We start from the raw sequence: 54,792 nt of genomic DNA, 5'->3' as shown, positions 1-54,792 counted from the left end.
GCCTATGTCGAGATCGCCCGCAAGCACGGCCTCGATCCGTCCGCGATGGCGCTCGCCTTCTGCCTCACCCGGCCGTTCATGGCCTCGGTCATCATCGGCGCGACCAGCATGGAACAGCTGAAGACCGACATCTCGGCCGCCGATCTCGTGCTCTCCGACGAGGTCCTCGCCGAGATCGCCAAGGTCCATCGCTTCTATCCCATGCCGATGTGAGACCGACCGCGCATTGGCGTTTTCCGTCCGAGCCAGGCTTTTCAGCCTTGCCTTTCCCGGAAAAATGCGTATAAGCGCGCTGTTCAAAACACCCGGTCCTTCGGCTGGTGGCTGAACGGAGGGCAGGTCCTTGAACCAAGGATCGCAGGCACCGAAGGGTTGCCGGTCTCCCGTGTCTCCGCTCTCGACCGTCTCGATCAAACGCTTTTCTTGCCTGGTTTTCCAGTTCCAAGAGCAGTCGTTGAGGCTTAGCGCCGGATCCGGGTGACGACAACCGCAAGAAAGGCAAGTCTACAATGGCTCTTTACGAACATGTATTCCTTGCCCGGCAGGATATGTCCGCTCAGCAGGTTGATGCCCTCGTCGAACAGTACAAGGGCGTCATCGAAGCTAACGGCGGCAAGGTCGGGCGCATCGAGAACTGGGGCCTGAAGTCCCTCACCTACCGCATCAAGAAGAACCGCAAGGCGCACTACGCCCTCATGGACATCGACGCTCCGGCGGCCGCCATCCATGAAATGGAACGCCAGATGCGCATCAACGAAGACGTTCTTCGTTACATGACCATCGCCGTCGAAGCCCACGAAGAAGGCCCGTCCGCGATGATGCAGAAGCGCGACCGTGACGACCGTCCGCGCCGTGAAGGCGACGACCGTGGCCCGCGCCGCGACTTCGGCGACCGTGGCCCGCGTCCGGACCGTGGCCCCCGTGAAGGTGGCTTCGAGCGTCGTCCGCGCGAAGACCGCGCGTAATTTCGAGCACAAGGAGAAAACACAATGGCTGATGCATCCTCTGCTCCGGCACGCCGCCCGTTCCATCGTCGTCGCAAGACCTGCCCCTTCTCGGGCGCGAACGCACCGAAGATCGACTACAAGGACGTCCGTCTCCTGCAGCGCTACATTTCCGAGCGCGGCAAGATCGTTCCGTCCCGTATCACCGCAGTTTCCCAGAAGAAGCAGCGCGAACTGGCCAAGGCCATCAAGCGCGCCCGCTTCCTCGGCCTGCTGCCTTACGTCGTAGCGTAATCCGACATTGTTCCGCCGGCTTCGGCCGGCGGAACCGCCCTTCCGCGATGGGCGCGGATCGGCACCTTTGAAAACCCATGTTGGGGACCGGATGCTCTGAAATCGAGTCCGGATATTCCCCTAACTGCTTCGAAAAGCAGGACAGCGACGTGAAACAGGTGAATGCGACATTGCTGCTGACCGGCGTTCTCGCCGGAATTACCGCCGCCCTGCTGGTGCTGGGCGCGAATGCGCAGCCGTCGTTTGCCTCCCTCCTCTACGCGGCGTCCGCCCTCCCCGTGCTCATCGTCGGCCTCGGCTGGGGCAATATCGCCGCAATCACCGCCGTCATCACCGCCGCCGTCATCGGCGCGCTCGCCGTTTCGCCGCTTTTCGCCTTCGCCATGGCGATCTTCACTTTGCTGCCGGCGGGTTGGCTCAGCCATCTTGCGAACCTCGCACGTCCCGCCTCCGAGCTCGGCGGACCGCAGAACCTGATGGCCTGGTATCCGCTCTCCGACATCCTGCTCCATCTCTGCTCGCTGGTTGCGCTCGCTGTCGTCGTGTTGGGGATCATGATCGGCTACGGCCCGGACCTGGTCAGCCAGATGGTCGACACGCTGCTGCAGTCGGTCCAGGGCGGCGAGAACCCCGCCTTGGCGCCGGATGCCGCAAGCGTCGCCCAGCTGAAGCGCCTGATGCTGACCATGCTGCCCGTCGTGCAGGGCGGCACCTGGGTGCTGATGCTCTTTTCAGCCTATTACGTCGCCGTGCGGATCGTCTCCGCTTCGGGCCACGGCCTGCGTCCGAGGGAAGACATTCCGTCGGCCCTCAGGATGAACCGCAACGCGCTCTTCGTCTTTCTCGCGGGCATTCTCGCGAGCTTCTACGGCGGCGTTCCGGCCCTTGTCGGCGCAACAGTCTGCGGCGCCTTCGGCGCGGGTTTCCTGCTTGCCGGCTTCGCCTCCCTGCACCTGCGTACCCGCGGCAAGGACTGGCGCGTGCCGGCGCTGGTGCTCGCCTATCTCTCGGCGCTGCTCGTGCTGCCCGCCTTCTTCATTCTCGTCCTCGGCCTGTCGGATACCCGGCGGACCGTGGCGCTGACACCGGCGCGACCCGCCGACAAACCTGACAACCGCAACACCTGAACTTGAGACTGAAAGGAAAACGAAAATGGAAGTCATTCTTCTTGAACGCATCGCCAAGCTTGGCCAGATGGGCGAAACCGTGAAGGTTCGCGACGGCTTTGCCCGCAACTACCTCCTGCCGCAGGGCAAGGCGCTGCGCGCCAACGCCGCCAACAAGGCCCGCTTCGAAGCCGAACGCGCCACGCTGGAAGCCCGCAACCTCGAGCGCAAGTCGGAAGCCCAGAAGGTCGCCGACGCCCTCTCCGGCAAGTCCTTCGTCGTCGTCCGTTCGGCCGGCGAAACCGGCCAGCTCTACGGCTCGGTCGCTGCTCGCGACGTCGCCGAGATCCTGGCCTCCGAAGGCTTCAACGTTTCGCGCAACCAGGTTGAACTCAACCAGCCGATCAAGTCGATCGGCCTGCACCAGGTCACCCTGCACCTGCATGCCGAAGTCGAGCTGTCCATCGAGCTCAACGTCGCCCGCTCGGCCGAAGAAGCCGAACGCCAGGCCAAGGGCGAAAGCCTGACCTCGGCCGACGCGATCTACGGCGTCGACGAAGACGCCCTGCGTCCGGAAGACTTCTTCAACCCGGAAGCCGAATTCGAAGGCGAACAGGAATAATATCCGTCGCAAGCCGGATTTGGACGCCNCCCGCTCGGCCGAAGAAGCCGAACGCCAGGCCAAGGGCGAAAGCCTGACCTCGGCCGACGCGATCTACGGCGTCGACGAAGACGCCCTGCGTCCGGAAGACTTCTTCAACCCGGAAGCCGAATTCGAAGGCGAACAGGAATAATATCCGTCGCAAGCCGGATTTGGACGCCCGGGCCGCTGCGGCCCGGGCGTTTTCTTTTGCGGGGGGGGGGGGGCGCGCCGCAAAATCCCCTCCGGACGTTTCCGCCACGGTGTAGAATCAGTCCTGCCAAGCGATTCGCGGCCGCCCGCGGGCAGGCAAGCGGAATTCCCGCCTGTCCGCGCGGAAATCCCGCCGGCCTGTGGATAAAAGGGACAACTGCCGGCATCGGCCGTCCGCCGCGCGAGCGGGCGTGGAATCGCCCGATTGCTGTTGACTATCCTGTCGTCGACCGTCAAACCGGATGGCTGTCGACGAGCACGAAAGAGGGAAACGGTAGCCCACAATGAACGACGCTGTGCGCAAGATCACGCCCCCCCAGCAGGCCGAGCCGCTCTATCGCGAAGCGCCGAACAATATCGAGGCCGAACAGGCGCTTCTCGGCGCCATTCTGGTCAACAACGACGCCTATTACCGCGTCTCGGACTTCCTGAAGCCCGCCCATCTCTACGAGCCGCTGCACCGCAAGATCTTCGAGGTCGCCTCGGAGATCATCCGTATGGGCAAGACCGCGAACCCGGTCACCATCAAGACCTTCCTGCCGGCAGAGGAGAAGGTCGGCGACCTGACGGTGGCGCAGTATCTCGCCCGCCTCGCCTCCGAGGCGGTGACGATCATCAACGCCGAGGACTACGGCCGCGCGATCTACGATCTGGCGCTGCGCCGCGCGCTGATCCAGATCGGCGAGGACGTCGTCAACATCGCCTACGACGCGCCGCTCGACATGCCGCCGCAGGCGCAGATCGAGGACACCGAACGCCGCCTGTTCGAGCTCGCCGAGAACGGCCGCTACGACGGCGGCTTCCAGGCCTTCAGCGACGCGGTGGCGCTCGCCGTCGACATGGCCGGCGCCGCCTTCGAACGCGACGGAAATCTCTCCGGCATTTCCACCGGCATCCATTCGCTCGACTCGAAGATGGGCGGCCTGCAGCGCTCCGACTTGATCATCCTCGCCGGCCGTCCGGGCATGGGCAAGACCTCGCTTGCGACGAACATCGCCTGGAACATTGCGGCATCCTACGAGCCGGAGGTCATGCCCGACGGTTCCTTCAAGGCCAGGAACGGCGGCGTCGTCGGCTTCTACTCGCTCGAAATGTCGTCCGAACAGCTCGCCACCCGTATCATGTCCGAGCAGACGGAAGTCTCGTCTTCGAAGATCCGCCGCGGCGACATCACCGAGCAGGACTTCGAAAAACTCGTCGGCTTCTCCCAGACCATGCAGAAGGTGCCGCTCTACATCGACCAGACCGGCGGTATCTCGATCGCCCAGCTCGCCGCGCGCGCCCGTCGCCTGAAGCGCCAGCGCGGCCTCGATTGCCTGGTGGTCGACTACGTACAGCTGATGACCGGCTCCAAGAAGGCCGGCGAAAACCGCGTGCAGGAAATCACCGAGATCACCACCGGCCTCAAGGCGCTCGGCAAGGAACTCAACGTTCCGATCGTCGCGCTCTCGCAGCTCTCGCGTCAGGTCGAAAGCCGCGATGACAAGCGCCCGCAGCTCTCCGACCTGCGTGAATCGGGCTCGATCGAACAGGACGCGGACGTCGTGCTCTTCGTGTTCCGCGAGGAATACTATGTGAAGAACATGGAGCCGCGCGATCCCGCCGACCCGAAATATACCGAGTGGGAAGCGCAGATGGACAAGGTCAAGGGCACGGCGGACGTCATCATCGCCAAGCAGCGCCACGGACCGACCGGCACCGTCAAGCTCGCCTTCCAGGCCGAATACACCCGCTTCGCCGACCTCGCCGACCCGAGCTTCACGCAGTACGAGGAGCACTGAGGGGAAACCCCGCTCTCAGAGCCCCATTGCCCGCAACACCGCCACTGTGGCGACGCCGAGGGCGGTTGCGGCGAGCAGCGGCAGGCGGAGCGCCGCAAGGGCGGTGACGGCCGCGGCGATCGTCTCCGCCGGTCCGGTGGCGAGTGCGGTGGGTGCGACGACCGCCATCAGCACCGCCGGCGGGATCGCTTCCATCGCCCGCTTCTGCCGCCGGTCGAGTGTCAGGAAAGAGAAGAGGACAAGCCCGCCGATGCGGGTTGCAGCGGTCGCGACCGCCATCGCGAGGATCGCGAGAAAGGTCTGTGGATCGAGCATCATGCCGTGACCTCCTCGCGCTCGGGCATGAGCACGGCCGCGGCAACACCGGCCAGTGCGCCGGCAAGGATGTACCAGACGCCCGGCACGACGGCATGCACCAGCACGGCCGACAGCCCGCTTGCTATGAGCACCAGTCCCGTGCGTGCGCCCTTCCAGAAATTCATCACCAGCACGATGAAGACGGCTGAGAAGACGAAATCGAGGCCGGTAACGGCCGGATCACCGAGGACGGCGCCAGCGAGCGAACCGGCAAGGCCCGACGCGACCCAGGCGAGGTAGAAGGGAATGACGGCGCCGGCGTACCAGAGCGGCGTCAGTCTTGCGTTCGCCGCGTGGGTTTCGGCAACCGCCCAGCCCTCGTCGGTCAGGAGGAGCACCGAGAGATACTTCCGCCAGCCGGGAAAATGCCCGAGCTTCGGCGCGAGCGACGCGCTCATCAGCACGTGGCGGATGTTGACCAAGAAGGCGGAGATGCCGAGAGCCGCCCAGCTCGCCGGATGCGTCCAGATGTCCATGGCGACGAATTGCGAGCCGCCGGCGAAGACCAGCGCGCTCATCAGCGTTGTCTCCAGCGGCGAAAGGCCGTTGCCCGCCGCGGCCGCCCCGAAGACGAGGCCGATCGGGATCACGGCTGTGATCAGCGGCGCCATGCGGCGCATAGCGGAGAAGACTTCGGCGGCGCGGCCGCCACGATGGTCCGACATGCCAGGCATCCTGTTTGTCGACGAGACCCTGCTCATAGACAAAGCGGACGGACGGGTCTTGAAGGAAAGTGATCAGCCCTTGCGGAACTGTCCGGGTGTCACACCCGTGCGCGCCTTGAAATGGCGGCTGAAATGCGCCTGGTCGGCGAAGCCGCAATCAAGCGCGACATCGGCGATCGGGCGGCCGAGGCGCAAGAGAGTGCGTGCCTGCCGCACCCGGATGTCGGTGAGGAAGGCGTGCGGGGTGATGTGGAATTCCTTGCGGAAGGCGCGGATGAGGTGCGCGCGCGACAGGCCGGCGGTCGCCGCAAGTTCGTCGAGGCCGACGTCCTTCGCAAAATTCTCCGTCAGATAGTCGCGAACCCGCCAGACGGCGCTGCGTTCCCGGGTGTCGATGGGTGAGATGCGCCGGCTGCCATGGCGCATGAAGATCGCCGCGAGCACCGAGAACATGCTCTCCTCTGCCTCGAGCGCGCCGATATTGTCTTCCAGCGCCCGATGCGCCCGGTGGAAGGCCTGAGCAAGCTCCGCGTCGAGCGGCGTGCCGCGCGCGAACGCCGGCGTCCCGTGGCACGCCTTGCCGGTGACATCTTCCAGGACGTCGCGGTAGAGCGCCTCGCTCGGGTAGATCATCCGGTAACGATAGCCTTCGGCCCCCGGCGCGCCATCATGCACGACGTCCGGGTTGATGAGGTAGAGATGCCCTGGGCCGGTCTCCTCGCGGCTGCCGCGGATACGGGCGATCTGGCTGCCGCTCTCGATCGCGCCGATCGAGAATGTGTCGTGGGCGTGCGGCGCGTATTCATGGGTGCGGAAGGTGGCGCTCAGGCATTCCATGCCGGCAAAGCGGCCGTCGCGCCAGAAATTGGCGCGCTCGGCCGTCGTCAGCGGCATGCCGCTCGCCGCTTCTGTCTGCGAAACGTTGTGCATCGCAGAATATTACCGCACTCGACCATTCCAGTCTTGAACAAAAGTGATAGGGTCGGCCAGTGCTAGGTCGCCTCGCCGACCCTCCCCGCTTCCCCCATATGATACGTAGTGCCAGATGACCGCTCTTACCGAAATCCCGCAGTTTCCCGAAGACTTTCTCAACGCGCCGCTGCGGCTCACCGTCGATCTCGGCGCGCTCGCCGACAACTGGCGCGACATGGCGCGACGCTCGGGCAGCGCGCGCGCCGCAGCCGTCGTCAAGGCGGACGCCTACGGCATGGGCATCGAGGATGCCGGCATCACGCTCTACGAGGCGGGTGCGCGCGACTTCTTCGTCGCGGTCCCTTCGGAAGGGGCGACGCTGCGGGCCTACGCGCCGGACGCGCGCATCTTCGTGCTCTCCGGGCTCTGGCCCGGCGCCGAACAGACCTTCTTCGACAATGACCTCGTGCCGGTGATCGCCTCCGAGGAACAGCTCGCCCTGTGGATGGCGGCCGTCTCCGAACGCGGCGACCACCCCTGCGCGCTGCATGTCGATACCGGCTTCAACCGGCTCGGCCTCAGCATGAAGGAAGCCTTCGAACTGGCCGGCGACGTATCGCGTCCGGCGAGCTTCTCGCCGGTGCTCGTGCTCAGCCATCTTGCCTGCGCAGACGATCCGTCGTCGCCGATGAACCGCCGGCAACTGGAATCTTTCCGCGAGGTTAGCGCCGCTTTCGAAGGGATCGAATCAAGTCTTTCAGCTTCTGCTGGAATCTTCCTCGGGTCCGATTACCACTTCGACCTCACCCGTCCGGGCATCGCGCTCTACGGCGGCGAGGCGGTCAACGGCGTTGCGAACCCGATGCGCCCAGTCGCCAAGGCCGAGGCGCGCATCCTCCAGGTCCGCGAGGCGGCGGCGGGCGAAACGGTGAGCTATGGCGGCACCCTGACGCTTACCCGCGACAGCCGGCTCGCGATCGCCTCGGCCGGCTATGCCGACGGCTATCTGCGCAGCCTCTCGGGCACCGGCGTGCCGCTGCGCCAGACCAACATCCCCGGCGCCTGCGGCTTCATCGCCGGCAAACGCGTGCCGGTCGCCGGCCGCGTCACCATGGACCTGACGATCTTCGACGTCACCGACCTGCCGGACGGCGCCGTCAGGGCCGGCGACTATATCGAGCTCTTCGGCCCGAACATGCCGGTCGACGAGGTCGCCCGCGCCGGCGGCACCATCGGCTACGAAATGCTCGTCGGCCTCGGCCTTCGCTACGAACGGCACTATCTAGAAGACGAGAATTGACCTCTGGCACGCAGGGATTTGTTCTGTTATTGTTCTCATGAACGAACCCTGCGCCATCTGTTGACCGGAGCCAGCCGTGCCGAACATCCAGTTGAATAAGCGCGACGAGAAATTCGTCGAGAAGCAGGTCAACTCCGGCCTCTACGGGAGCGCCGAAGAGGTGGTGACCGCAGGTCTCCGGCTCCTGCGCGAACGGGACGAAGCAGACCTTCGCATGCTCATCCAGGAAGGGATCGACGACGTGGAAGCCGGCCGCGTCCACACCTACGAGAGTGCCGAGGCGTTCCTGGCGGATTTGCAGCGCACCGAGAGCGATGCCCAAAAGCCGTGAGGTCGTCTGGTCGAGAAAGGCACGGCAGGATCTCCGGTCGATCTATCGCCATATTGCAAGGTTCAGCCCTGTCGCGGCCAACCGGTTTGCGCTCGACCTGTACAACAAGATCGAAAACCTGGCGCGGCTCGGCCTCACCGGCGCGAGCGCGAAAGATATGGGCGACGACATCCGTGTCTTCGTCTATCGAGACCGGCGCTTCTTTGTCCGCGTCACCGATGAAGCCGTCACTGTCCTTCGCGTGATGCACGGCCGCCAGGACACCACCACCAAAGATATCCCCGAAAGCGACACCTGATCCATGGCCAAAGCCCGAACCCAATTCGTCTGCCAGAACTGCGGCACCGTCCATACCCGCTGGGCCGGCAAATGCGACGGCTGCGGCGAGTGGAACACGATCGTCGAGGAAGACCCAATGGGGGGCATCGGCGCCGGCCCCGGCAAGGTGCCGAAGAAGGGGCGACCGGTGACGCTCACCTCGCTCTCCGGCGAGATCGAGGAGGCGCCGCGCATCCCGACCGGCATGGCCGAGCTCGACCGGGCGACCGGCGGCGGCTTCGTGCGCGGCTCGGCCGTGCTGATCGGCGGCGATCCCGGTATCGGCAAGTCGACGCTTCTCATGCAGGCGGCCGCCGCGCTCTCGCGCAAGGGCCGGCGCGTCATCTATGTCTCGGGCGAAGAGGCGGTCGCGCAGGTCAGGCTGCGGGCGCAGCGCCTGCAGGCGGCCGAAACCGACGTGCTGCTCGCCGCCGAAACCAATGTCGAGGACATCCTGGCAACGCTCGCCGAAGGCAAGCGGCCGGACCTCGTCATCATCGATTCCATCCAGACGCTCTGGAGCGACACCGCCGATTCGGCGCCCGGAACGGTCACGCAGGTCCGCACCGGCGTGCAAGCGATGATTCGTTTCGCCAAGCAGACCGGCGCCACCATGGTGCTCGTCGGCCACGTCACCAAGGACGGCCAGATCGCAGGCCCCCGCGTCGTCGAGCACATGGTTGACGCGGTTCTCTACTTCGAGGGCGACCGCGGCCATCACTACCGCATCCTGCGCACCGTCAAGAACCGCTTCGGTCCGACCGACGAGATCGGCGTCTTCGAAATGTCGGACCGGGGCCTGCGTGAAGTCGCCAATCCGTCCGAGCTCTTTCTCGGCGAACGCAACGAAAAAGCCCCGGGAGCGGCCGTCTTCGCCGGCATGGAAGGCACGCGGCCCGTGCTCGTCGAGGTGCAGGCGCTGGTCGCCCAGACCTCGCTCGGCACGCCGCGTCGCGCCGTCGTCGGCTGGGATTCCTCCCGCCTGTCGATGATCCTCGCGGTGCTCGAAGCCCATTGCGGCGTGCGGCTCGGCAGCCACGACGTCTACCTCAACGTCGCCGGCGGCTACCGCATCTCGGAACCGGCCGCCGACATGGCTGTCGCCTCGGCCCTGGTTTCCTCGCTGGCCGGACTTGCCCTTCCCGCCGATTGCGTCTATTTCGGCGAGGTCAGCCTGTCCGGCGCCGTCCGGCCGGTTGCGCACACGGCCCAGCGGCTGAAGGAGGCGGAAAAGCTCGGTTTCGCACGGGCGGTGCTCCCTTCGGCTTCGCCCGATCTGCCGAAAGGCACGGCAGGGCGGTGGAGCGAGATCGAAAGCCTTCCCGACCTGGTCGCGCGCATCGCCGGGTCCAGGGTGAGGGCCGTAGAGGAGATGGACGGCAACTGATCCTTTTTCGGCCGCAATGCGGTGTATGGGATCACCGAACGCGATGACGATCACGCAGGCCGGGGCCGGCCGTCTTGGAGTTGATTTAGATGCCCATCACTATTTTTGACGGTATTGTCATCGGCGTAGTCCTGTTTTCCGCCGTTCTCGCCATGGTTCGCGGTTTCTCCCGCGAGGTGCTTTCGATCGCAAGCTGGGTCGGCGCCGTTGCCGCCGCCTACTACCTGCATCCGCTGGTGCTTCCCTACATCAAGAACTACACGAGCGACGAGCGCATCGCACTTGCCGGTGCCGCCGGCATCGTCTTCCTGATCGCGCTGATCGTCATCTCCTTCATTACGACACGCATCGCCGACTTCATCATCGACAGCCGCATCGGCGCGCTGGACCGCACGCTCGGCTTCCTCTTCGGTGCGGCGCGCGGCATCCTGTTGCTGGTGGTCGCGGTTGCCTTCTGGAACTGGCTGATCGATGTCAAGCATCGCCCCGACTGGGTGAACAACGCCAAATCGAAGCCCTTCCTCGACGCGCTCGTGCTGAAGCTCGAAGCGGTGCTGCCGGAAGACATCGAGCCGCAGCTGCGCGCCCGCATCCTCGGCAAGGAAGAGGCGGACGGAGAAGCGCCGGCCGAGCAGGCACCCGCCGACCAGGCGCCGGCCGGACAGGCGGCACCGTCGCAGACACTCGCGCCGCCGGCCGGAACGACGGCGCCGGCTGAAAACTGACGGGCAGCGGCGGCTGCCGCTTCCTATATAGGACGTGAAAGACAAATCGGGCGCCGCCGGAGCGGGATCATCCGGCGAAAGCGCCCCGAGAACTGTGTATAGTGTACCTGTCCCGCACCGAGCAAAGGCCTGCTTCCATGAACCAGTCTGATTTCACCTCCCTCGAAGACGGTCTCGACGGCGACACCCTGCATGAGGAATGCGGGGTGTTCGGCATTCTGGGACATCCGGACGCGGCGACGCTGACGGCGCTCGGACTGCACGCGCTCCAGCACCGCGGCCAGGAAGCGGCCGGCATTGTCTCCTTCGACGGACAGCAATTCCACACCGAAAAGCACATGGGCCTCGTCGGCGACCATTACACCGATCCGGCGACGCTCGCGAAGCTCCCGGGCACGGTCGCGATCGGCCATACCCGCTATTCGACGACCGGCGAAGTAGCGCTCCGCAACGTGCAGCCGCTCTTCGCCGAGCTGGAAGAAGGCGGCATCGCGATCGCCCATAACGGCAATTTCACCAACGGACTGACGCTTCGCCGGCAGATCATTGCGACGGGCGCCATCTGCCAGTCGACCTCCGACACTGAAGTCGTGCTGCACCTCATCGCCCGTTCGCGTCACGCCTCGACCTCCGACCGCTTCATCGATGCCATCCGCCAGATGGAAGGCGGCTATTCGATGCTGGCGATGACGCGCACCAAGCTCATTGCCGCCCGCGACCCGATCGGCATCCGGCCACTCGTCATGGGCGAGCTGGACGGCAAGCCGATCTTCTGTTCGGAAACCTGTGCACTCGACATCATCGGCGCGAAGTTCGTCCGCGACGTCGAGAATGGCGAGGTCATCATCTGCGAAATCCAGCCGGACGGCTCGATCAGCATCGACGCCCGCAAGCCGGCGAAGCCCCAGCCGGAGCGGCTCTGCCTCTTCGAATACGTCTACTTCGCCCGGCCGGATTCGGTCGTCGGCGGCCGCAACGTCTACATGACCCGCAAGAACATGGGCATGAACCTCGCCAAGGAAGCCCCGGTCGAGGGCGACGTCGTGGTGCCGGTTCCGGACGGCGGCACGCCCGCGGCCCTCGGATATGCCCAGCAGAGCGGCATCCCGTTCGAATACGGTATCATCCGCAACCATTATGTCGGCCGCACCTTCATCGAGCCGACGCAGCAGATCCGCGCCTTCGGGGTGAAGCTCAAGCACTCGGCCAACCGTGCGATGATCGAGGGCAAGCGCGTCGTTCTGGTCGATGATTCGATCGTGCGCGGCACCACCTCGCTCAAGATCGTGCAGATGATCCGTGATGCCGGGGCCAAGGAAGTGCACATCCGTGTCGCCTCGCCGATGATCTTCCATCCCGATTTTTACGGTATCGACACGCCGGATGCCGACAAGCTGCTCGCCAACCAGTATGCCGACGTCGACGCGATGGCCAAGTATATCGGTGCGGACTCGCTCGCCTTCCTGTCGATCGACGGGCTCTACAAGGCGGTCGGCGGAGCACCGCGCAATCCGGAACGGCCGCAGTTCACCGACCACTACTTCACCGGCGACTATCCGACCCGCCTCCTCGACCGGGAAGGCGAAAAGGTCGGCCGCAAGGTTTCCATGCTCGCCAGCAACGGGTGATGAACGCAACCACCCTCCCCTTGAGGGGGAGGGTCGGACCGAAGGTCCGGGGTGGGGTGACCTCTTCTGCTGTTGCCGCTCACCCCCACCCGCAGCTTCGCTGCGACCTCCCCCCTCAAGGGGGAGGTGAGGTGCGGGCCGCACCGCCTGAATTCCTATTGTCGGTGTGGCATTGCACCGCTTCTCCGGGAGAATTCATATATGACAATCGACCTCAAGGACCGTATCGCGCTCGTGACCGGCGCATCGCGCGGCATCGGCTATTACATCGCGCTCGAACTCGCCAAAGCCGGCGCGCATGTGATCGCCTGCGCCCGCACCGTCGGCGGGCTCGAGGAACTCGATGACGCGATCAAGGCGGTCGGCGGTTCGGCGACGCTGGTGCCCTTCGACCTCGCCGACATGCAGGCGATCGACACGCTCGGCGCCTCGATCTTCGAGCGCTGGGGCAAGCTCGACATTCTCGTCGCCAATGCCGGCATCCTCGGCGTCATCTCGCCGATCGGCCATGTCGAGGCGAAGGTCTTCGAAAAGGTGATGACGATCAACGTCACGGCCACCTGGCGGCTCATCCGCTCCGTCGAGCCGCTGCTCGCCAAGTCCGACCAGGGCCGCGCGGTCATCATGTCCTCGGCCGCGGCCCACAAGTGCCGCCCGTTCTGGGGCCCCTACTCCGCGTCCAAGGCCGCCGTCGAGGCGCTCGCCCGCACCTGGGCCGGGGAAACGCAGCGCCTGCCGCTGCGCGTCGTCTCGGTCGATCCGGGAGCTACCCGCACCGCCATGCGCGCCCAGGCGATGCCCGGCGAAGACCCCTCGACGCTGCCGCACCCGTCCGAGGTCGCCGCCCGGATCCTGCCGCTCTGCGGTCCTGAACTCACCGAGACGGGCAAGCTCTTCGTCGTGCGCGAGAACCGCCTCGTCGACTACCGCATGCCGGAGTGACGGCAAAAGTGGCTCCGGCGCGTGCCGGAGCCTTCCCTGCCTGATACGACACTCCCTCCCACTTCAAACGTCCGAAGCCCCCCTCATGCGACCCAGAGACATCATCGGTTACGTCTTTCTCGCGCTCGCCTGGGGGCTTTCCTTCCTGCTGCTCCTGAAGGTCGTCGAGGCCTTCGGCTGGATCGGCGCCGTCACCTTCCGCTGTTTCCTCGCCGGCCTGATCCTGCTCGCCGCGGCAAAAGCGACCGGACGCCGGCTCGATTTCTCCACCGGCCTCCTGCCCTTCTTGGTGGTCGGCGCGACGACGGTCGCCGGTCAGCTCATCGGCCTTTCCTATTCCACGCCGCTGATCGGCACCGCGATGGCGGCGATCTTCGTCGCGGCGATCCCGCTCTTTTCGATGGTCATCGGGCAGCTCTGGGGGATCGAGCGGATCACGCCGGCGCGCGTCGCGGGCCTCGTTCTCGGCACGCTCGGCATCGTCATGCTGGTCGGCTTTCCGGCAGCCCCGATTGACGGCAGTTTCGTGCTCGGCTGCCTCGGCATGCTGTTTTCCACCTTCTCGGCGGCCTTCGGCAGCAATTATGCGAGCCGGCACCTGAAGACCACCGGCGCATGGGAAGTGACGATCGGCGCCTTCCTCTCGGGAGGCTTTCTCACCCTGCCGCTCGTCTATCTGGTTCCGGTGCCTGGCGTCCCGGCCCCAATCGACTACCTCTATCTCGTGGTGCTCGCGGGCGTGATGAGTTCGCTCACCTATGTCGTCTATTTCGGCCTCGTCTCCCGCATCGGTGCGACGCGCGCGATCAGCGTCGAATTCGCCGTGACCGTCGTCGCCGTCCTCGTCGGGGCTGGTGTTCTCGGCGAGCGGCTCACCACGATGCAGTTCGCCGGCGCGGCGGTCATCATCGCCGGCTGCGCCATGGTGCTCGGCCTGCTGCCCTCGAGGCTCAAGGCACCGGCCGCGCCCTGACCGCAACACCCGCCGACTGCCACGGGCCGCACAGGCTGCCCGCCTCCGGCTCCGACCATATTTGGTGCAGATGGCGCGGACGCCGCCGTTTCCCTTTCCTTTGCCGTCGGGTGCAGTAGGTTTCGACGCACCGCCGAACAGGAGAGAACACCAGCCATGCCGTCCCTGAAATATGCGCTTGCCGTCCTTTGCCTTGCCGCAGGCCCGGCCCTTGCCGACGACCTCGCCGCGCTCAGCACGACGGCCAGCAGCATCACCGGCGACATCAGCTTCGACGATTACGAGATCGTCTTCGGAAACGGCGAAAAGCTGGTGTTCGAAGACCTGATCGCCGACCACTTCACCGTCGACGGCAAGGATATGCCCGCCTCCGTCTACAGCGTCAAGGGACCGGCAAATCCCAAGCTCCTCAACGGCAATCGCCTCTGCGGGGAGAACCCGGTCACCTATGTCGCCTCGTGGCTCGACGGCGACGTCACCATGCTGGCGGTGTTCGAGACGCCGGAAGCTCCGGAAAGCAGCGACGGCATGTGCGCGCTCTACACCTATGTCTATCCCTGAGGGCACTCTCCGGCACCCTTGCGCCCACTTGACCTCGCGCCCGGCGCGCGCCATAACGCTCGCCATGAAAACGACGATCTGCATTCGCGGGATTATTATTCGCTAGCGTATCCGCTGGCCCGGCCGTTTTCGTCTCCAGACCCAAGTCCCAGATGACAACGCCCCGGCCCAGCCGGACGGGTGGAATTCATCGGGAGACAGGAATGGCGGGCAGCCTCAAGCTTTACAATACACTGACGCGCGAGAAGGTCGATTTCGAGCCGATCGACCCGACGAACGTGCGCATGTATGTCTGCGGCCCCACTGTCTATGACTTCGCCCATATCGGCAATGCGCGCCCGGTGATCGTCTTCGACGTCCTCTACCGGCTGCTCCGGCACGTCTACGGCGAAGGGCACGTGACCTACGTGCGCAACATCACCGACGTCGACGACAAGATCAACGCCCGCGCGCTGCGCGACTTCGGCGGCCGGATCGCCGACGGCTCGATGAGCCTCAACGAGGCGATCCGCGCCGTCACCGAAAAGACCGAGAGCCAGTTTCACAAGGACGTGGCGGCCCTCGGCACGCTCTCGCCCACCGTCGAGCCGCGGGCGACCGACAACATCCCGCAGATGATCGAGATCATCCAGCGGCTGCTCGACGCCGGCCACGCCTATGTGGCGGAAGGTGCGGAAGGCCAGGAAGTGCTGTTCTCGACCGCCTCGATGCCGGATTACGGCCAGCTTTCCAGGCGCAGGCTCGAGGACCAGCAGGCGGGCGCGCGCATCGCCGTCGAGGCGCACAAGCGCAATCCGGCCGACTTCGTGCTCTGGAAGGAATCGGCTGCGACCGAGCCCGGCTGGGCCGCCGCCTTCACCGTCGCCGGCAGCGCCGTCTCTATCTACGGCCGTCCCGGCTGGCATATCGAATGCTCGGCGATGTCGGACCGCTATCTCTGGCAGGAGGCCCGCGACCGGCTGTCGCCGAAGGGCAAGGCGAAGCCGCACCAGTTCGACATCCACGGCGGCGGCCTCGACCTCATCTTCCCCCACCACGAGAACGAGATCGCCCAGTCCTGCTGCGCCTACAACACCCATGTGATGGCGAATGTCTGGATGCACAACGGCTTCCTGCAGGTCGAAGGGCGCAAGATGTCGAAGTCGGAGGGCAACTTCGTCACCATCAACGAGTTGCTGGAGACGGAGAAATTCGGCGGCCGCAAATGGCCGGGCGAAGTGCTGCGGCTCGCCATGCTGATGACGCACTATCGCGAGCCGATCGACTTTTCGGTGAAGCGGCTTGAGGAGGCCGAGCGGCTGCTCGCCAAATGGCCGGCGGGCGACGCGGGCGATGCGCGTCCAGATCCCGTCGTTGTCGAGGCGCTCGGCGACGATCTCAACACCGTCGCGGCAGTCCAGACGCTGCACGCGCTCGCGACGGCCGCCAATGCCGACCCGGCGAAGCTGTCCGCCTTCGTGGCGAGCGCAGAACTGCTCGGCGTGGCCCCGAAGAAGGCCGAGATCGGCAAGGAGCTTTCCTCCGCCGTCCAGGCTCTCGTCGACATGCGCCTCGAAATGCTGAAGGCCAAGAACTTCGCCGAGGCCGACAAGATCCGCGACGACCTCGCCACCAAGGGCATCCAGCTCAAGGACGGCAAGGACCCGGTGACCGGCGAGCGGGTGACCACATGGGAGGTCAGGCGGTAGGATGACTGTCCCGGCGCTCGATATCCCGGAGCCCAGAGACACCGGAGGAATGTCATGACTGACACCCATACCGGCGGATGCCAGTGCGGCGCGGTGCGCTTTCGCGTTCGCGGCGCGCCGAAGGATGCTTCGATCTGCCACTGCCGCATGTGCCAGAAGGCGTTCGGCAGCTATTTCGCGCCGCTCGTTTCGGTGCGCGGGACGGATTTTGAATGGACCCGCGGCGCGCCGAAAAAGTTTCGCTCGTCGAATTTCGTCCTCCGCGGTTTCTGCGGCGACTGCGGCACGCCGCTGACCTACGAGGCGCCGGACGGAATGGCGGTCGCAGCTGGTGCCTTCGACGATCCGGCCGCCGTGCCGCCGACGGTGCAGTACGGCGTCGAGGCGAAGCTCGGCTTCTTCGGCCGGCTGCATGAACTGCCGGCACTTTCGACGCTGGACGATCTCGACAACGCGCCATTCCTGGAAAAGCTCGTCTCGTTCCAACACCCGGATCGGGACACAGAGACGTGGCCGGAGGACAAGCAATGACCGAGAAGAAACCGGGCACGGAAATGCCGAAATGGCTGCTCTACGGGCTGATCGGCAAGGGCGTTCTCGTCCTCGTCGTCACCGTCGCGGTGGTCGCCTACGTCATGTTGAAATAGAACCCTTGGAGGCGTTTATGGAAGGCGTATTCACCGGCGGATGCCAGTGCGGAGCGGTCAGGTTCCGGGCCGAAAAGCTCGGACGGCCGTCGATCTGCCATTGCCGCATGTGCCAGAAGCACTTCGGCAGCTTCTTCGGTGCCTTCGTGACCGGCGACCACGCGCATCTGACCTGGACGCGCGGACAGCCGACGCTCTTCCGTTCTTCCGCCAAGGTAAAGCGCGGCTTCTGCAACAAGTGCGGCACGCCGCTCACCTACCAGCAGGGCGAGGAGATCGAACTTGCGATCGGCGTCTTCGACCATCCGGAGCTTCTCGAACCGCAGGTGCAGGTGAACCACGACAAGCGCCTGCCGTGGATCGACCATCTGTTCGAGAAGCCGGCCTATAGCAGCCCGGCAATGGAGGAAGGCTTCGCCGCCGTCGTTTCCTTCCAGCATCCCGACCACGACACGGCCGTCTGGCCGCCCGAGGAGGACAAGGCATGAGCATCCGCGAGGTCCATTCCGGCGGCTGCCAGTGCGGCGCAATCCGTTACAAGATCGCCGGCGAGCTCGGCTACCCGCATATCTGCCATTGCCGCATGTGCCAGAAGGCCGGCGGGAATTTCTTCATGGCCTTCGCCGGAACCCGCAACGAGGATTTCCTCTTGACCCGCGGCGAGCCGAGCTGGTTCCGCTCCTCCGATCCCTGCGGCCGCGGCTTCTGCGCGAAATGCGGCACGCCGCTTCTCTTCAAGACCGCCAGTTCGCCGTATATCAGTGTCACCATCGGCAGCCTCGATGATCCCGAGGCCTGCGCGCCGGTATCGCAGGACGGGGCCGAATCGAGGGTTTCCTATTTCGACCGGCTCTTCGGCCTGCCGGAGCGCGAGACCGACCGTTCGGACCTGCCCGGAGGAACGGCGTCCGTCAACCGCAGCAATCACCAGCATCCCGACCACGATACGGCGGCGTGGCCGCCCCGAGAGGACCGATCATGACCAACGAACTGCGCGGCTTCTATCCCGAGATCGAACCCTACGAGACCGGTTTCCTCGATGTCGGCGACGGCCACAGCGTCTACTGGGAGCGCGTCGGCACGAAGGGCGCCAAGCCGGCCGTCTTCCTGCATGGCGGCCCGGGCGGCGCGATCAGTCCGACGCAGCGGCGCCTCTTCGATCCGGCGCTCTACGACGTCATCCTCTTCGACCAGCGCGGCTGCGGCAAGTCGACGCCAAACGCTTCCATCGAGGCGAACACCACCTGGCATCTCGTCGCCGACATCGAACGGCTGCGCGAGATGATGGGCGTCGAAAAATGGCTGGTCTTCGGCGGCTCCTGGGGCTCGACGCTGGCGCTCGCCTATGCCGAGACGCATCCGGAACGCGTCTCCGAACTGGTGCTGCGCGGCGTCTATACGCTGACCAAAGCCGAGCTCGACTGGTACTACCAGTTCGGCGTCTCGGAAATGTTCCCCGACAAGTGGGAGCGCTTCCAGGCGCCGATCCCGGAGAACGAGCGCCACGAGATGATGGCCGCCTATCGCCGGCGGCTCACCGGCACCAATCGTGAAGAGCAATTGCGCTGCGCCGTCGCCTGGAGTTCCTGGGAGGGCGAGACGATCACGCTCCTGCCGAACCCGGACTATTCCGACCATTTCTACGACCCGGAATTCGCGCTCGCCTTCGCCCGCATCGAGAACCATTTCTTCGTCCATGCCGGCTGGCTGGAGGAAGGGCAGTTGCTGCGCGACGCGGTGAAGCTCAAGGACATCCCCGGCGTCATCATTCACGGCCGCTACGACATGCCCTGCCCGGCGAAATACGCCTGGCAACTCCACAAGGCCTGGCCGAAGGCGGATTTCCACCTGATCGAGGGCGCGGGTCACGCCTATCTGGAACCCGGCATCCTCGACCAGCTGATCCGCGCGACCGACCGGTTTGCGGGGAAAAAATGACAATGCCTGTCGCGAAGCGACAGCGGGGGTAACACCCTCCAGACGAAGAACTGCATGAGGATAGCAGCATGACACGCGAAAAGATCTACCTCTTCGACACGACGCTCCGCGACGGACAGCAGACGCCGGGCATCGACTTTTCCGTCGAGGACAAGATCGCCATCGCCGCGATGCTCGACGACTTCGGCTTCGACTATGTCGAGGGCGGCTATCCGGGCGCCAACCCGACGGACACCGCCTTCTTCGCTCAGAAGCGCACGAACCGGGCCTCCTTCGTCGCCTTCGGCATGACCAAGCGGGCGGGCGTTTCCGCCTCCAACGATCCGGGGCTTGCCCAGCTCCTGCAGGCGAAGAGCGACGCCGTCTGCTTCGTCGCGAAGAGCTGGGACTACCACGTCAAGGTGGCACTCGGCTGCTCCAACGAGGAGAACCTCGACAGCATCCGCGAGAGCGTCGAAGCGGCGATCGCCGCCGGCAAGGCCGCCATGGTCGACTGCGAACATTTCTTCGACGGCTACAAGGCCAATCCGGACTATGCCGTCGCCTGTGCCAGGACTGCCTATGAGGCAGGCGCGCGCTGGGTCGTGCTCTGCGACACCAATGGCGGCACGCAGCCACCGGAAGTCGGCGCGATCGTCGCGGCCGTCATCGCCGCCGGCGTGCCGGGTAGCGCGCTCGGCATCCACGCCCACAACGACACCGGACAGGCGGTCGCCAATTCGCTTGCGGCGATCGAGGCCGGCGCGCGGCAGATCCAGGGAACGCTGAACGGCATCGGCGAACGTTGCGGCAACGCCAATCTCGTGACGCTCATCCCGACGCTCTGTCTCAAGGAGACCTATGCCGAACGCTTCGAGACGGCGATCGACCGCGAGAAGCTCGCCGGCCTCACCCGGCTCTCGCACGCCTTCGACGAGCTGTTGAACCGCTCGCCGGAGCATCAGGCGCCCTATGTCGGCGCCTCGGCCTTCGCTACGAAGGCCGGCATCCACGCCTCCGCACTGCTCAAGGACCCGCGCACCTACGAGCACGTCGATCCGGCGAGCGTCGGCAATTTCCGCAAGGTCATGGTCTCCGATCAGGGCGGCAAGGCGAATTTCATCAACGAGCTGAAGCGCCGCGGCATCGCAGTCGAGAAGGACGATCCGCGCCTCGACCGGCTGATCTCGATCGTCAAGGAACGCGAGGCGACCGGCTACGCCTACGAGGGCGCGGATGCGAGCTTCGAGCTGCTCGCCCACCGCACGCTCGGCACGGTTCCGGACTTCTTCTCGATCGACGGCTTCCGGGTGATGGTCGAGCGCCGCTTCGACGCCAACGGCCACCTGAAGACCGTATCTGAGGCCGTCGTGAAGCTCGCCATCGACGGCGAGCGGGTGATGTCGGTCGCAGAAGGCGACGGCCCGGTCAATGCGCTCGACATCGCGCTGCGCAAGGACCTCGGCAAGTACCAGGCCGAGATCGGCGACCTCGAGCTCACCGACTACAAGGTGCGTATCCTGAACGGCGGCACGGAGGCGATCACCCGGGTGCTCATCGAATCCGGCGATGCGACGGGCGTGCGCTGGTGGACGGTCGGCGTGTCGGAGAACATCATCGACGCCTCCTTCCAGGCGCTGATGGATTCGATCGTCTACAAGCTGATGAAGAACCGCCAGCTGGCCGGCAAGATCGCGGCGGAATAGGTCCGCCTTGGACATTTTCCGGGTGACGACGCGCCGCGACACGCCTCGCGGTGCGAGATCGGTCGTTCAATTCCGGTCACCGACGCTTCACCGGAATGAATTTGTCCATTCGTGACGCATGGAGTATCGCAAGCCCCTAAAACAAAAGAGGATGGAAACGCCATGGCGACCGACACCGCAGTCGAGGTCAAGAACGAAGACAGCGCGCGCGGCTTCGCTTTCGCGCTCGCCGCTTACATGCTCTGGGGATTCCTGCCGTTCTACATGAAGGCGGTCGCGCACATTCCGCCGACAGAGGTCATCGCCCACCGCATTCTCTGGTCGATCCCGATCGCCGGCGGCGTGCTCCTGATCCTCCGGCGCACGGACGACCTGAAGGTGGCGATTCGCAATCCGCGGATGCTCGGCATGGCCGCCGTCACCGCCCTGCTCATCAGCGTCAACTGGGGCATCTATGTCTGGGCGATCGGCGCGGGCCGCGCGCTCGATACCGCGCTCGGCTACTTCATCAACCCGCTCTTCTCGATCTTCCTCGGCGCAGTGCTGTTGAAGGAGAAGCTCGCGGCGGCGCAGAAGGTGGCGATCACGCTTGCCGCAATCGCCGTCGCAGTGCTGACCTACGACGCCGGCGGACTGCCCTGGGTGGCGCTCGGCCTCACCTTCTCCTGGGGCTTCTATGCCTTCTTCCGCAAGACCCTGCCGATCGGACCGAACCAGGGCTTTCTCCTCGAGGTGTTGCTGCTCAGCGTACCCGCGCTCGGCTATGTCGCCTATCTCGGCGCAACGGGCCACGGCCACTTCTTCTCGACGGGCGCGACCGACGCCATGCTGTTACTCGGCACCGGCGTCGTGACCGCCGTGCCGCTGCTATTTTATGCGAACGGCGCCAAGCTCTTGCGTCTGTCGACCATCGGCATCATGCAGTACCTGCCGCCGACGATGATCTTCCTGATCGCGGTCTTCGTCTTCAAGGAGCCCTTCGGCACCGCCAAGATGATCGCCTTCCCGCTGATCTGGCTGGCGCTCGGCATCTTCGTCTGGCCGATGCTGAGGCAGTATCGCAAGCAGTAACGGCCAGGATCAGAGCTTCGTGATGACCTCGTCGGCGCCGTCGAGGTCACGCGCACCCTCGACCTTCTCGAGGATCGCCGGGATAATGTCCTCGACATTGTCGATGACGAGCGGCTGCACTCTCTCGGCGGTGTGGATGAAACCCTGCTCGCGCATGTGGCGGAGCAGTTCCAGCATCGGGTTCCAGAAACCGTTGATGTTGGCGAAGACCATCGGCTTCTCGTGACGGCCGAGCTGCGCCCAGGTCATGATCTCGACGATCTCCTCCAGCGTGCCGATGCCGCCCGGTAGCGTGATGAAGGCGTCGGCGCGCTCGAACATCTTGTGCTTGCGGGCATGCATGTCCTCGGTGACGATCAGCTCGTTGAGCTGACCGAGGGAATGGCGCGTCGCTTCCATGTCCACCAGGAATTCGGGGATGATGCCGGTGACCTGTCCGCCGTTCGACAGCACGCCGCTCGCAACCGCTCCCATGATGCCGCGGGTGCCGCCGCCGTAAACGAGGCGCAGCCCGTGCGCGGCTATCGACCGGCCGAGCGCGCGACCGGCGGCAATGTGGTCTGGATCGCGCCCCGGCTGGGAGCCGCAATAGACGCAGACGGATCGAATCGTATTCATGTTTTCGCTCATGAAGGAAGAAAGACAATCATGCGCCGGCAAGGTCAACCGAATTGACGAAAAAGCTGTCGGCGCAAGGCCGCCAACCGTTGAGAAAGCTTGTGAAAGCGGCGAGATAAGGCTAGCAATTCCAAGGGATATGGCGGCCTTTCCGCCCGGAGAGTGACTATGATGAAAAATCGTGCCGGCTTGCTGGCCTTGCTGGTGCTCGCGATTGCGACGATCCTGATGGTGTTCTTCGTCATGCCGAGAATTTCGGACGACGGGAAGGACAATGCTCAGACGACGACTGCAAGCGGCGATGCTGCGAAAACGCCTGCGAGCGAGCCCGCCAAACCTGCGGAAGATGTCGCGACGGTGGCAAGCGAGAAGATGGGGCGCCTGAAGGCCGATGCCGAGAAAGCGGCCCAGGCTCTGGTCTCCCTCTTTGCCGAGGGCAAGGTCCCGGCGCCGGAAGCCTATGCCGGCGCGAGGGCGGAAGCGGAAAAGGCGCTTACCGCTCTCGCCACCCTCGACGTCCCCGAGGCGCTCGAAGCCAGCCTCAAGGAAACGATGACGGCCGCACGCAGCAGTGCCGAAAAGGCACTCGCCCTCCTCAAGGCCCTGCCCTCCGACCCGGCCGCTGCGGGTGCTGCGATCGGGAAGGTCGTCGATGCGCTCGCTGGCAAAGCGGAGACGGCGCCGGAGGCGACAGCTCCGCAGGCTGCAGCCCCGGCAGCGACGGAGCAGCCGGCTGCGGCCAATGCACCGGTGACCGGCCCGATCATCCCGCGCTTCGACGTGCTGCGCGTCGAGCCTGACGGCTCCGCCGTCATCGCCGGCAATGCCGAACCCGGCTCCAAACTTGAGATTCTGGACGGCGACACCGTGATCTTCCAGACCGAAGTAGGCATCAGCGGCGACTTCGCCGTCATCCTCGACAAGCCGCTTTCGCCCGGCGACCATTCGCTGCAGTTGCGCGTCACCGGCAAGGACGGCAAGCCCGTCACCTCGGAAGAGGTCGCGACGATTTCCATTCCGGAGAACGGCAACGGCAACCTGCTCGCCATGGTTACCAAGCCGGGTGAGGCGAGCCGCGTGATCACCGCGCCGGAAACCGTCAACCAGGCCGACAAGAAGGCGCGCGTTCCGGCCGACAAGGCGCCGGCGGCGCAGACGGCCGAAACACCGCAAGCTGCAACAGCGCCGCAGGATGCTGCGACGGCACCGCAGCCCACCGAGGCCGCCAAGCCGGCACCGGCTCCCGAAGTCCAGGTCAGCGCCGTCGAGATCGAAGGCGACCGGATCTTCGTCGCCGGCACGGCTGCACCGGGCAGCGCGGTTCGCGCCTGGGCGGACGACACGCTGATCGGCGCGGCAACGGCTGACAATACCGGGCACTTCGTCATCGAAGGCACGATCGCCCTTGCAGTCGGGGATCACACGATCCGGGCAGAACTGCTCGACGCACAGGGCAAGGTACTGGTCCGCGCCTCCGTGCCGTTCAATCGCCCCGAAGGACACCAGGTCGCCGTGGTCGCACAGTCGAAAACGGCCGGAGCCGGTCAGCCGGAGGCCATGGTGCCGCTCGACCGCGCAACCTTCGAAACCATGCGGGGTTCGGTCGGCAAGGCCTTCGGCATCCTCCAGGGGCTCTTTGCCGACGGCAAGAAGCCAGCGGCCGAGGAACTTGCCGCCGCCCGTTCGGCGACCGAGATCGGCCTCCAGTCGATCATCGACTATCGCCTTGGCGCGGGCGTCGATTCCGACTATGCCCAGTTTGTAACGCAGACGGCGGCGCGCGCGCGCAACGCGCTCGAAGCGCTGAAGGCGCTTGCGGCCGATGCAGATGCGGTCCGCGACGGGCTGCCGAAGATCGCCGAACTGATCAACGCCGTTCTTGAGCCGCTGCCGGCGGCAGCGGTCGCCGAAGCGCAAACGACTGCGGAAAAGCCGGCGGCGCAGCCCTCGCCTGACGCAAGCACCGCACCGGCCGCCGAGCCAAAGGCGCCTGCCCCGGCAGCCGAACCGGCACAGGCTCCGACGGAAACGGCCGCCGATGCGCCGAAAACCATCGAGCAGGCGCCGCTCACCGAGAGCAAGAACACGGTCATCATCCGCCGCGGCGACACGCTCTGGCAGATCTCGCGCCGCGTCTACGGTCTCGGCGTCCGCTACACGACGATCTATCTCGCCAACGCCAACAAGATCAGCAACCCGGACCTCATCGAGCCGGGCCAGGTCTTCCAGGTGCCGCATGATGCGCTTCCGAATGCGGAGGAGCTGCATCGCAGGCGGCTGAAGGGCGAGACGATCGACTGACGGATGCGGCGGCAGGCCCTTTCAAAAGTTTCGGGGTCCGCCATTGCACGCGCATATTCGAAGCCCTATGTGGCGAAAGTCGGCGGCCTCCGAGAGGCCGCCGATTTCATCTGAGGACGGTTGACGCGAGGGGCAGACAACATGACGAAGAAGAAGACGGTGTCGGCGGACGCCTCCAATCCGCTTGAAACGCTGGTCAACCTCTGGCCGTACATGTGGCCGACTGGGCGGCCGGACCTCAAGGCCCGCGTCGTCTGGGCGACCGTCTTCCTCGTCGTCTCGAAGTTCATCCTGCTTCTCGTTCCCTATTTCTTCAAATGGGCGACCGACGCGCTGAACGGCCGGCTCGACATGGTCGGGTTGCTGCCCGCCTTCCTGCTCGGCGCCGTCGCGCTGGTCATCCTCTACAATCTCACCCGCATCGCCCAGGTCGGCCTCAACCAACTGCGTGACGCGCTCTTTGCCAGCGTCGGCCAGTATGCGGTGCGCCAGCTCGCCTACCGCACCTTCGTCCATATCCACCAGCTCTCTCTCCGCTTCCATCTGGAGCGCAAGACCGGCGGCCTCTCGCGCATCATCGAACGCGGCACGAAGGGCATCGAGACGATCGTCCGCTTCACGATCCTCAACTCCGTGCCGACCCTGCTCGAATTCCTGCTGACGGCGGTGATCTTCTGGTGGGGCTACGGCTTCTCGTATCTCGCCGTCACCGCCATCACCGTCTGGGCGTACATCTGGTTCACCATCAAGGCGAGCGACTGGCGCATCGGCATCCGCCGGTCGATGAACGACAGCGACACGGAGGCCAATACCAAGGCGATCGACTCGCTCCTCAACTTCGAGACCGTCAAGTATTTCGGCAACGAGGAGATGGAAGCCAAGCGCTACGACAAGTCGATGGAGCGCTACGAGAAGGCGGCGACCGAAGTCTGGACCTCGCTCGGCTGGCTGAACTTCGGCCAGACGGCGATCTTCGGCCTCGGCACGACCGTCATGATGGTGATGTCGGCACTTGCCGTCCAGCGTGGCGAGCAGACGATCGGCGACTTCGTCTTCGTCAACGCCATGCTGCTGCAGCTCGCCATGCCGCTCAATTTCATCGGCTTCGTCTACCGCGAAATCCGCCAGGGCCTCACCGATATCGAGCAGATGTTCGACCTCCTCGAAGTCGCCCCTGAGGTGACCGACAAGCCGGGCGCCCCCGACCTCGCGATCGCAAAGGGCGCCATCAGCTTCAAGGACGTGCATTTCGCCTACGACCCGCAACGGCCGATCCTGAAGGGTATCTCCTTCGAGGTGCCGGCCGGCAAGACGGTCGCCGTCGTCGGCCCGTCAGGTGCCGGCAAGTCGACGATTTCACGCCTGCTCTACCGCTTCTACGACATCCAGAAAGGTTCGATCACCGTCGACGGACAGGATGTCCGCGAGGTGACGCAGAAGAGCCTGCGCTCGGCGATCGGCATGGTGCCGCAGGATACCGTGCTCTTCAACGACACCATCGCCTACAACATCCGCTACGGCCGGCCCTCCGCCACCGACGCGGAAATCCAGGCCGCGGCGGAAGTCGCCCAGATCGCCCGCTTCATCGGCGACCTGCCGGACGGCTTCCAGACCAAGGTCGGCGAACGCGGGCTGAAGCTCTCGGGCGGGGAGAAGCAGCGCGTGGCGATCGCCCGAACGGTACTGAAGGCGCCGCCGATCCTCATTCTCGACGAGGCGACGTCGGCGCTCGACACCACCACCGAGCAGGAGATCCAGACTGCGCTCGACGTCGTTTCGAAGAACCGCACGACGCTGGTCATCGCCCACCGGCTCTCCACCGTCATCGGTGCCGACGAGATCATCGTGCTCAAGGGCGGCGAGATCGCCGAACGGGGAACCCACAGCGAGTTGCTGGCCATGAACGGGCTCTATGCCTCGATGTGGAACCGCCAGCGGGAAGCGACGCAGGCGGAGGAACATCTGCGCCAGGTCCGCGAGAGCGACGACATGGGCGTCGTCGTCCGCCGCACGCCGGCGGTCTGACCGCCGTCAGCCTGCGCTCGCGTAGCCCGACTGCCGCATGGCGATGCAAATGCGGTTGCGCCCGGTGCGCTTCGCCCGGTACAGCGCCTCGTCGGCCTCCATCAGGGCATCCCAGAGGGTGCCGCGCAACGGATCGAGCTCCGCGACGCCGATGCTGAGCGTTCCGGTCGTCTCGTCGAACGCCGGAACGAGGCCGGCATCCGACACCTGCCGGCGCATGGCTTCGGCAATCTCCGCCGCCTGCATCAGGGCAAGGCCGGGAAACAGCGCATAAAACTCCTCGCCGCCGGCCCGTGCCACCGTGATGCCCTCGCTTACGGCGCTTTCGAGCAGGGCCGCGGTCGCACACAGCACCCGGTCGCCCTCCGCATGGCCGAACTGGTCGTTGATCGACTTGAAGCGGTCGACGTCGATGACCGCGACGGAGACCGGCTGCCCTTCCCTGCGGGCGAGATCGATCGCTTCCGTGGCGATCTCGAAGAACTTGCGGCGGTTGTAGGCATTGGTCAAAGGATCACGTGCGGCAGCGTCGATCAGCCGGCCTTCGAGGTTCTTGCGGTCGGTGATGTCGAGCATGGCCCCGGCAATCCCGCGAAGGCGTCCGTCCTCCGACGCGATTACCGCCTTGTGGAAGGCGACGTGATGGAGCGAGCCGTCGGCATAGCGCACCTCGCATTCGTAGACCTGCTCGCCGCCGCGGGCCAGAAGCGCGTCATCCGCCTGCTGGTAGCGGCGCGCCAGATCCTCCGGAGCCACTTCATAGACGGAGCTTCCGATCACCTTCTCCGCCGGCAGCCCGATGAATCCCTCGAAGGCCTTGTTGCAGCCGACATAGATGCCCTCGGCGTTCTTGAAGAAGATCGGTGTCGGCAGGCTGTCGATGCAGGCCTGCAGATAATCGCGCTCCAGTTCGACCTGCGCCTGCTCCCGCCGCATCTGCAGCCGTCGCGAAAGCGCGGCGCGGGCACGCGCGACGCAAAGGGCGACATCGCCGGGGCGGCCGAGCAGCAGGACATCGTCGAACCCCGCCTGCAGGATGTTCTGCGCACGGGTCTCGCCGGTCGCCGGGTCGGCGACACCGATCAGGTAGTGGTCCGGACCGAGGACCTTTCGGACAGCGACGGCCCTCGACACGGCAGGACCGGCGCCGAGCGGCACGAAGCAGATCATCGCTCCTACCCCGACAGGCCTGTCCTGTCGGAGCCCGAGTTCTTCCAGTTCGGGTGGGACCGACCCCTCCTCCGTGGAGAGCCAGTAAAGCGGGGAGGCTTCCTGCCGTGCATTCACCCCCACGGTGCTGTAGGACCCCTGCATAAGGTACAATTCCCAAGTAGAAGGCGCAGTGACGAGCCGCCGGATACGTTCTTGCATCCGACGATCCGGCACCGATATTAAGGAATAACCGTTGATGCTTGGTGCATGACACTTGGCAAGTCGCGGACGCCGTTATCCGCGAATGATACAGATTGCCGCGCGTCCGGTCTTTTGAGCCGGCGCCATTGCCCCAGGCCGGCTTTCGCGCTAGTCAGCAGGCCTGATTTTCCCGCGAGGAGACGATCCCCATGAACTTGCTCGACACCATCCGCAACACCATTGTTCCGATTCACAAGGAGGGCTACCCCTTTGTCGCCGCCTTCTTTGCCGGTTCCCTGGTTCTCGGCTGGATCTCCGAGCCGCTGTTCTGGGTCGGTATGGTGCTGACCGTCTGGTGCGCCTATTTCTTCCGTGATCCGGAGCGCGTGACGCCGCAGGACGATGATCTCGTCATCAGCCCGGCCGACGGCAAGGTATCCTCGATCCAGATGGTCGTTCCGCCGGAGGAACTGCAGCTCGGCACTCAGCCGATGCTGCGCATCTCCGTCTTCATGAACGTCTTCAACTGCCATGTGAACCGCGCGCCGGTCCGCGGTCGCATCACCAACATTGCCTATCGCGAAGGCTCCTTCCTCAATGCCGAGCTCGACAAGGCAAGCCAGGAGAACGAGCGCAACGGCCTGGTGATCGAAACCACGCACGGCAATATCGGCGTCGTGCAGATCGCCGGTCTCGTTGCCCGCCGCATCGTCTGCTGGACCAACCCGAACGAAACGCTCAACGCCGGCGAGCGCTTCGGCCTCATCCGCTTCGGCTCCCGCCTCGACGTCTTCCTGCCGGCCGGCGCCGAACCGCGCGTGGCACTCGGCCAGACGGCGGTCGCCGGCGAGACGGTGATCGCCGAATTCGGCTCCGCCAAGGGTCCCGTCATCAGCCGCCGCAGCTGATCGCGGAGGCAAGGAGGGCGAGATGGAAGCGCAAGTACCGCCGAGCGAACCGAGGAACAGCCATGACGGTGCGCGTGGCCCGAGGCTCCGGGAAATCCCGCTGCGCCTCATCGTGCCGAATCTCATCACCGTGCTTGCGATCTGTTCCGGCCTCACCGGCATCCGGCTCGCCTTCGAGAACCGCTACGAACTCGCGGTGACGTTGGTGCTCGCGGCCGCGTTCATCGACGGCATCGACGGACGTGTGGCGCGGATGATGAAGGCGACGTCGAAATTCGGCGCCCAGATGGACTCGCTTGCCGACATCGTCAATTTCGGCGTTGCACCCGCGCTCGTGCTCTACGTCTTCATCCTCGACCAGGCCCGCTCCATCGGCTGGATCGCCGCACTCATCTATGCGATCGCCGCAGGCCTGCGGCTCGCCCGCTTCAACGTCATGGCGGAGCGCGAGCACAAGGCGCCCTGGCAGTCGGAGTATTTCGTCGGCATCCCCGCCCCGGCCGGCGCGCTGATCGTGCTCCTGCCGATCTACCTCGGCTTTCTCGGGGTGCAGCCGACCGCGCCCGTCGCCTATGTCGCCGCCGGGTACACCGTTCTGATCGCCGCCTTGCTCATCAGCCGCCTGCCGGTCTGGTCCGGCAAGTCCGAGACGCAGAAGATCCGCCGTGACCTGGTGCTTCCGGTCACGCTCGGCATCGTGCTCTACGTCGCCCTTCTCATGAGCTTCACCTGGGAAGTGCTCTCGGTCACCGTCGTTGCCTACCTCCTCACGCTGCCGCTCGGCGCGCGCGCCTGGCACAAGCGCTTCGGAACGCTGGTCGTCATGGACGATGCCGGCGAGGGCAGCGACAGCAACGAAGCTGAACTTGACCGCGGTCTCTGAAGTCTCTATCCGCCTCCCGCCATCATCCGAGCGAATCACTGTCACGTGCTTTGCTCTCGGATTATGTCCGCGTTGACGAAACGTGATTTGCCGGGACCGTCCTTTCGACCAAGTTCTAAGGCAAAACTATAAAAAAATCATAGGGACTGGTAGCAATTCAGGAGAACGGAAATGACTGGGAAGAAAGCGGCCGAGGCCGCGCCCCCGAAGCAGAATCTCGACGGCAACTACCGCCCGCTCGGCCTCAAGGCCGTTGTCGCGGCGGCGCTGATGTTGAAGCGCAATTCCTCGAAGAAGGCGGCATAGCTGGTCGACGGCGGTCAGAACAGCGACATCTGGCCTGATCCCGCCTCGCCGTCCGTCTTCTCGACCGGCGGCAGGCTCTCGGCAATGGCTGCCTGAACTGCAGGTCCCGTGTTGCTCACCTTGTTCACGAGGTTCGACACGGGAACCGCCTCGAAGAAATCGTCGGCGGGTGCCGCGAGAAGGTCGGTGACCTCGCGCGGCTCGTAGGCCCGGCAATCCAGCCAGCGGTCGTAGTCCTCCGGCGCGATGACGACCGGCATCCGGTCGTGAATGCGGGCGATCGAGCGGTTGGAGCCGACCGTCAGGATGGCACCGGTGTCGACCTCGGAACCGTCCGGTGACGACCATGTTTCCATCAGGCCGGCGAAGGCGATGACGCCGCCTTTGCGCGGTCTGATCCAGTAGGCCTGCGATTTCTCGTCGCTTCCCTTTTCCGGACGGTGCCACTCGTAGAAGCCCGAGGCCGGGACGAGCACGCGACGATGGCGCATGGCCGCCTTGAAGGAGGCTTTGCCGATCGCGGTCTCTGAACGAGCGTTGATCAGCAGCGGAAAGTCGTTGGGGTCCTTCACCCAGGACGGCAACAGCCCCCAACGGACCAGCATCGCCCGGCGTTCCGGCATGTTGCTGCCCGGCTCGCGGCGCTCCGACTGGATCACCACGAGGATCGGCTGGGTGGGTGCGATGTTGTAGCGCGCCGGAAACGCGTCGAGCTCGAAGAGCCCGAGCGCGTCCCGCACCTCTTCGGGCATCACCGACAGGGAAAAGCGTCCGCACATGCGCGGATTGATGGCACCGCCGCCGCGGCGGGTCAAGGAGAAGGCGGCGGGGCGTTGCAACCGGCCGCCGGATACAGCAATACTCGGTCAGGCGACGCCGCTTCGACGGACGGCACCTCGTGCAGGGAGGACGACCTATATTCATGAGCATGACCAACACGTCCGTTGCCTCAGCCTCGTCGGCAATCGTGGAGCGCGATGGCCGCTTCCTCCTGGTGCGCCGGCTCAATCCACCCGCCGCCGACCTCTACGCCTTTCCGGGCGGCAGGGCCGAACCGGGCGAAACGCCCGCCGAAACGGCGCTGCGCGAACTGCAGGAGGAGACGGGCCTGCGCGGCGAGAACCCGCGGCTCTTTCACCGTTACGAGCTCGCGGCCGAGGCGGAGAGCGGCGGCGGCGGCTTCCTGCTCTCGGTCTTCCTGGTCGATGTGGAGGGAGACACGGAGGCGTTCGCCGCCGACGATGCCTCCGACCTCGGCTGGTTCCGGCCCGACGAGATTGCCAGACTGCCCGTGCCGCCGAGTATCATCGACTGCTTCGAAAGGCTGGCGCGTGCCCGTGATGAGCGCTGACATCAACGCGCGCCCGCGCGTCTCCGCCGCCATGGCGGTCGCCCTTCTCGCCGCCTTGCTCGGCACCCTGCCCGCCGCGGCGCAGGATGCACCGCCACCACCGGTGGAACCGCAGGAGAAGCCCGCCCCCTACGACACCCAACTGATTCGCCTTTCGGAGGTCATCGGCGCCGTCCAGTATCTTCGAAGTCTCTGCAGCGGCTCCAGCGAACCGGAATGGCGCCGGCAGATGGAAAAGCTGCTGGAAACGGAGACGGCGGGCGAGCCGAAACGCCGCGAACGCATGGTTGCGGCCTACAATCGCGGCTATCGCTCCTTCGCATCGGTCTATACGACCTGCACGCCTTCGGCCGTCACCGCTGCGGAACGCTACCGTGCCGAAGGCGCAACACTTGCCACGGAAATAGCAACCCGTTACGGAAATTAGCGAATAATTAACCTGTTTCGACACGACCCCGTGTCGTTTCAGGAAAAGGCTGCTAGTGTTGTTAACACGTGAGTAAGAACTGACCGCATCGAGGATGAGTATCATGGAACCGCGCCGCAACGACATCGACGACATGATCGTTCACGAGAAGATGCAGGTCGCCCTCGAGTATCAGAACGAAGCCTGGGCGGACGGCATGGCCGACGGCATCGAGCCGGAAATCATCGCCGACGCGGCCTTCGCGCTCGCCATGCGCGAGACGATTCGCATTCACGGTGAGGAAGGCGCCGAGGCCATCCTCGAGCAGCTCAAGGCCCGCATGGTCGCAGGCGAGTTCTCCCCGGCGCGCAACATCCAGTAATCGACGAAGAGGGACGGCTATGGGAAAGGTGTCCGCCCCGGCCGGCCGGCATCGCGATTTGCGCCGTCTGGCGATTACCCTTCTCGCCGGTGTGACGCTCATCGGAACCGTCGGAAGTGCGGCCGCGCTTTCCGAGCTGAAGCAGATCGGCGGACAGCCGGCGCAGAACCCCGCCCCCACGGTCGAGGACGCACCCGGGACCGAGCCGCCCTCCGGCAGCGTCACGGGCATCCCGGACCCCGACCCGCTGATCAGCACGCAGGATAACAAGGCGGACACGACGGACGGCACCGAAGACGCTCCCGAGGAACAAGGGCCGCCGCCCGAAGTCATTTATGATATCGAGAAGGCACCGGAGCCGGTGCGCAAGCTGCGGCAACTGATCATCGAGGCAGCCGCATCCGGCGACATCGAGCGGCTCAAGCCCCTTCTCAATCCCGGCCCGAACCAGACGCAGGTCATGCTCGATTCGGCCGATCCCGATCCGATCGCCACGCTCAAGGGCCTTTCGGGCGACAGCGAGGGCGTTGAAATCCTCGCGATCCTGCTCGACGTTCTCTCCACCGGATTCGTCCACGTCAATGCCGGTACACCGGAGGAGATGTATGTCTGGCCCTATTTCGCCGAGAAGCCGCTTGCCACGCTGACGCCGCCGGAGAAGGTGGAACTCTTCCGGATCGTCACCGCCGGCGACTTCGCGGACATGCAGGAATCCGGCAATTACAATTTCTTCCGCGTCGGCATCTCGCCGGACGGCCAGTGGAAATTCTTCACCGCCGGCGACTGATACCGGTCCTTGCCGTTTGCCCGCCGAAACCTTAACTCTCTGACATCGCAACCTCGGAATATCGCAGACGATGCCAGCAGCGTTTCTTCCCGATCGCGCCCTGATCCGGATTTCCGGACCGGAGGCCGAGCACTTTCTCCAGAACCTCGTCACGACCGACGTGGCGGCGCTGCCTGCCGGCGAAGCCTGGCCCGGCGCGCTTCTGACGCCGCAGGGCAAGATCCTCTTCGATTTCCTGATTTCGCGCGACGGTGACAGTTTCCTCCTCGAAACCACGACCGGCCAGCAGGCCGACCTCGTCAAGCGGCTCACCATGTACAAGCTCCGCGCGGCAGTCACCATCGCGGTCGAGCCGGAAGCCGGCGTCACCGTGTTCTGGGGCGAAGAATGCAACACCGCCCTCGTCGACAAGCGGTTTGCGATTGCCGGGACGATGCTCGGCCGCCGGCCGGGCCGGCACGCCGGGGAGGACGACGGCGCCTACCTCGATCTCCGCATCGCTGCGGGCATCGCCGAATCGGGCACCGACTTCGCGCTCCAGGACGCCTTTCCGCACGATGTCCTGATGGACCGCAACAGTGGCGTCGGCTTCAAGAAAGGTTGCTATGTCGGCCAGGAGGTCGTCTCGCGGATGCAGCATCGCGGAACGGCACGCCGGCGCATCGTCATTGTCGACGGACAGACGGCACTGCCGACAATGGGCACGGAAATCACTGCCGGCGGAAAGCCCGTCGGTGCGCTCGGCTCCGTCCGCGGAGCGCGCGGCCTCGCGATCGTCCGCATCGACCGCGTCGGCGAAGCGATGGCGACGGGCGTACCTGTGCTCGCGGGCGAGGCCGCCGTCAACGTCAGCCTTCCGGCGTGGTCGGGTCTCGACTTCCCGACGGTCGCCCAGGAGGCCTGACCGGTGCCGCCGCTCACGCAGATGAAATCGCGGGCCTGGCAGCGGATGCTCTCCGGCCGGCGGCTCGACCTGCTCGACCCCTCGCCGCTCGATGTCGAGATCACCGACATCGCCCACGGCCTTGCCCGCGTCGCCCGCTGGAACGGGCAGACCTCCGGCGATCACGCCTTTTCCGTCGCCCAGCACAGCCTTGTCGTCGAGGAGATCTTCCGCCGCAGCCATCCGAAGGCGAGTGCCGACGACCTGCAGATGGCGCTGCTGCACGACGCGCCCGAATATGTGATCGGCGACATGATCTCGCCCTTCAAGGCGGTCGTCGGCGGTGACTACAAGGTGGTCGAGAAGCGGCTCGAGGCGGCCGTCCACCTGCGCTTCGGCCTGCCGCCGCACCCGTCGCGTGACCTCAAGGACGAGATCAAGAAGGCGGACCGGATCGCCGCCTATTTCGAGGCGACCGAACTCGCCGGCTTCGCGCCGGCGGAGGCGCGGAAATTCTTCGGCCAGCCGCGCGGCTTCGACCGCACCACGCTGATGGTCGCGCCGCTCCCCGCCTTCGAAGCCCAACGGCGTTTCGTCGAGCGCTTCGAGGCGATCGAAGCTGCACGGGCACAAGCGAGGAAGGCGGCACCGTGAGCGCCATCGTCGTATCCCCCCTTGCCCGCATCGCGGAAATGGCCGTTCGCCACAAGGCGCGGGAAATGATCAGCCTGCTCGCGGAAGGGCAGGATTTCCATCGGCCCGGCGTGATCGATCCGGCGCGGCACCTGAAGCTCGGCGTCAACGACATCAATTTCGCCGGCACCGGCGATCTCGTCGCGCCGCAGGAGGTCCACGTCGCGCAGATCATCGATTTCGCCCGAAGCTGGGACCAGGCCGCGCCCCTCGTCGTTCATTGCTGGATGGGGGTGTCGCGCTCGCCGGCGGCAGCGCTCGTCGCAAGCCTCGCGGTTCGGCCCGACGACGACGAGGTGGGCCTCGCCGCGCGGCTCCGGCAGGTCTCGCCCTATGCGACGCCGAACGCCCGGATCGTCGAGATTGGCGACCGGCTGCTCGGGCGCGGCGGACGGCTCGTCGCGGCGGTGAAGGCGATCGGCCGCGGCGCGGATGCCGATGGAAACGCGCCCTTCGTTCTGCCGCTCTCGCCAGCCGGAGAACTTCTGTCATGACGGCGGGGTCAGGTTCGCCGATCGAGATCAGCCTCGACGCGGCGATCGTCGCGGTTTCCGGCAGCAATCCGCAGATCCTCGTCGTCAGCGATCCGGCGAGCGAACTCGAAAGCCTGCCGTTCGGGCCGTTCGACCCGGCGCGCCGCACCATGGAAATGTCGCTGCGCGTCGCCGTGGAGGCACGGACCGCGCTCCACATGGGCTATATCGAACAGCTCTACACCTTCGGCGACCGCGGCCGGCACAAGATGCCCGGCGATACCGGCCCGCATCTCGTTTCCGTCGGCTATCTGGCGCTGACACGCATGGACCCGGAACGGACGCCGGCCTTGTCCGCGGCCGGCGTGCACTGGCGCGACTGGTACAGCTATCTTCCCTGGGAGGACTGGCGTCAGGGGCGCCCGGTCCTCCTCGACCAGGTCATCCTGCCGGCGCTGCGGCAATGGGCTGAGGAGGCCAGCGGCGACGCCGCGGGTGCCGCCCGGCTGTCGCGCCGCTCGCGCATCAAGCTCGCCTTCGGGCTCGACGATTTCCCGTTCGACGAGGAGCGGGTGCTGGAACGCTACGAGCTGCTCTACGAGGCCGGCCTCATCGACGAAGCGGTGGCCGACGGCCGCGTCTGGCATACGGGACTGGCCGCCCGGCTCGGCGTGCCGATGCGCTTCGACCATCGCCGCATCATGGCGACGGCGATCGCAAGGCTTCGCGGCAAGCTCAAGTACCGCCCGGTCGTCTTCGAACTGATGCCGCCGGAATTTACCCTCACCGAATTGCAGGCGACGGTGGAGGCGATTTCGGGTCGCCATCTCCACAAGCAGAACTTCCGCCGGCTCGTCGAGGGCGCCGAACTGGTCGAGCCGACCGGCGGCACCATGGCGGCGACCGGCGGCCGTCCGGCCGCCCTCTTCCGCTTCCGCCACCAGATCCTCGAGGAACGCCCCGCTCCCGGCCTCAAGGTCGGAGGACGAAGCACCGGTTGACCTCGCCAGCGCGTGCCCCATGTAGCCGTTCAGACCAACGGCAAGGGAGCACCGCGCATGGAGCTGCAAACGAACGAAGCCGTACTCGCGACGCAGGCGGCGCTGGCGCAGGCGAGCCGGCTCGCCGTGCAATACTCCTTCTCCATCGTCGCGGCGCTTCTCCTCCTGTTCCTCGGCTGGTGGCTCTCGCGACAACTTAGCCGCTGGACTCACAGGGGTCTCCTGCAGGTGCGCGGCGTCGACGAGACGCTCGCCCGCTTTTTCGCCAATGTCGTGCGTTACGGCGCGCTGCTCCTCGTCTTCGTCACCGTGCTTGCGCAGTTCGGAGTGCAGACCGCCTCGATCATCGCCGCGCTCGGCGCCGCGGGCCTCGCCATCGGGCTGGCGCTCCAGGGCACGCTGCAGAACATCGCCGCCGGGATCATGCTGCTCGTGCTCCGGCCCTTCCGTGTCGGGGAATATATCGACACGGGCACGATCTCCGGCACGATCGTCGAGATCGGCCTTTTCGCGACGGAACTGCGCACACCGGACGGGCTCTACCGGCTCGCGCCGAATTCCACTCTCTGGAACGTGCCGATCACCAATTTCAGCCGCGAGGCCACACGCCGCTTCGAGTTCAAGATCGGCATCGGCTATGACGACGACATCGATCTCGCCGAAGGGATCATGCGCGACCACGCCGAATCCGATCCGCGCGTCTTCAAGGACCCGCCGGTCGCGACCCATGTCGACCAGCTGACCGAAGGCGCGGTCGTCCTCACCATGCGGTACTGGACGAGTGCTTCGGACTTCTGGCCGACCTCGCGCGAGATGATCAAGAAGGTGAAGAAGTCCTTCGACGAAAACGGAATTTCGATCCCGCTGCCGCAGGTCACGCTTCGCGGCACGCCGCCGCAGATCGCGCCGCCCGAACGCCCGGCCGACGAGAACTGAGCCGTCGCCGCGCTGTTCGCAACCGGCCTCAGGCGATCGTGACGTCCAGCCCGATATCGAGTGTCGGCGCGGCCATGGTGATCTTCGAGGTCGAGATATGGTCGACGCCGGTCTCGGCGATCGCCCGGATGGTCGAGAGATTGACGTTGCCCGAGGCCTCCAGCATCACCCGGCGGCCCGCAGCCCAATAGCCAGCCTCGTCGAGACCGCTGTGGGTCCGGTTGATCGCCACCGCTTGCCGCAGCGTCTCCGGCCCCATGTTGTCGAGCAGGATCGCGTCCGGTTCCGCCGTCAGCGCCTCGCGCATCTGCTCGAGCGTATCGACCTCCACCTCGACCTTGACCAGATGGCCGGCGTAGGCGCGGGCCGCGCGCACCGCCTCGGCCACGCCTCCGCAGACGGCGATGTGATTGTCCTTGATGAGGATCGCGTCGTCGAGCCCGAAGCGGTGGTTCGAGCCGCCGCCGAGCCGGACGGCGTATTTTTCCACCGCCCGCAGCCCCGGCAACGTCTTGCGGGTACATGTGACTCTTGCGCGCGTATGGGCGATCTCGTCGGCGAAGCGCGCCGTATACGAGGCAACGCCCGAGAGATGCATGAGGAAATTGAGCGCGACGCGCTCCGCCGACAGCAGCGAACGGGCCGAACCATTCACCCGGGCGATCGGCGTTCCGGGACCGACCCGGTCGCCGTCTGCGGCAATCGCCTCGAAGACGACGGCGGGATCGACGATGCGGAAGGCCGCACGGGCAAGCTCGATGCCGGCGACGACGCCCTCCTCGCGGCTGTTCATCTCGGCCGTCGCGACGCGCTCCGGCGCGATCGTCGCATAGGTAGTGATGTCGCCGGCGCGGCCGAGGTCCTCGACGAGCGCCGCCTTCACCTGGTCCTCGATCATCAGCGCCGGAAGGACGGGCCGGAAGGTTTCTGCGGTCATGGTCGGCACTCCCCTTCGCTCTGCGTTATCCGACAATCTCGGCGGCCGTCTGTTCGGCGTCCTTCAGCGTCATGAAGGTGCGGTGGCGCCAGCTCTCGATCGTATCGGGGCGGTCGGCGCGGAAATGCCCGCCGCGGCTCTCCTGACGGCGATAGGCGGCGGTCGCGATGAGCTTTGCCGCGGCCACCATGTTGGAAAAGCGGATGCGGGTGTTCTCGCGCTCCAGCCTTGCGATGTCGCGGATGAGGTCTTTCAGTCCATCGCCTGTGCGGATGACGCCGGCCTCCGCCGACATGCGCCGGCGCAGTTCGGCAAGCTGCGGGCTGTCTTCGAGCGTCACGAGTTCGTCATTCTCGCCGGCGTTCTTCGGCCATTCGTAGAGCGTCGACTCAGGCAGCATGCCCTTGATGTTCTCGGCGATGCGCGCTGCGAAGACCACGGCCTCCAGCAACGAGTTGGATGCAAGCCGGTTCGCGCCGTGCACGCCGGTCGAGGTCACCTCGCCCGCCGCCCAAAGCCCGTCGACGGTCGTCTTGCCGTCGGCATCCACCAGCACGCCGCCCATGTGGTAGTGCACGGCCGGAACCACCGGGATCGGCTGGGTGACCGGGTCGATGCCGGCTTCCATGCAGGAGGCGTAGACGGTCGGGAAGCGCTCGCGGAAATGCGCGCCGACTGCCTTGGTGCAGTCGAGGAACGCGCCGCGGCTCGCCTTCACCTCGGCGAAGACGCCGCGGGCGACGACGTCACGCGGGGCGAGCTCAGCATCGGGATGCAGGTCGGTCATGAAACGATGGCCGGCGGCGTTGACGAGGATCGCGCCGTCGCCACGCAGCGCCTCGGTCGCGAGCGGCGCGGGATCGCGGCCGATATCGATCGCCGTCGGATGGAACTGCACGAATTCCGGGTCGGCGATCATCGCGCCGGCCTTCGCCGCCATGCCGAGGCCGGCGCCGCGCGCCTCCGCCGGATTGGTCGTCACCTGGTAGAGATGGCCGACGCCGCCGGAGCACATCACCACTGCGCGCGCCGGGAAGGCGACGCGGGTCTTGGACTTGCCAGCGTCGGGCCTTGCGATGACGCCAGAGACGAAGCGACCTTCGACGACCAGCTCCTCGACGACATAGCCTTCCATGACGCGAATCGAGGGGGTCTTGCGGACGGCGGCGATCAGCGCTTCCATGATCGCCTTGCCGGCCTGGTCGCCCTTCACCCGCACGATGCGGCGCTCGGAATGGGCAGCCTCCCGCGAGAGCAGGAGCTGGCCTTCGAGGTCGCGATCGAAGGGAACGCCGTAGGAAAGAAGGTCGCGGATGCGATCCGGCCCTTCCGAGATCATCAGCCGGGCGATCTTCTCGTCGACGATGCCGGCACCGGCGGCGAGCGTATCGGCAAGGTGCTTCTCGACCGTGTCGCCGGGGCTCATCGCCGCGGCGATGCCGCCTTGCGCCCAGGCGGAGGAGGCGCCGTAGCCGATCGGCGCGGCGGCCAGCACGGTCACGGGACGCGGAGCAAGCTTCAGCGCGCAGAACAGGCCGGCAAGCCCGCCCCCGACGATCACGATGTCGTCAATGCCCTGCCACGACTGCGGCCGGATGGATTCGATATTGGTGGGCATCTGACTGGTCTCCCCCGGCTCCGGGCCGATCTTGCGGGTACTGCTATTGCTTCAGGTTGATCATCCGCTCGACGGCGAGCCGGGCACGGCCGGCGATCGCCGGGTCGACGGTGACTTCCTCGGTCATGAAGAGCAGGCTGTCGAGGATCTTCGGCAGCGTGATCCGCTTCATGTGCGGACAGAGGTTGCACGGCTTGACGAAGTCGACGTCCTTCACCTCCGCCTGGATGTTGGAGGCCATCGAGCATTCGGTGACCAGCAGCACGCGGCCGGGGCGCTTCGTCTTGACGTAGTCGATCATGCCCGAGGTCGAGCCCGCATAATCGGAGACCGCAAGCACGCTCGGATGGCATTCCGGATGGGCGACGATCTCGATCGACGGATCGGCGGCCTTGTACTCGAGCAATTCCTCGGCGGTGAAGCGCTCGTGCACTTCGCAGTGGCCCTGCCAGGTGAGGATCTTCTTTTTCGTCTTCTTGGCGACGTTCATCGCCAGGTATTCGTCCGGGATGCAGAGCACCGTGTCCGATTCGAGGCTGTCGACGACGGCGACCGCATTCGAGGAGGTGCAGCAGATGTCGGTTTCCGCCTTCACGTCGGCCGAAGTGTTGACGTAGGTCACGACCGGGACGCCCGGATAGCGCGCCTTCAGCGCCCGCACGTCGTCGCCGGTGATCGATTCCGACAGCGAGCACCCTGCCCGGCCGTCCGGGATCAGCACCGTCTTTTCGGGATTGAGCAGCTTCGACGTCTCCGCCATGAAGTGGACGCCGCACTGGATGATGATCTCGGCATCGACGCGGGTCGCGTCGCGGGCGAGTTGCAGCGAATCGCCCTTGATGTCGGCGACGCAGTGGAAGATTTCCGGCGTCTGGTAGTTGTGCGCGAGAATGACCGCGCCGCGTTCCTTCTTCAGCCGGTTGATGGCGTGGATATAGGGCGCGAAGACCGGCCATTCGATGGCCGGGATGAAGCTCTTCACGCGCTCGTAGAGATGCTCGGTTTCCTTGGCCACGGCCGGGGTGAAGGAGAGGTCCGGGCGCTCCAGAATTCCGTATCGCTCGGCGGCACTGCCAGCCCGCGCCTTTGCGGCGGTCGCACCTTGCACCTGTTGCATCCTGATCTCCCCGCCGTCGCCGGCTTCCATTTATGCTCAATTTGAGCATAAGCAAGGTCAAAGAAAACCGGCGCGTGCCGGTACGCTCGATTTAGAAACTTTTGTGACGGTTTGCAAGGGCGATAAAGACCACCGTCGGCAGGTTCTGCCCCTTTGGGGATCGTGCTCTCTTTCCGGATCGGCAAAAACAGGTAGTGTCACTTGAGACACGGCAACCGCCGCGAGGTCCCATGCTTGAGCTTCTAGCGCTGATCCTGATCGTCATCCTGTTCGTCAACAACCGCACCGCCTTCCGACGGATCGACAGCCTGGAGAAGCGGGTCGAAGCGATGTCGCAACAGGCCGCTCGCCTGTCACCGATCGACGCGGTCGCGCCGGCGGCGGAACTGGCCGAGACCGAAGCAGGTGGGGAGATCGTCCAGGACGAGACGCCGGCTACGCCCGGGGACATGCCGGCGGCGGCCATGGCCACGGCCGAACCGGACGCATTGGCCATTGCAGAGACCGCGGCCGAGGAACCGGCTCCGCAGGCTGCGACATCCGGGACGGCAGCGGCGCCTTCCGCCCGCGGCGAGAGTCTGGAGACCTATCTCGGTGCGCGCTGGGCCGTCTGGGCCGGCGGGCTGGCACTGGCGCTGGGCGGACTCTTCCTCGTGCGCTATTCGATCGAGAGCGGCCTGCTCGGTCCCGGCGTCCGGCTTTCGCTCGCCGCGCTCTTCGGCCTGCTGCTCGTGGCCGGCGGCGAGATCGTCCGACGCAAGGCCCTGCCCCAGGCGGCGGCCCTCTACGGCAATGCCATGATCCCCGGTATTCTTACGGCGGCAGGCACTCTCTCCCTCTTCGGCACGATCTATGCCGCGCACGGGCTCTACGAGTTCATCGGCCCGTCTCTCGCTTTCATTCTCCTGGCACTCGTCGCCTTTGCCACGCTCGGCCTCTCCCTGCTGCACGGGCAGGCGCTGGCCGGTCTCGGGCTTGCCGCTTCGCTCGCCACGCCCGCGCTGGTTTCCAGCACGTCGCCGAGCCCCTGGACGCTCTTCTCCTTCCTCACAGTCTCGCTCGTCGCGACGGCAGCCGCATCGCGGTTGAGAGCCTGGCGGATTGTCCCGATATTGGCCAATGCCGGGCTCGGACTATGGGCCATCGCCTCCTTCCAGCTCGGCGACGCGGTCCAACTGGCGCCGGCGACACTGGCGCTGATCGCGATGATCGCCAGCGCCCTGTTGATCTGGCCCGCCGGCGCCTGCGACACGGACGACATCGCCGACCGGCTGACCTGGCGGAACCTCGGTCTCGCCTTTGCCCGCAGGCCGGCCGGGCTGTGGCTGTCGGTATCGCTTGCCGTCTTCTTCCCGGCACTCGCCATCGTCGCCGTCGGCGGCGCGTCGGATCTCAATCCGCTGTTTGCCATGGCCGCCCTGATTGCCGCGCTTGCAGCCGCCGGTGCCGCCCGCCGAGGCGCCGCATGGCCAGCGGTCGTCGCCGCGTCCGGCGCCATTCTCGGCCTTGGCCGCAATGCCGCCGCCACGACGGACCTCGTCAGGGTTTTCGACACCGGTCTTGGCGGCGACGCCCCACTTCCCGGCCTGGACGCGCAGTCGATGGCGATCTCGCTTGGCCTTGGCGCGGTCTTCCTGCTGTGCGGCCTCGCCTTCATCCGCCGCCGGGGTGCGGTCGATCCCGTCCTGTCGACGCTTTGGGCCGCGCTTGCCGCTGCCGTTCCGGTCACGATCGCCTCGATCAGCTTCGTGCAATACGGCGTCTCTGCGCGCGACTGGACGCACGGACTCTACGGCATCGCGCTCGGCCTCGTGCTCCTCGGCGCGACCGAATTCTTCTCCCGCGCCGGGCTCGCGACCACGCTTCGCCGTGGGCTCGACCTGCTGATCACCGGGTCCTTCGCGGCACTCGCCTTCAGCCTGCACATGCTGACCGACGGCATCGTCACGACCATATTGCTGCCGGTCCTCGGCTTTGCTTACCTGATGGCCAACCGCCTGCGGCCGTGGAGCGGGCTGCCCTGGATGATGGTTGCTGCCCTTGCCGGCGTGCTGGCGAGGATCGCGATCGACCCGACGCTGGTCGGGCCGGACCATCTCTCCACCACGCCACTGTTCAACGCGCTTCTTCCCGGCTACGGCATCCCCGCCATCCTTGCGATCCTTTCGGCCTATGAACTGCGCAACTGGCCGGGTTTTCGCGTGCGCGACGCCTTGCAGGGGCTCGCCAGCCTTCTCGGCCTGCTGGCGATCGCCATCCTCGTCCGCCATGCGATGAACGGCGGCGTGCTCGACGACAGCGTCCCGACGCTCGGCGAACAGTCGATCTATACGCTGCTGATCACCGGGCTCTCCGGCATCCTGATGACGCTCGACCTCAAGTCGCCGAGCCCGGTCTTCCGCTATGGGTCGATGGTCGCCGGCGTGCTGTCGATGGTCATCGTGCTGACCTTGCACCTGGGCACCCTCAACCCGTTCTTCACCGGCGAAAGCACGGGGTCCTGGCCGCTCGTCAACCTGCTGCTGATCGGCTATCTGCTGCCGGGCCTTGCTTATGCAGGGCTCGCCTTCTATGCCCGCGACAAGCGCCCGCTTCCCTATGTGATGGCGCTCGCCGTCAGCGGCGCGGTGCTCGGCTTTGCCTGGGTCACGCTATCCGTCCGCCGCCTCTGGCATGGGGAATTCATCGCCGCTTGGAAAGGCTTCGAGCAGGCCGAGACCTATAGCTATTCGGTGGCCTGGCTTGCCATCGGCGTCGGCCTCCTGGCACTCGGCACGAAATTCGATGCCCGCAGCCTGAGGCTCGCCTCCGCCGTTCTGGTGTTCATATCCGTCGGCAAGGCCTTCCTGATCGACATGAGCCATCTTGAGGGCGTGCTGCGAGCCCTCTCATTCATCGGCCTCGGAGTCGTGTTGATCGGCATCGGTCTCTTCTACCAGAGGATCCTGACCGGCCGGAAGAAACGGCCGGGCGTCACGGCGGAGGAAAACGGCTGATCGCGGTTGCCATGGAGCGTCGAGGTCTCCTAGATGGACGCCGCTTCCTCTTGCCAATCTGGACCTGCGATGACCGACAGCCTTAGCGAAACCGCCTTTGCCCCGCACGAGGCGCTTGCTCGCGATCTGCTCGCACACGCCGCCTCGGGCAATGACGGCTCGCACGATCTTGCGCATGTGCTGAGGGTGTTCCGCAACGCCATGCGGATCGCCAGCGACGAGGGAGGCGACACCCGCATTCTGGCCGCCTCGGTCCTCCTGCACGACTGCGTCGCGGTCGAGAAAAGCTCGCCACTGAGGTCCCAGGCCTCTCGGCTTGCAGCGGAAAAGGCAAGCGGCATCCTGGCGGGTCTTGGATGGGACAGCCTGGAGACCGCCGCCGTCGCCCACGCGATCGCCGCCCACAGTTTCTCGGCCAATATCCGGCCGGAGACCTTGGAGGCACGCATCCTGCAGGATGCCGACCGGCTTGATGCGATCGGCATGGTGGGCGCCGCGCGCTGCTTCTACACCGCCGGGCGCATGGGGTCGGCCCTCTATGATCCGGCCGATCCGCTCGCCGAGCATCGGGCCCTCGACGACCGCGCGTTCGCCATCGACCATTTCGCCGCCAAGCTGTTCAAGCTGTCCGACAATTTCCAGACCGAAGCGGGCCGCCTGATCGCCCGTGAGCGCCACGACCGACTGAAGACGGTCCTCGCGGAGTTCATCGACGAGATCTGAGACTTACGAAATGCAGGTTACCGAACTCAACATCTACCCCTTGAAGAGCGGACGCGGCATTGCCCTCCCCGCCGCCCGCGTCGATGCCCGCGGGCTTGGCGGCGACCGGCGCATGATGCTGACGGGACCGGACGGGCACTTCGTCACCCAGCGCGAACTGCCGGATCTCGCCCGCCTTACGGCGCTGCCCGCCTCTTCCCACCTCATGCTGCGCCTCGACGACGGACGCGAAATGATGGTGGCACCGCCGCATCCCGAGCACCGTATGGACGTCGCCGTGTGGAAGTCGATCGTCAGCGCCGCGGTGGCCGACGAGAGCGTCAACCTCCGGCTTTCGGAGTGGTTCGGACGGGAGTTGAAGCTCGTCTTCTTCGACGGCGAGGCACACCGCACCGCGAGCGCCGAATGGGCCGGCCCGGATACGCCAGTTTCGTTCGCCGACGGCTACCAGGTGCTCGTCACCACCACCGGATCCTTGAAGGCGCTCAATGCGGACATGGAGGCCCATGGAGAGGGCACCGTCGGCATGGAGCGTTTCCGCCCGAACATCGTCATTGACTGCGACGAGGCCTGGGCTGAAGACCGCTGGGCGGCCATCGAGATCGCCGGTGTGCGGCTCGATCTCGTAAAGCCGTGTTCACGCTGCATCATCACCACGCAGGACCAGTCGACCGGCTCCCGCAAGGGCGCCAGCCCGATGCCGGCGATGGGGCGCCTGCGCATGTCGGCCGACCGCCGCGTTCCCGGCCCGCTCTTCGGCTGGAACGCCGTGCCCCGCGGCGAAGGAAAAATCGCGATCGGTGATGCCGTGACCGTCGTCGATACGCGGGCCGAAGGCTGGGCGATCAAGCAGCGATGACCGCCGCCGCCCTCGACCCATCAACTCACCGCACCCCAACATTGACGGCCATCAATTCCCCTGATGATTCATTCAGGAAAACGCGCTTTTCGGTGATCCTGAGGCGCTCTATCGTCTGCGGCCGAAACAGGAGACGGAATCCATGACCACGACCACGCGAAACCCCATGCCCTGGCTGATTATCGTCAGCGGCTCGCTGATCGCGATGATGACCTTCGGGCCTCGCTCGGCCATGGGTTTCTTCCAGCTGCCGATGCTTTCCGACACCGGCTGGGACCGCTCGACCTTCGGGCTTGCGATGGCGATCCAGAACCTCGCCTGGGGTCTCGGTCAGCCGTTCTTCGGTGCGCTCGCCGACAAATACGGCACCGGGCGGGTGCTGACCCTTTCCGGCCTGCTCTATGCCGCCGGCCTCACCGTCATGGCCCATGCGTCCTCACCGGTCTGGCTGCATATCGGCGGCGGCCTGCTGGTCGGCCTTGCGGTCGCCGCGGGGTCGTTCGGCATCGTGCTTTCGGCCTTCGCCCGCAATGTCACGCCCGAGCAACGCTCCTTTGCCTTCGGTATCGGGACTGCCGCAGGATCGGCAGGCATGTTCCTGTTTGCACCGCTCAGCCAGGCGCTGATCTCGAACTTCGGCTGGTCGGACAGTCTCGTCTGGCTCGGCGCCCTGATGCTGATCGTGCCGCTGCTCGCCTACCCGCTGCGCGGCAACGCCAATTCCGGCACCCAGTCGAAGGCGCAGGCCCAGCAGACGGTCGCGGAAGCCCTGCGGGAAGCGTTCGGACACCGCAGCTACCTGCTGCTGACCAGCGGCTTCTTCGTCTGCGGCTTTCAGGTCGCCTTCATCACCGCCCACTTCCCGGCCTATCTCGGCGACATCGGCATCGACGCTCGCTATGCGGTGATTGCCATGGCGTTGATCGGCTTCTTCAACGTGATCGGCTCGCTCGCCTCCGGCTTCATCTCGCAGCGCTATTCGAAGCCGTATTTCCTCGCCTTCATCTATCTCGCCCGCTCGGTGGCGGTCACGGCTTTTCTGCTCCTGCCGCAGACGCCGCTCACGGTGATCGCCTTCGCGATCGTGATGGGGCTGCTGTGGCTCTCGACCGTGCCGCCGACCAATGCGCTCGTCGCCATCATGTTCGGCACCCGCCATCTCGGCCTGCTCGGCGGACTGGTGTTCCTCTCTCACCAGATCGGCTCCTTCCTCGGCGTGTGGATGGGCGGCTATCTCTACGACCGCATGGGCTCCTACGACACCGTCTGGTGGTTCGGCGTGGCACTCGGCGTATTTGCCGCAATCGTCCACTGGCCGATCGCCGAACGTCCTGTGGAGCGTGCGCTGCCGGCGGCGGCGTAAGGCTTCACGAGCGAACACATTTTTTAGCAATTGCGGCAAAGGCGATGATTTTTTGCCGCAATGCACTCACAATCGCAGTGTCACAAAATATTATTTTATTTTTCACCCGCTGAAGGTTGACGGAGAAGCACCTCGCGCCTACCTTGAGCCAGCTGGTTCGATTGCCGGACCAACAGTTTCAACCCGGGACGCCGATCAACGAGTCCCTGCCAAAAGGAGGTCAGCGAAATGCGTGTTGTATTCCTTCATGCCGCCCGTCCTTGGCATCAATCCCCCAATGGCGTGCGCACGGCCGGCAAATGCCGATCCGTGTGTCGAATGTGACGCCGAACAATCACTGAACTTCACAAGCTGAGTGCAACGATTGTCCGCGCGGGATGCGCGGGCGGGGATATTGATTATGGAAAAGAGAGTTATCGAATATGCCGGAGTCCCGGTCGGGATTTCCGTTCCCGACGGTGATCGGATCAAGTTCATCGCCGTCAAGTTTCCGGTCATCGAGCTGGATGGCGGCACCTACCGCAACATCGTCGAGCTGCAGCTCGCGATCCACGACCACATGAAGAAGAACGGCGGGGACGGTCAGGCGATGTTCGCGCACGCCGCCAATGCGCTCTCCGGCTCACCGGCGCGCAAGGCCTTCAATGCAGCCTGAAGAAAACCCTCGCGAGCCGCGCCGGGCGTGATGCCCCGCGGCTCGTAGACATGCCTGCCGAGAAAGAATCCCGTCAGGCGGAAAGCATCGGCCAGGCTTTCGGACGTCGCCGCACTCGACGCACCGGCGGAAAGAAAAGGCGGCAGGGTCAGCATCTTGTCGGCCCAGGGCTCTCCTGCCTCCCGGCAGACGGCGCGGCCCGACTTCGGAGAAACGTAGACGAGGTCTTCCCGCGTGCCGGTCGCCGCGCACTGGGCGAGATCGAGCCCGAAACCCAGATCGTTCAGCACTGCAAGCTCGAAGCGGACGAACAGTTCACCGGCCGCCTGCGCCTCGTGCAGGTGGTCGAGGATGATGTCGAGCATTCCGAAGAGATGCGGATGCGGATCACGCTCGGGAAGAAGCCGCAGAAGGGCCGCGAGCGCCTGCACCCCGTATACGGCGGTCGCCGTCTCCATCAGCCGGGCGGCCCGCAACGTCAGCGGCTCCACCCGGTATTCGCCGAGATGTTCGTCGAGGCGTGCGCGCCAGACGACGTCGAGCCGGTTTCCCGGCTGCAGCATCGGCTGCATGGTGCGGGAGCGTCCACCGCGCACGAGGCCGAGATGCCGGCCGTGCTCGCGGGTCATCATCTCGGCGATGATGCTCGTTTCGCCGTGGCGCCGGGCGCCCAGGAATATCGCTTCGTCGGTCCATTGCATGATTTCGTTCTACACCAGATCGACCGCCCGGCACAGGTCCGCCGGCAGGAGGAAAACGACCGGGCGGCGATTTCCTGCCACCCGCGCGATACATTTCGTCAGGAATCGGTATAGTAGCCGAAGCACGACGCCCTTCCCGATGCGAGCCTCCCCCGAATGTCATCTGACGACCGTCCGTCGACCGAACCCGCACTGGAACCCGGCCTGCTGACGCGGCTGCCGGCGGTGCTGCGCTGGGCGGTCCTCCTCCTGTTTTCCGTCGTGCTTGCCGCGATACTCGAAGAAATCGGCATTCCCGGCGCCCTGCTGCTCGGCCCCATGCTGGCGGCGATCGCCGTGGCGACCAATGGCGCGCGTCTCTCCGTGCCGCGCATGCCCTATTTCGCCGCCCATTCGATGATCGGCTGCGTGATCGCTCGTGCGCTGGACATGAAGATCGCGGAAACCTTCCTTCACGGCTGGCCGCTCTTCCTCTCGGTCGTGCTGGCGATCGTGCTCGCCAGCACGGTCACGGGCTACCTGATGGCCCGGAGCGGCATCCTGCCCGGCACGACCGCGATCTGGGGCACGTCTGCCGGCGCCGCCTCGGCAATGATGCTGATGGCGGAGGCCTACGGCGCGGATGCCCGCCTCGTCGCCTTCATGCAGTATCTCCGCGTGGTTTGTGTCGCCTCCGCCGCCTCGGTCATCGCGGCGCTTGCCTTCCATGCCACCGGCGGCGAGGCCCAGCCGATCGACTGGTTCCGTCCGGTCGACGTGTTCGCCCTTTTCGAAACGCTTGCCGTCGCCTTCGCGGCAAGCGCTGTCGGCGCCCTGCTCAAGCTTCCGGCCGGCACCATGCTGCTGCCGATGATCGCCACCGTCGCACTTTCGACGACGGGCCACCTGCAGATCGAGCTGCCGCCATGGCTGCTCGCCATTTCCTACGGCGTGCTCGGCTGGAAGATCGGCCTCGGCTTCACCCGGCGCATTCTACGCCATGCGACCAGTGCCCTGCCGCAGGTCATGCTCTCGATCGTCGTGCTGATCGCCTTTTGCGGCGCGCTCGCGGTCCTGCTCTGGGCGACGCTCGGCGTCGACCTGCTGACCGCCTATCTCGCGACCAGCCCCGGCGGGCTCGATTCGGTCGCGATCATCGCCGCCTCGACGCCGGTCGACGTCTCCTTCGTGATGGCCCTGCAGACCGCGCGTCTCTTCATCATCATCCTGATTGGGCCGCCGATCGCGAAGATGGTGGCGCGGCGGCTGAAGGCCTGACCGCGGTCCGGCCGCTCAGCCCTTCGGAAATTCGAGACCCATTTCGCGGTAGCGCTCGGGATCGTTGCCCCAGTTCTCGCGGACCTTGACGAACAGGAAGAGGTGCACCGGCTGCTCGAGGATTTCCGAGAGCTCCTTGCGCGAGGCGGTGGAGATCGCCTTGATCGCCTCGCCGGCCTTGCCGAGCACGATTTTCTTCTGGCTCTCGCGCTCGACGTAGATCACCTGCTCTATGCGCACCGAGCCGTCCTTGCGCTCTTCCCACTTCTCCGTCTCGACATGCGAGGCGTAGGGCAGTTCCTGGTGTAGCCGGAGGAAAAGCTTCTCGCGGGTGATCTCGGCGGCGAGCTGACGCATCGGCAGGTCCGAGATCTGGTCCTCCGGATAGTACCAGGGGCCTTCCGGCAGCGTCGTCGCCAGATAGTCCATGAGGTCCCCGCAGCCCGAACCCGTCGTCGCGGAAATCATGAAGGTGCGGTCGAACCTCACCGCCTCGTTGGCGGCGGCGGCAAGCTTCAGCAGCTGTTCCGGCTGCACGCGGTCGATCTTGTTGAGCACGAGGATCTTCGGTTGCGGAACCTCCTTCAGTGCTTCCAGGATCGCCTCGGCATCGCCGCGTAGCCCCCGTTCGCTGTCGATCAGGAGCAGGATCAGGTCGGCATCCTTGGCTCCACCCCAGGCAGACGTCACCATCGCCCGGTCGAGCTTGCGACGCGGCTTGAAGATGCCGGGCGTGTCCATGAACACGATCTGCGCGTTCTGGTGGATGGCGATGCCGCGCATCACTGCGCGCGTCGTCTGCACCTTGTGGCTGACGATCGACACCTTGGCGCCGACCAGGCGGTTGACGAGCGTCGACTTGCCGGCATTGGTCGGGCCGATCAGGGCGACGAAGCCCGAACGGGTCGGCTGATCGCCGGAATGCTCGCCGCCCACGGCGGCCATGTTGTCATTGTCGGTCATAGATATCCATCAGCCTCAAGGGGCGGTTTTCTGCCAGACGCCCTCGCGCTCCAGCATTTTCGTGGCGGCGACCTGCTCGGCCGCGCGCTTGGAACGTTCGGTTCCCGTTTCGGGGGCGATCCCCGGAATTTCGACGGTCACGGTAAAGCGCGGATCATGATCCGGTCCGCTGCGTTCCGCAACCTTGTAGACGGGCGTGACCGCGTGCTTTGCGTGCGCCCATTCCTGCAGCTCCGTCTTGGCGTCGCGCCGGGCGCCGTCGGCACGGGCGGCCCTCGCGCTCCAGTGCTTCAGCACGAAGGCGCGCGCGGCTTCGAGGCCGGCATCCAGATAGATCGCCGCAATCAGGCTTTCCACCACGTCGGCGCGGACGTTCAGCATGTTCTTGCCGGTCAGTTTCTTGACATCGGCACCGGTGCGGATGAAGCGGTGAAGCTGCAGCTCGTCGGCAATCGCCGCGCAGGTTTCGGCGCTGACGAGCTGATTGAAGCGGACGGAAAGCTCGCCTTCCGTCGCGCTCTTGAAGGAAGAAAACAGGAGCTCCGCAATGCAGAGGCCGAGCACACGGTCGCCGAGGAATTCCAGCCGCTCGTAATCACCGCCCCGGGCGAGCGTGGCGCTCGCATGGGTGAGCGCGCGATCGAGCCGCTGCTTGTCGGCGAAGGCGTAGCCGATCACGGCCTCCGCCTGCGCCCTGTCCTCCGCCGAGAGCCCCTTTGCCTTCTTCATTGAACGACCTTGAACAGCCGATCCCAGCGCATGTTGGCCGGCCACTTCCAGACTTCGCGGAACGACGTGTCGTTGCCGAGCGAGAAGAAGATCATCGACGCACGGCCGACGAGGTTCGCGGCGGGCACCATGCCTACGTCGAAGCGGCTGTCGAGCGAGTTGTCGCGGTTGTCGCCCATCATGAAATAATGGCCTTCCGGCACGATGAACTCGCGGGTGTTGTCTCCGCGCGAGGTCGGCGACTGGTCGAGCGTGTCATAGGTCACGCCGTTGTCGAGCGTCTCGCGGAAGACCGGCACGTCTGCGCCCGGGTCCTGGCGGTAGTCGGAGGTGAAAGTGCCGTCGGGCTGGCGCGGCACCGGCTGGCCGTTGACGTAGAGCACGTCGTCGATCACCTGGATGCGGTCGCCCGGAAGCCCGATCAGACGCTTGATGTAGTCGATGTCCGGGTTCGGCGGGAAGCGGAAGACCACGATGTCGCCGCGCTTTGGCTCGCTGGCGAAGATCCGGCCTTCGAAAAGATCGGGCGAGAAGGGCAGCGAATACTTCGAATAGCCGTAGGCGAACTTGTTGACGAAGATGTAGTCGCCGACGAGCAGCGTCGGCATCATCGAGCCGGACGGGATGGTGAAGGGCTGGAAGAGTACGGTACGAATGATCACCGCCAGCAGAAGAGCCTGGATGATGACCTTGATGTTTTCCCACAGCCCACTGGCTTTCTTTTCAGCTTGCTCGGTCACGCCGCTTGGTTCCTTCTTCGCGAAATTACGCCCTGTCTAGTCGCTTCGGCCCGCGGCGGCAACGGGAAAGCCCGTGAAATTCCGCCGCACCGCCGGCGCAACGGCCGGAATGAAGCCAGACGCTCCGTCACGGCGCAACCGGCCGCGCTTCGATGACCACGAAGGCCTGGGCATAGGGAAATTCGTCGGTCATGGTGAGATGGACCACGGGCTCGTGGCCCGCCGGCGTCATGGAGCGCAGGAGCTCCGCCGTCGCACCGGTCAGCACGAACGACGGCTTGCCATGCACGGAATTGACGACGCCGATATCCTTCCAGAAGACGCCTTGCGACATGCCGGTGCCGAGCGCCTTCGACAGCGCCTCCTTGGCAGCGAAACGCTTGGCGTAGGAGGCTGCGCGGTTCTTGCCGCCATCGGCACGCTCACGCTCGGCGTCGGTGAAGCAGCGCCCGGTAAAGCGCTCACCGAAGCGCGCAATCGAGCGTTCGACGCGCCGGATGTCGGCGAGGTCGCTGCCGATACCGATGATCATGAAGCCCCCTGCACTGCGTCGGACATCATCGCGGCCCCAGTTCGGATGACCGTGAGCGGCCCTGTTCCGCCGGCAGGGAAAGCGGCGAGACGGACAATATACCCGCGCCCGGCGGGGGCGCATGGAGATCCGGAGCTTTGCGGCGGCGACGAGACATGGGCCACATTTAGTGTATCTGCCCGTCGTCACACAAGGGTGGACCGGCTTCAATCACCGGATCGTCACCGTTTCTCGGCCGGCGCGCCGTTCAAGGGCGCGCGGGTCTTGCAGGCGATTACCGGCCGTTGCGGAACAGGCCGCGGTCGATTTGCCGCTGGCGGTATTCCAGATCGACGAGGTCGAGCGAGCCGTTCAGATAGGCTGCTTCGCGTTCGGCGATGCTCGGGACGTGCAGCGCGCGGGCCAGTCTACGAATGGGAGCAAACATTGTCTTCCCTCTCTTCTTTCATCATTTCCACTGGTCACGAATATAATGGTGCAGCGCACAAGACACCACGCATGGAAGCGGTGCCCAGCCATGCGAAAAGCGCATGACGACACGTCTTTCGCTACCGTTCTGCTTAATTGCGAGGCAGAATGCCCCTCCACTCAGGGCGAACCGGACTGCAGCAGCCCCGCGGCGCCTCAGTCGTAGACGCGCTTGACGGTCGAGATGCAGTCGAGGTCCTTCACTTGCGCGATCAGCTGGTTGAGCTGGCGCAGGTCCCAGACCTCGACGTCGATCGCCATTTCGGTGAAGTCGGTGGCGACGCTGGTCATCGTGAGGGTGCGGATGTTGACATCGAGGCCGGCCATGGTCTGCGAGACCTTGGCGAGCGCGCCCGGCTCGTTGATCGCATTGATCAGGATGCGGGCGATGAAGCGCGTCTTGTTGGCCTCGTCGAGGTCCCAGCGGACATCGATCCAGCGTTCGGGCTCCTCGTCGAAGCGTTGCAGCGCCGAGGCCTGGATCGGATAGATGGTGATGCCCTTGCCATCTTCCATGATGCCGACGATACGGTCGCCGGGTACGGCGCCCGCCGGCGAAAAATGCACCTGCGCGCTGCCGGAAAGCCCGCGGATCGGCAGCGGCTCCGGCCCCTCGCCGGCACCTTCCGCGAGCTTGCCCTTGTTCGGCAGGCGGAAGACCATGCTGTCGGCGCCGCTCATGTTGAACCAGCCCTCGTCGCTCGCCGGCTTCACCGTCACGCGCTCGTCCTGGTAATCGGGGAAGACCGCCCGCAACACGTCGATGGACGACATCTCGCCACGACCGACGGCGGCGATCGCGTCCTCGACGTCCTTGTGGCCGAGACGGTGCAGCACCGGCCGCAGCGCGTCGCGCGAGAAGATCTTGCCGGCGCGTTCGAAGGTGCGTTCGAGGATGCGGTGACCGAGGCCGGAATACTGCTTGCGGATCGCCATGCGGGTCGCGCGGCGGATCGCCGAACGGGCCTTGCCGGTGACGACGATCTGCTCCCAGGCGGCCGGCGGCACCTGCACGCCGGAGCGGATGATCTCCACCTCGTCGCCGTTGTTGAGGCGGGTAACGAGCGGCATGATCGAGCCGTTGATCTTCGCCCCGACCGTGGTGTCGCCGATATTGGTGTGGACCGCATAGGCGAAGTCGATCGGGGTCGCGCCGCGCGGCAGCGCGATCAGCTTGCCCTTCGGTGTGAAGCAGAAGACCTGATCCTGGAAAAGCTCGAGCTTGGTGTGTTCGAGGAACTCCTCCGGGTTGTCGCCTTCGGCCAGTGCCTCGATGGTGTGGCGGAGCCAGGAATACGCATTGCTCTCGCGCGACAGCAGTTCGCCGTCGCCGCCAGCCTCGCCGTCCTTGTAGAGCGCATGAGCGGCGATACCGTACTCGGCGATCTCATGCATCCGCTTGGTGCGGATCTGCAGCTCGATGCGCTGGCGCGACGGGCCGACGATGGTGGTGTGGATCGAGCGGTAGTCGTTCTGCTTCGGCGTCGAGATGTAGTCCTTGAAGCGGCCGGGAACCACGCGCCAGCGGGTGTGGACGATGCCGAGCGCACGGTAGCAGGACGGGATGTCGTCGACGATGATGCGGAAGCCGTAGACGTCGGAGAGCTGTTCGAAGGAGAGCGACTTCGACTGCATCTTGCGGAACACGGAATAGGGCTTTTTCTGCCGCCCCTTGACCGCCGCGTGGATCAGCCCGTTGGCGACGAGGAGATCGCGCAGCTC

General features: G+C 65.5%; 58 protein-coding genes and 1 pseudogene (2 of these 59 cut by a window edge). 43 read left to right on the top strand and 16 right to left on the bottom strand.

The window, feature by feature from the left end; all coding sequences use genetic code 11:
• From ACM6UT_RS04000 to ACM6UT_RS03970, 7 genes and pseudogenes are all read left to right on the top strand, one after another.
• On the top strand, nt 1-213 hold the end of the coding sequence (locus ACM6UT_RS04000) for an aldo/keto reductase (RefSeq protein WP_416796078.1). It extends 831 nt beyond the left edge of the window; 213 of the gene's 1,044 nt are visible here — the last part of the coding sequence; its start codon lies off the left edge, out of view; its stop codon occupies nt 211-213.
• 296 nt (nt 214-509) lie between these two features.
• The gene (gene rpsF / locus ACM6UT_RS03995; RefSeq protein ID WP_112686884.1) at nt 510-965 is read left to right on the top strand and encodes a 30S ribosomal protein S6; all 456 of its coding nucleotides are present in this window, start codon (nt 510-512) and stop codon (nt 963-965) included.
• A gap of 24 nt (nt 966-989) precedes the next feature.
• Nucleotides 990-1,238 carry a 30S ribosomal protein S18 gene (gene rpsR, locus ACM6UT_RS03990; protein ID WP_112686882.1) on the top strand — a complete coding sequence of 83 codons (249 nt, stop codon included), beginning with the start codon at nt 990-992 and terminating at the stop codon, nt 1,236-1,238.
• 149 nt (nt 1,239-1,387) lie between these two features.
• Nucleotides 1,388-2,365, top strand: a complete 978-nt coding sequence (locus tag ACM6UT_RS03985; protein ID WP_416796077.1) for a DUF2232 domain-containing protein — start codon at nt 1,388-1,390, stop codon at nt 2,363-2,365.
• A gap of 25 nt (nt 2,366-2,390) precedes the next feature.
• Nucleotides 2,391-2,966, top strand: coding sequence for a 50S ribosomal protein L9 (gene rplI, locus ACM6UT_RS03980; protein ID WP_416796076.1), 576 nt, complete (start codon nt 2,391-2,393; stop codon nt 2,964-2,966).
• A 29-nt stretch (nt 2,967-2,995) separates the two neighbouring features.
• Nucleotides 2,996-3,138: pseudogene (locus ACM6UT_RS03975) on the top strand (50S ribosomal protein L9); the annotation flags it as partial.
• 343 nt (nt 3,139-3,481) lie between these two features.
• Nucleotides 3,482-4,978 (top strand): replicative DNA helicase, encoded by a 1,497-nt coding sequence (locus ACM6UT_RS03970; protein ID WP_416796075.1) that lies wholly within the window; start codon nt 3,482-3,484, stop codon nt 4,976-4,978.
• A 15-nt stretch (nt 4,979-4,993) separates the two neighbouring features.
• Here the strand turns inward: ACM6UT_RS03970 and ACM6UT_RS03965 are convergent, their stop codons facing one another.
• From ACM6UT_RS03965 to ACM6UT_RS03955, 3 genes are all read right to left on the bottom strand, one after another.
• A complete protein-coding gene (locus tag ACM6UT_RS03965; RefSeq protein ID WP_416796074.1) occupies nt 4,994-5,296 on the bottom strand; it encodes an AzlD family protein in 303 nt (100 codons plus the stop codon).
• Nucleotides 5,293-6,000, bottom strand: coding sequence for an AzlC family ABC transporter permease (locus tag ACM6UT_RS03960; RefSeq protein WP_416796073.1), 708 nt, complete (start codon nt 5,998-6,000; stop codon nt 5,293-5,295). The genes ACM6UT_RS03965 and ACM6UT_RS03960 overlap by 4 nt, the downstream gene beginning before the upstream one ends.
• Before the next feature lie 72 nt (nt 6,001-6,072).
• Complete coding sequence (locus ACM6UT_RS03955; RefSeq protein ID WP_416796283.1) at nt 6,073-6,894, bottom strand: AraC family transcriptional regulator; 822 nt, start codon at nt 6,892-6,894, stop codon at nt 6,073-6,075.
• A 151-nt stretch (nt 6,895-7,045) separates the two neighbouring features.
• Here ACM6UT_RS03955 and alr point away from each other — a divergent pair, with 151 nt between their 5' ends.
• The 16 genes from alr to rarD all read left to right on the top strand — a co-directional run bounded on the left by alr (nt 7,046) and on the right by rarD (nt 22,106).
• Nucleotides 7,046-8,212, top strand: coding sequence for an alanine racemase (gene alr, locus ACM6UT_RS03950; protein ID WP_416796072.1), 1,167 nt, complete (start codon nt 7,046-7,048; stop codon nt 8,210-8,212).
• 76 nt (nt 8,213-8,288) lie between these two features.
• Nucleotides 8,289-8,543, top strand: coding sequence for a type II toxin-antitoxin system ParD family antitoxin (locus tag ACM6UT_RS03945; RefSeq protein WP_416796071.1), 255 nt, complete (start codon nt 8,289-8,291; stop codon nt 8,541-8,543).
• The gene (locus ACM6UT_RS03940; RefSeq protein WP_416796070.1) at nt 8,527-8,841 is read left to right on the top strand and encodes a type II toxin-antitoxin system RelE/ParE family toxin; all 315 of its coding nucleotides are present in this window, start codon (nt 8,527-8,529) and stop codon (nt 8,839-8,841) included. Before ACM6UT_RS03945 ends, ACM6UT_RS03940 begins: the two co-directional genes overlap by 17 nt.
• Before the next feature lie 3 nt (nt 8,842-8,844).
• Nucleotides 8,845-10,248 carry a DNA repair protein RadA gene (gene radA, locus ACM6UT_RS03935; protein ID WP_416796069.1) on the top strand — a complete coding sequence of 468 codons (1,404 nt, stop codon included), beginning with the start codon at nt 8,845-8,847 and terminating at the stop codon, nt 10,246-10,248.
• Between the two features lie 89 nt (nt 10,249-10,337).
• A complete protein-coding gene (locus tag ACM6UT_RS03930; RefSeq protein WP_416796068.1) occupies nt 10,338-10,973 on the top strand; it encodes a CvpA family protein in 636 nt (211 codons plus the stop codon).
• A 137-nt stretch (nt 10,974-11,110) separates the two neighbouring features.
• Complete coding sequence (gene purF / locus ACM6UT_RS03925) at nt 11,111-12,601, top strand: amidophosphoribosyltransferase (protein ID WP_416796067.1); 1,491 nt, start codon at nt 11,111-11,113, stop codon at nt 12,599-12,601.
• Nucleotides 12,602-12,802: 201 nt separating this feature from the next.
• A complete protein-coding gene (locus ACM6UT_RS03920) occupies nt 12,803-13,543 on the top strand; it encodes an SDR family NAD(P)-dependent oxidoreductase (protein WP_416796066.1) in 741 nt (246 codons plus the stop codon).
• Between the two features lie 85 nt (nt 13,544-13,628).
• Complete coding sequence (locus tag ACM6UT_RS03915) at nt 13,629-14,516, top strand: DMT family transporter (RefSeq protein WP_416796065.1); 888 nt, start codon at nt 13,629-13,631, stop codon at nt 14,514-14,516.
• Between the two features lie 156 nt (nt 14,517-14,672).
• Nucleotides 14,673-15,077 carry a hypothetical protein gene (locus tag ACM6UT_RS03910; protein ID WP_416796064.1) on the top strand — a complete coding sequence of 135 codons (405 nt, stop codon included), beginning with the start codon at nt 14,673-14,675 and terminating at the stop codon, nt 15,075-15,077.
• A gap of 203 nt (nt 15,078-15,280) precedes the next feature.
• Nucleotides 15,281-16,765, top strand: a complete 1,485-nt coding sequence (gene cysS / locus ACM6UT_RS03905; RefSeq protein WP_416796063.1) for a cysteine--tRNA ligase — start codon at nt 15,281-15,283, stop codon at nt 16,763-16,765.
• Nucleotides 16,766-16,819: 54 nt separating this feature from the next.
• Nucleotides 16,820-17,296 carry a GFA family protein gene (locus ACM6UT_RS03900; protein ID WP_416796062.1) on the top strand — a complete coding sequence of 159 codons (477 nt, stop codon included), beginning with the start codon at nt 16,820-16,822 and terminating at the stop codon, nt 17,294-17,296.
• A 133-nt stretch (nt 17,297-17,429) separates the two neighbouring features.
• The gene (locus tag ACM6UT_RS03895; protein ID WP_416796061.1) at nt 17,430-17,900 is read left to right on the top strand and encodes a GFA family protein; all 471 of its coding nucleotides are present in this window, start codon (nt 17,430-17,432) and stop codon (nt 17,898-17,900) included.
• Complete coding sequence (locus ACM6UT_RS03890) at nt 17,897-18,394, top strand: GFA family protein (RefSeq protein ID WP_416796060.1); 498 nt, start codon at nt 17,897-17,899, stop codon at nt 18,392-18,394. Before ACM6UT_RS03895 ends, ACM6UT_RS03890 begins: the two co-directional genes overlap by 4 nt.
• The gene (gene pip / locus ACM6UT_RS03885) at nt 18,391-19,350 is read left to right on the top strand and encodes a prolyl aminopeptidase (RefSeq protein WP_416796059.1); all 960 of its coding nucleotides are present in this window, start codon (nt 18,391-18,393) and stop codon (nt 19,348-19,350) included. Before ACM6UT_RS03890 ends, pip begins: the two co-directional genes overlap by 4 nt.
• Before the next feature lie 68 nt (nt 19,351-19,418).
• Nucleotides 19,419-21,035: a citramalate synthase gene (gene cimA, locus ACM6UT_RS03880; protein ID WP_416796058.1), complete on the top strand. Its 1,617-nt coding sequence runs from the start codon at nt 19,419-19,421 to the stop codon at nt 21,033-21,035.
• A 162-nt stretch (nt 21,036-21,197) separates the two neighbouring features.
• Complete coding sequence (gene rarD / locus ACM6UT_RS03875; RefSeq protein WP_416796057.1) at nt 21,198-22,106, top strand: EamA family transporter RarD; 909 nt, start codon at nt 21,198-21,200, stop codon at nt 22,104-22,106.
• Between the two features lie 9 nt (nt 22,107-22,115).
• On the opposite strand, the gene ACM6UT_RS03870 is transcribed toward rarD, so the two are convergent.
• A complete protein-coding gene (locus tag ACM6UT_RS03870; RefSeq protein WP_416796056.1) occupies nt 22,116-22,736 on the bottom strand; it encodes an LOG family protein in 621 nt (206 codons plus the stop codon).
• A 156-nt stretch (nt 22,737-22,892) separates the two neighbouring features.
• On the opposite strand from ACM6UT_RS03870, the gene ACM6UT_RS03865 reads away from it, so the two are divergent.
• Together ACM6UT_RS03865 and ACM6UT_RS03860 are read left to right on the top strand one after the other, a co-directional pair.
• On the top strand, nt 22,893-25,025 hold the full coding sequence (locus ACM6UT_RS03865; RefSeq protein ID WP_416796055.1) for a LysM peptidoglycan-binding domain-containing protein: 2,133 nt from the start codon (nt 22,893-22,895) through the stop codon (nt 25,023-25,025).
• 141 nt (nt 25,026-25,166) lie between these two features.
• Entirely contained in the window at nt 25,167-27,050 is a 1,884-nt protein-coding gene (locus ACM6UT_RS03860; protein WP_416796054.1) for an ABCB family ABC transporter ATP-binding protein/permease, read from the top strand.
• 6 nt (nt 27,051-27,056) lie between these two features.
• Here ACM6UT_RS03860 and ACM6UT_RS03855 read toward each other — a convergent pair whose 3' ends face one another.
• Nucleotides 27,057-28,364, bottom strand: coding sequence for a GGDEF domain-containing protein (locus ACM6UT_RS03855; protein WP_416796053.1), 1,308 nt, complete (start codon nt 28,362-28,364; stop codon nt 27,057-27,059).
• A 248-nt stretch (nt 28,365-28,612) separates the two neighbouring features.
• On the opposite strand from ACM6UT_RS03855, the gene ACM6UT_RS03850 reads away from it, so the two are divergent.
• From ACM6UT_RS03850 to ACM6UT_RS03840, 3 genes are all read left to right on the top strand, one after another.
• Nucleotides 28,613-29,311 (top strand): phosphatidylserine decarboxylase, encoded by a 699-nt coding sequence (locus ACM6UT_RS03850; RefSeq protein ID WP_416796052.1) that lies wholly within the window; start codon nt 28,613-28,615, stop codon nt 29,309-29,311.
• 22 nt (nt 29,312-29,333) lie between these two features.
• The gene (pssA, locus tag ACM6UT_RS03845; protein ID WP_416796051.1) at nt 29,334-30,194 is read left to right on the top strand and encodes a CDP-diacylglycerol--serine O-phosphatidyltransferase; all 861 of its coding nucleotides are present in this window, start codon (nt 29,334-29,336) and stop codon (nt 30,192-30,194) included.
• Nucleotides 30,195-30,365: 171 nt separating this feature from the next.
• Nucleotides 30,366-30,500, top strand: coding sequence for a hypothetical protein (locus ACM6UT_RS03840; RefSeq protein WP_280956477.1), 135 nt, complete (start codon nt 30,366-30,368; stop codon nt 30,498-30,500).
• Between the two features lie 14 nt (nt 30,501-30,514).
• Here ACM6UT_RS03840 and ACM6UT_RS03835 read toward each other — a convergent pair whose 3' ends face one another.
• On the bottom strand, nt 30,515-31,279 hold the full coding sequence (locus ACM6UT_RS03835; protein WP_416796282.1) for an SOS response-associated peptidase: 765 nt from the start codon (nt 31,277-31,279) through the stop codon (nt 30,515-30,517).
• 149 nt (nt 31,280-31,428) lie between these two features.
• Between ACM6UT_RS03835 and ACM6UT_RS03830 the strand changes: the two genes are divergently transcribed.
• From ACM6UT_RS03830 to ACM6UT_RS03790, 9 genes are all read left to right on the top strand, one after another.
• Nucleotides 31,429-31,851: an NUDIX hydrolase gene (locus ACM6UT_RS03830; protein WP_416796281.1), complete on the top strand. Its 423-nt coding sequence runs from the start codon at nt 31,429-31,431 to the stop codon at nt 31,849-31,851.
• Complete coding sequence (locus ACM6UT_RS03825) at nt 31,841-32,278, top strand: TIGR02301 family protein (RefSeq protein ID WP_416796050.1); 438 nt, start codon at nt 31,841-31,843, stop codon at nt 32,276-32,278. The genes ACM6UT_RS03830 and ACM6UT_RS03825 overlap by 11 nt, the downstream gene beginning before the upstream one ends.
• A gap of 103 nt (nt 32,279-32,381) precedes the next feature.
• Nucleotides 32,382-32,639, top strand: a complete 258-nt coding sequence (locus ACM6UT_RS03820; protein ID WP_416796049.1) for a hypothetical protein — start codon at nt 32,382-32,384, stop codon at nt 32,637-32,639.
• A gap of 19 nt (nt 32,640-32,658) precedes the next feature.
• Entirely contained in the window at nt 32,659-33,426 is a 768-nt protein-coding gene (locus ACM6UT_RS03815; RefSeq protein WP_416796048.1) for a hypothetical protein, read from the top strand.
• A 70-nt stretch (nt 33,427-33,496) separates the two neighbouring features.
• Nucleotides 33,497-34,330: a CAF17-like 4Fe-4S cluster assembly/insertion protein YgfZ gene (gene ygfZ / locus ACM6UT_RS03810; RefSeq protein WP_416796047.1), complete on the top strand. Its 834-nt coding sequence runs from the start codon at nt 33,497-33,499 to the stop codon at nt 34,328-34,330.
• Between the two features lie 21 nt (nt 34,331-34,351).
• Nucleotides 34,352-34,963: an HD domain-containing protein gene (locus ACM6UT_RS03805; protein WP_416796280.1), complete on the top strand. Its 612-nt coding sequence runs from the start codon at nt 34,352-34,354 to the stop codon at nt 34,961-34,963.
• Nucleotides 34,960-35,496, top strand: a complete 537-nt coding sequence (locus ACM6UT_RS03800) for a tyrosine phosphatase family protein (RefSeq protein ID WP_416796046.1) — start codon at nt 34,960-34,962, stop codon at nt 35,494-35,496. Before ACM6UT_RS03805 ends, ACM6UT_RS03800 begins: the two co-directional genes overlap by 4 nt.
• Nucleotides 35,493-36,476 carry an NUDIX hydrolase gene (locus tag ACM6UT_RS03795; RefSeq protein WP_416796045.1) on the top strand — a complete coding sequence of 328 codons (984 nt, stop codon included), beginning with the start codon at nt 35,493-35,495 and terminating at the stop codon, nt 36,474-36,476. The genes ACM6UT_RS03800 and ACM6UT_RS03795 overlap by 4 nt, the downstream gene beginning before the upstream one ends.
• Before the next feature lie 57 nt (nt 36,477-36,533).
• The gene (locus ACM6UT_RS03790) at nt 36,534-37,412 is read left to right on the top strand and encodes a mechanosensitive ion channel family protein (protein ID WP_416796044.1); all 879 of its coding nucleotides are present in this window, start codon (nt 36,534-36,536) and stop codon (nt 37,410-37,412) included.
• Nucleotides 37,413-37,440: 28 nt separating this feature from the next.
• On the opposite strand, the gene nadC is transcribed toward ACM6UT_RS03790, so the two are convergent.
• From nadC to nadA, 3 genes are read right to left on the bottom strand one after another with little or no spacing between them, the layout of a single operon-like run.
• Nucleotides 37,441-38,349 (bottom strand): carboxylating nicotinate-nucleotide diphosphorylase, encoded by a 909-nt coding sequence (gene nadC, locus ACM6UT_RS03785; protein WP_416796043.1) that lies wholly within the window; start codon nt 38,347-38,349, stop codon nt 37,441-37,443.
• A 25-nt stretch (nt 38,350-38,374) separates the two neighbouring features.
• Complete coding sequence (locus ACM6UT_RS03780) at nt 38,375-39,967, bottom strand: L-aspartate oxidase (protein ID WP_416796042.1); 1,593 nt, start codon at nt 39,965-39,967, stop codon at nt 38,375-38,377.
• Nucleotides 39,968-40,010: 43 nt separating this feature from the next.
• Complete coding sequence (gene nadA / locus ACM6UT_RS03775; RefSeq protein ID WP_416796041.1) at nt 40,011-41,084, bottom strand: quinolinate synthase NadA; 1,074 nt, start codon at nt 41,082-41,084, stop codon at nt 40,011-40,013.
• Between the two features lie 230 nt (nt 41,085-41,314).
• Here nadA and ACM6UT_RS03770 point away from each other — a divergent pair, with 230 nt between their 5' ends.
• The 5 genes from ACM6UT_RS03770 (at nt 41,315) to ACM6UT_RS03750 (ending at nt 47,680) form a co-directional block, all read left to right on the top strand.
• Complete coding sequence (locus ACM6UT_RS03770) at nt 41,315-44,080, top strand: DUF2339 domain-containing protein (protein ID WP_416796040.1); 2,766 nt, start codon at nt 41,315-41,317, stop codon at nt 44,078-44,080.
• A gap of 69 nt (nt 44,081-44,149) precedes the next feature.
• Nucleotides 44,150-44,803, top strand: coding sequence for an HD domain-containing protein (locus ACM6UT_RS03765; protein ID WP_416796039.1), 654 nt, complete (start codon nt 44,150-44,152; stop codon nt 44,801-44,803).
• A 10-nt stretch (nt 44,804-44,813) separates the two neighbouring features.
• Nucleotides 44,814-45,662 carry an MOSC domain-containing protein gene (locus ACM6UT_RS03760; RefSeq protein WP_416796038.1) on the top strand — a complete coding sequence of 283 codons (849 nt, stop codon included), beginning with the start codon at nt 44,814-44,816 and terminating at the stop codon, nt 45,660-45,662.
• Nucleotides 45,663-45,804: 142 nt separating this feature from the next.
• Entirely contained in the window at nt 45,805-47,025 is a 1,221-nt protein-coding gene (locus tag ACM6UT_RS03755; RefSeq protein WP_416796037.1) for an MFS transporter, read from the top strand.
• A 400-nt stretch (nt 47,026-47,425) separates the two neighbouring features.
• The gene (locus ACM6UT_RS03750; RefSeq protein WP_416796292.1) at nt 47,426-47,680 is read left to right on the top strand and encodes a hypothetical protein; all 255 of its coding nucleotides are present in this window, start codon (nt 47,426-47,428) and stop codon (nt 47,678-47,680) included.
• Here ACM6UT_RS03750 and recO read toward each other — a convergent pair.
• Nucleotides 47,608-48,381: a DNA repair protein RecO gene (gene recO / locus ACM6UT_RS03745; RefSeq protein WP_416796036.1), complete on the bottom strand. Its 774-nt coding sequence runs from the start codon at nt 48,379-48,381 to the stop codon at nt 47,608-47,610. The genes ACM6UT_RS03750 and recO overlap by 73 nt on opposite strands.
• A gap of 156 nt (nt 48,382-48,537) precedes the next feature.
• Between recO and ACM6UT_RS03740 the strand changes: the two genes are divergently transcribed.
• A complete protein-coding gene (locus tag ACM6UT_RS03740; RefSeq protein WP_416796035.1) occupies nt 48,538-49,638 on the top strand; it encodes an AbrB family transcriptional regulator in 1,101 nt (366 codons plus the stop codon).
• 15 nt (nt 49,639-49,653) lie between these two features.
• On the opposite strand, the gene era is transcribed toward ACM6UT_RS03740, so the two are convergent.
• From era to ACM6UT_RS03710, 6 genes are all read right to left on the bottom strand, one after another.
• Nucleotides 49,654-50,601 (bottom strand): GTPase Era, encoded by a 948-nt coding sequence (gene era, locus ACM6UT_RS03735; protein WP_416796034.1) that lies wholly within the window; start codon nt 50,599-50,601, stop codon nt 49,654-49,656.
• 15 nt (nt 50,602-50,616) lie between these two features.
• Nucleotides 50,617-51,330, bottom strand: coding sequence for a ribonuclease III (rnc, locus tag ACM6UT_RS03730; protein ID WP_416796033.1), 714 nt, complete (start codon nt 51,328-51,330; stop codon nt 50,617-50,619).
• On the bottom strand, nt 51,327-52,070 hold the full coding sequence (gene lepB, locus ACM6UT_RS03725) for a signal peptidase I (RefSeq protein ID WP_416796032.1): 744 nt from the start codon (nt 52,068-52,070) through the stop codon (nt 51,327-51,329). Before lepB ends, rnc begins: the two co-directional genes overlap by 4 nt.
• 127 nt (nt 52,071-52,197) lie before the next feature.
• Complete coding sequence (gene acpS, locus ACM6UT_RS03720; RefSeq protein WP_416796031.1) at nt 52,198-52,602, bottom strand: holo-ACP synthase; 405 nt, start codon at nt 52,600-52,602, stop codon at nt 52,198-52,200.
• Between the two features lie 274 nt (nt 52,603-52,876).
• Nucleotides 52,877-53,029 (bottom strand): DUF3563 family protein, encoded by a 153-nt coding sequence (locus ACM6UT_RS03715; RefSeq protein WP_416796030.1) that lies wholly within the window; start codon nt 53,027-53,029, stop codon nt 52,877-52,879.
• A 197-nt stretch (nt 53,030-53,226) separates the two neighbouring features.
• Nucleotides 53,227-54,792, bottom strand: the 3' portion of a protein-coding gene (locus ACM6UT_RS03710) for a RelA/SpoT family protein (RefSeq protein ID WP_416796029.1). Its footprint extends 654 nt past the window's final position; only the last 1,566 of its 2,220 coding nucleotides appear in the window; its start codon lies beyond the right edge, outside the window; the stop codon is at nt 53,227-53,229.

It is taken from the genome of Ciceribacter azotifigens, assembly GCF_048159625.1.
Taxonomy (GTDB): Bacteria; Pseudomonadota; Alphaproteobacteria; order Rhizobiales; family Rhizobiaceae; genus Allorhizobium; species Allorhizobium azotifigens.
The sequence above is the reverse complement of the archived record's forward strand: the minus strand, read 5'-3'. Positions and strand labels throughout refer to the sequence as shown.

What these genes read in the sequence shown, in the direction of transcription:
- rpsF (WP_112686884.1), top strand. Translation starts at nt 510, where the DNA reads ATGGCTCTTTACGAACATGTATTCCTTGCCCGGCAGGATATGTCCGCT.
- rpsR (WP_112686882.1), top strand. Translation starts at nt 990, where the DNA reads ATGGCTGATGCATCCTCTGCTCCGGCACGCCGCCCGTTCCATCGTCGT.
- rplI (WP_416796076.1), top strand. Translation starts at nt 2,391, where the DNA reads ATGGAAGTCATTCTTCTTGAACGCATCGCCAAGCTTGGCCAGATGGGC.
- ACM6UT_RS03970 (WP_416796075.1), top strand. Translation starts at nt 3,482, where the DNA reads ATGAACGACGCTGTGCGCAAGATCACGCCCCCCCAGCAGGCCGAGCCG.
- ACM6UT_RS03965 (WP_416796074.1), bottom strand. Translation starts at nt 5,296, where the DNA reads ATGATGCTCGATCCACAGACCTTTCTCGCGATCCTCGCGATGGCGGTC.
- ACM6UT_RS03960 (WP_416796073.1), bottom strand. Translation starts at nt 6,000, where the DNA reads ATGTCGGACCATCGTGGCGGCCGCGCCGCCGAAGTCTTCTCCGCTATG.
- ACM6UT_RS03955 (WP_416796283.1), bottom strand. Translation starts at nt 6,894, where the DNA reads ATGCCGCTGACGACGGCCGAGCGCGCCAATTTCTGGCGCGACGGCCGC.
- alr (WP_416796072.1), top strand. Translation starts at nt 7,046, where the DNA reads ATGACCGCTCTTACCGAAATCCCGCAGTTTCCCGAAGACTTTCTCAAC.
- ACM6UT_RS03940 (WP_416796070.1), top strand. Translation starts at nt 8,527, where the DNA reads ATGCCCAAAAGCCGTGAGGTCGTCTGGTCGAGAAAGGCACGGCAGGAT.
- radA (WP_416796069.1), top strand. Translation starts at nt 8,845, where the DNA reads ATGGCCAAAGCCCGAACCCAATTCGTCTGCCAGAACTGCGGCACCGTC.
- ACM6UT_RS03930 (WP_416796068.1), top strand. Translation starts at nt 10,338, where the DNA reads ATGCCCATCACTATTTTTGACGGTATTGTCATCGGCGTAGTCCTGTTT.
- purF (WP_416796067.1), top strand. Translation starts at nt 11,111, where the DNA reads ATGAACCAGTCTGATTTCACCTCCCTCGAAGACGGTCTCGACGGCGAC.
- ACM6UT_RS03920 (WP_416796066.1), top strand. Translation starts at nt 12,803, where the DNA reads ATGACAATCGACCTCAAGGACCGTATCGCGCTCGTGACCGGCGCATCG.
- ACM6UT_RS03915 (WP_416796065.1), top strand. Translation starts at nt 13,629, where the DNA reads ATGCGACCCAGAGACATCATCGGTTACGTCTTTCTCGCGCTCGCCTGG.
- ACM6UT_RS03910 (WP_416796064.1), top strand. Translation starts at nt 14,673, where the DNA reads ATGCCGTCCCTGAAATATGCGCTTGCCGTCCTTTGCCTTGCCGCAGGC.
- cysS (WP_416796063.1), top strand. Translation starts at nt 15,281, where the DNA reads ATGGCGGGCAGCCTCAAGCTTTACAATACACTGACGCGCGAGAAGGTC.
- ACM6UT_RS03900 (WP_416796062.1), top strand. Translation starts at nt 16,820, where the DNA reads ATGACTGACACCCATACCGGCGGATGCCAGTGCGGCGCGGTGCGCTTT.
- ACM6UT_RS03895 (WP_416796061.1), top strand. Translation starts at nt 17,430, where the DNA reads ATGGAAGGCGTATTCACCGGCGGATGCCAGTGCGGAGCGGTCAGGTTC.
- ACM6UT_RS03890 (WP_416796060.1), top strand. Translation starts at nt 17,897, where the DNA reads ATGAGCATCCGCGAGGTCCATTCCGGCGGCTGCCAGTGCGGCGCAATC.
- pip (WP_416796059.1), top strand. Translation starts at nt 18,391, where the DNA reads ATGACCAACGAACTGCGCGGCTTCTATCCCGAGATCGAACCCTACGAG.
- cimA (WP_416796058.1), top strand. Translation starts at nt 19,419, where the DNA reads ATGACACGCGAAAAGATCTACCTCTTCGACACGACGCTCCGCGACGGA.
- rarD (WP_416796057.1), top strand. Translation starts at nt 21,198, where the DNA reads ATGGCGACCGACACCGCAGTCGAGGTCAAGAACGAAGACAGCGCGCGC.
- ACM6UT_RS03870 (WP_416796056.1), bottom strand. Translation starts at nt 22,736, where the DNA reads ATGAGCGAAAACATGAATACGATTCGATCCGTCTGCGTCTATTGCGGC.
- ACM6UT_RS03865 (WP_416796055.1), top strand. Translation starts at nt 22,893, where the DNA reads ATGATGAAAAATCGTGCCGGCTTGCTGGCCTTGCTGGTGCTCGCGATT.
- ACM6UT_RS03860 (WP_416796054.1), top strand. Translation starts at nt 25,167, where the DNA reads ATGACGAAGAAGAAGACGGTGTCGGCGGACGCCTCCAATCCGCTTGAA.
- ACM6UT_RS03855 (WP_416796053.1), bottom strand. Translation starts at nt 28,364, where the DNA reads ATGCAGGGGTCCTACAGCACCGTGGGGGTGAATGCACGGCAGGAAGCC.
- ACM6UT_RS03850 (WP_416796052.1), top strand. Translation starts at nt 28,613, where the DNA reads ATGAACTTGCTCGACACCATCCGCAACACCATTGTTCCGATTCACAAG.
- pssA (WP_416796051.1), top strand. Translation starts at nt 29,334, where the DNA reads ATGGAAGCGCAAGTACCGCCGAGCGAACCGAGGAACAGCCATGACGGT.
- ACM6UT_RS03840 (WP_280956477.1), top strand. Translation starts at nt 30,366, where the DNA reads ATGACTGGGAAGAAAGCGGCCGAGGCCGCGCCCCCGAAGCAGAATCTC.
- ACM6UT_RS03835 (WP_416796282.1), bottom strand. Translation starts at nt 31,279, where the DNA reads ATGTGCGGACGCTTTTCCCTGTCGGTGATGCCCGAAGAGGTGCGGGAC.
- ACM6UT_RS03830 (WP_416796281.1), top strand. Translation starts at nt 31,429, where the DNA reads ATGACCAACACGTCCGTTGCCTCAGCCTCGTCGGCAATCGTGGAGCGC.
- ACM6UT_RS03825 (WP_416796050.1), top strand. Translation starts at nt 31,841, where the DNA reads ATGAGCGCTGACATCAACGCGCGCCCGCGCGTCTCCGCCGCCATGGCG.
- ACM6UT_RS03820 (WP_416796049.1), top strand. Translation starts at nt 32,382, where the DNA reads ATGGAACCGCGCCGCAACGACATCGACGACATGATCGTTCACGAGAAG.
- ACM6UT_RS03815 (WP_416796048.1), top strand. Translation starts at nt 32,659, where the DNA reads ATGGGAAAGGTGTCCGCCCCGGCCGGCCGGCATCGCGATTTGCGCCGT.
- ygfZ (WP_416796047.1), top strand. Translation starts at nt 33,497, where the DNA reads ATGCCAGCAGCGTTTCTTCCCGATCGCGCCCTGATCCGGATTTCCGGA.
- ACM6UT_RS03805 (WP_416796280.1), top strand. Translation starts at nt 34,352, where the DNA reads ATGAAATCGCGGGCCTGGCAGCGGATGCTCTCCGGCCGGCGGCTCGAC.
- ACM6UT_RS03795 (WP_416796045.1), top strand. Translation starts at nt 35,493, where the DNA reads ATGACGGCGGGGTCAGGTTCGCCGATCGAGATCAGCCTCGACGCGGCG.
- ACM6UT_RS03790 (WP_416796044.1), top strand. Translation starts at nt 36,534, where the DNA reads ATGGAGCTGCAAACGAACGAAGCCGTACTCGCGACGCAGGCGGCGCTG.
- nadC (WP_416796043.1), bottom strand. Translation starts at nt 38,349, where the DNA reads ATGACCGCAGAAACCTTCCGGCCCGTCCTTCCGGCGCTGATGATCGAG.
- ACM6UT_RS03780 (WP_416796042.1), bottom strand. Translation starts at nt 39,967, where the DNA reads ATGCCCACCAATATCGAATCCATCCGGCCGCAGTCGTGGCAGGGCATT.
- nadA (WP_416796041.1), bottom strand. Translation starts at nt 41,084, where the DNA reads ATGCAACAGGTGCAAGGTGCGACCGCCGCAAAGGCGCGGGCTGGCAGT.
- ACM6UT_RS03770 (WP_416796040.1), top strand. Translation starts at nt 41,315, where the DNA reads ATGCTTGAGCTTCTAGCGCTGATCCTGATCGTCATCCTGTTCGTCAAC.
- ACM6UT_RS03765 (WP_416796039.1), top strand. Translation starts at nt 44,150, where the DNA reads ATGACCGACAGCCTTAGCGAAACCGCCTTTGCCCCGCACGAGGCGCTT.
- ACM6UT_RS03760 (WP_416796038.1), top strand. Translation starts at nt 44,814, where the DNA reads ATGCAGGTTACCGAACTCAACATCTACCCCTTGAAGAGCGGACGCGGC.
- ACM6UT_RS03755 (WP_416796037.1), top strand. Translation starts at nt 45,805, where the DNA reads ATGACCACGACCACGCGAAACCCCATGCCCTGGCTGATTATCGTCAGC.
- ACM6UT_RS03750 (WP_416796292.1), top strand. Translation starts at nt 47,426, where the DNA reads ATGGAAAAGAGAGTTATCGAATATGCCGGAGTCCCGGTCGGGATTTCC.
- recO (WP_416796036.1), bottom strand. Translation starts at nt 48,381, where the DNA reads ATGCAATGGACCGACGAAGCGATATTCCTGGGCGCCCGGCGCCACGGC.
- ACM6UT_RS03740 (WP_416796035.1), top strand. Translation starts at nt 48,538, where the DNA reads ATGTCATCTGACGACCGTCCGTCGACCGAACCCGCACTGGAACCCGGC.
- era (WP_416796034.1), bottom strand. Translation starts at nt 50,601, where the DNA reads ATGACCGACAATGACAACATGGCCGCCGTGGGCGGCGAGCATTCCGGC.
- rnc (WP_416796033.1), bottom strand. Translation starts at nt 51,330, where the DNA reads ATGAAGAAGGCAAAGGGGCTCTCGGCGGAGGACAGGGCGCAGGCGGAG.
- acpS (WP_416796031.1), bottom strand. Translation starts at nt 52,602, where the DNA reads ATGATCATCGGTATCGGCAGCGACCTCGCCGACATCCGGCGCGTCGAA.
- ACM6UT_RS03715 (WP_416796030.1), bottom strand. Translation starts at nt 53,029, where the DNA reads ATGTTTGCTCCCATTCGTAGACTGGCCCGCGCGCTGCACGTCCCGAGC.